The sequence below is a fragment of the Pseudomonas saponiphila genome, from assembly GCF_900105185.1.
Lineage (GTDB): Bacteria > Pseudomonadota > Gammaproteobacteria > Pseudomonadales > Pseudomonadaceae > Aquipseudomonas > Aquipseudomonas saponiphila.
This window is the reverse complement of sequence record NZ_FNTJ01000001.1, coordinates 2,282,552-2,337,660: the sequence shown is the minus strand read 5'-3', so window position 1 is coordinate 2,337,660 and position 55,109 is coordinate 2,282,552. Positions and strand designations below refer to the sequence as shown.

Sequence of the window (55,109 nt, the reverse complement as noted above, 5' to 3'; positions counted from 1 at the left end):
GCTCCCCTGCTGCGGCCTTGATCAGCATCTGCCGTTGTCTCCCGCTCGCGGGTCTACGCTTGAACAGCTCGGCAAGCACCAATGCACGGCCCCACGACCTCCCGTCAACGGCTCGAAGCGATACGTGCAGCGGCAAAGGGCTTCATCAAAGTCATACCTGAAACAAGATCAGCCTCCCCACAGCCCTTTCCTCAAGCTCCAGCGGACGGTTAGCGAAGCCGCGTTAGCGTAATTCAGCCGGCGCCTTCATGAGTTCTGTCAGTGGCCGAACAGGATTGGCCTGCGCGCGTTCAAAAATGGGTGGGGTTTCACCTCTCATTCGATAGATGCACGCCTTGATCAGTCGCGCCTGTCTGTCGTCCTTCGGTAGCTCAATAAAATGCCCGAATGTGCAGTTTTTTTCGTTAACGACATAGGCGGGGTCCTCCGCCCAGAGCGAGAGAACCATCACTAGCAGAAACATTGATTGCAGTCCTTGGCGACACTTTGGGCCGGCTTTTTAACAGTCGTCGCCTTCAGCGGCAAGCCTGCCCCACCTTTGCGCATTTAGGGCTCCGTCGACCAGCCCAACGGACAGGATGCTGGACTCGGAATCGGTAGCCCTTATCATGCGACGCTCTACTCAGCCCTCAGGGAAATAGACGCTGATGAACAAGGCGCATTACTGGTTACGCCCAATTGCCTCGATGCCCACCGTCACCACCTGAAGCCGAACTTGCCCGTTTGACACTAGGGTGACGGTTTTCCAGCAACCCATCAGAGAAGTCCATATGAATTCCAATCCGACAATCGATAACGGATTACGCGTCGCGTTGGTTACAGGATCCACTTCCGGTATCGGTGCAGCCATTGCACGTGCACTAAGCCAGGCAGGTTATGCAGTAGTGCTCCATTCGCGAACTTCTGCGGATACGGGACGCGCCATGGCTGCTGAAATGAAGCAGGCTGTTTACGTACAAGCCGATCTTGCTGTCGAGGCGGACAGGGTCAGGCTTGTCAACGAGGCGATCGCCGCGTGGGGGCAACTCGACGTATTGATCAATAACGCTGGCATTAGCAGAGTCATTCCCCACGGCGACCTTGCCTCGGCCAACTCGATGGTGTGGCACGAACTTAACGAGGTGAACGTCGTGGCACCGTTCCACCTCGTTACATTGGCCGAGTCGGCATTGCGCGATGCCGCCCGTCACCGGCGAGCCGGTTGTGTCGTCAACATCAGTTCGCATGCCGGTATCCGTCCTAAAGGCGCATCGATTCCCTATGCGGTGAGCAAAGCAGCGCTTAATCACATGACCCGCTTGCTCGCGTTATCGCTGGGGCCGGACATTCGCGTAAACGCTGTGGCGCCAGGCCTGGTCGACACGCCCATGACCGCAGAGTGGGCCGATGCCCAAGAGGTGTGGCGAACTCGCGCCCCTATGCGCAGAGCTGCCAGCCCAGGCGACGTCGCCCATGCTGTGGTGATGCTGGTCGAGTCGGACTACTTGACCGGCGAGATACTCCTTTCGGACGGCGGGTTGAATCTGACCTAGGCTTTTCGTACAGAGCCCAGGTTTAGCGTCGCCACTCGACGCTTGATTCAGGCAATTGAAAATTCATTTTTTTCAGATCAGCCCTCAAACTCATAAACCTCAATATCACGACCAATAATATACAGATCTCCATCCTGTCGTATTTCATCAACCGATGCTGGATCAGCATCCAAAGCGTAATTCCCATCAATATCGACACACCAATAATCACCAAACTTCAACAACCGAACCCCTGAGCAAATTGAATTAAATTGATAGCCTCTGACTTTCGCACTCAACTCCTCAACACCATTGACAACCACTTTAACCTTCTTCCACACATTGCCATCAGCCCGATGATCTCTTGCATGAAATAAAACCTGCGCTGCAAGTTTCTCTCCTGGCACGTAATTAAATTCAAATGACAATAGCAACCCGTCTTCAAAACGATGAAAGGCTTGCAATATCTCACTTATTCTTTCTGCAGACTCTGACATTCTCATTTACCTGTAGGTGTCGAAGGTTGTATGCCGTCGGGTATCTTCGCCCACCCTTTTGGGAACCTTACATGGTTCAAGGCGGACGTCTCGTTTCTGCCTTCGTTTCTCCCTGCCTTCGTTTCTCCCTGCCATGGTTGCGTCCGCTTACCAGGCAGCGGGGAAGCAATCAGGAATGGCCCCATGGAAAGCTCTGGCTGTCACGCCCTTGCTGTCAGTCGGCATTAAAGTCTCGCCCTATGAAATACATGAGCCTGAGGAAAGGACTCCAGTGGCTACACGCTCGCTCCTAGCTTCCTCGTCGTAGCAACCAAGGGGCTCACCTCACTTGTTTCGCAGAGCCTCAAGTCCGCCTCGGCATCAATCTTTGGACTTGGCTAGTCCCCTCCCCCTTCCCTGCCTTGATCCTCCTTGTTCCTGATCTACACTCCCCCGGGCCGGCAGTAGGCTCGTATCGGTGTTTTCCAAAGCACCCGGGTTCACAGTAAATAGGAGTAGGGATGCTAGGAAAACCATTCAGGAAATGGATTCCGGAAACCATTCAATAGACGGGGCGAAATCCGAAAAGCCAGACGAGTAGGAATTTAAATATGGAGATTTAATTCATGACTGCTCAAGAACATCTTGTTGGTGGATGGACCGCTTACCACAAACTGACCCCAAAGGATCAGGAAGTCTTCAAAGAGGCCTTGGCCGGGTTCGTAGGTGTTAACTACACGCCCGAACTGGTTTCGACCCAGGTAGTCAATGGCACCAACTATCGCTACCAGACCAAAGCAACGCTACCGGGCTCGTCCAGCAGCTGGCAAGCGATCGTTGAAATCTACGCCCCCATTAACGGCAAGCCGCACATCACTCAGATTCACCGCATCTAAGTAAGCTACAAGCCCTTCGGGTCCGCAGCAGTTGCGAGACCCGAAGACTGTCCACAGCGCCCTCTTCCAAACCTTGTCCTCGCGGCCTTCGCCACTGTGCGAGTGCGCTTCCCGCCCCCCCTCCAGTCATCGACGCTCCGCCACGCCAGGCCCGCAGAACTCCACGGGTAACGCGGTCTATGCCCAGTACCTGGCCAAACGCGCCACGGAATTCGGTCCCTGTGGCACCGGCTGGGGTTAGGAGGTGATCGAAGAACGTTTCGACAAGAGAGGAATGCTGCTGGTCCAACCAGCAAAGTCCTGTAGCTAGCCCGGATTTCTCATGACCGCATAAACAAAAACGGCTGAAAGCCTTATGATTCTTGTCGCCAAACAAAGCCCCATAAGTCTTCAGCCGCGCACAAAATGCTACCAGAAAAACTCCACTTTTCACCCCTCTCTCGCCGCCTCGTCGAGGCCTCTTTCACCGGTGGTCACATCACCTCGGATGCGGGCTTGTTGCTGCTGCGCGAGGTCGACCGGCAACATGGCTTGACCCGCCGCCTGGCCAAAATCGTTCCCGATCGGCGTGATCCTGGGCGTGTCCAGCATGGACTGCAGACACTGCTCGCCCAGCGTATCTATGCACTGGCCGCCGGCTACGAGGATCTCAACGATCATGACGGCCTGCGCCATGACTACGCGCTGCAGACTGCGGTCAACCGCCTGCAACCGCTGGCCGGCAAATCCACTCTGGGGCGCCTGGAACAGCAAGCCGATCGCGAAACGGTGGTGCAAGCCCATCGCCTGCTGTGGGAGCACTTCATCGCCCAGCATGACCAGGCGCCGGCTGAGATCGTGCTCGACTTCGATGCGACCGATGTGCCGGTGCATGGTGATCAGGAAGGGCGCTTCTTCCATGGCTATTACGACCATTACTGCTTCCTGCCGCTCTATGTGTTCTGTGGTCGCCATCTGCTGGTGAGCTATTTGCGCCCGAGCAACATCGATGGCGCCCGACACAGTTGGGCCATCCTGGCACTGCTGGTCAAGTTCATTCGCCGCTTCTGGCCAGAGACCCGCATCGTGTTCCGCGGTGACGGCGGTTTTTGCCGACATCGCATGCTCGACTGGTGTGACCGCAAGCAGGTGGATTATGTGGTGGGTCTGGCCCGCAACACCCGCCTGCAGCGGATGGCGGCGCCGGCCATGCAAGCTGTCGCCGAGGCCTACCAAGAAACCGGGCAGAAGATGTCCGGCGTGTATCGCTTCCTCTATCAGGCCGGTAGTTGGCGTAGGCGCCGCCTGGTCGTGTCGCGCCTGGAACATGGCGAGCAGGGTGCCAATCCACGCTTCATCGTCGTGTCCCGCTTTGCCGAGGATGCTGCCCAGCAGTACTACGAAGACTACTGCGGCCGTGGCGACATGGAGAATCGGATCAAGGACCAACAGTTGGATCTGTTCGCCGACCGCACCTCCAGCCCACGCTGGTGGACCAACCAGTGGCGGCTGATGCTGTCGGCCTTTGCCTATGTGCTGTTCGAACGGCTACGCGATCATCTCCAGGGCACCGCATTGGCGCGCATGAGCATCCATAACCTGCGCTTGAAACTGCTCAAGATCGGTGCGGTGATCATTCGCAACAGCCGGCGCATCCGCGTGCTGATCAGCGAGGCCTATCCGCATCAGGAACTCTTTGCGGGGCTGGTTGCCCGCCTCAAGCCGACCTGAACAGGCGGGCGCCCCCGGCCCGGCTCAATGGGGGAAAGGGGGCAGTGCGCCCCATACGCGGGAATTGAATAAAAAACGATCAATTTTTAGCGGTGGAAGGCAGGTTGTTGATACACCGAGGCTTCACCGGCCACGCCTGCCGGCCTCATGAGAAATCCGGGCTAGCTGCAACTGCTATCCGTTGCGCCGGCTCATCAGGAACCTTTTCCCGGAACAGGGATCAGTGCTGCACACGCTCCCATCCACCCGTCAGCGGGCACCGGCATGATCTTGAGAAAATCGATTCTATACACGGCCTTGGTAATGGCAGGCTTCCTCGCCGGGTACAGCGCGAAACCCAGCAATGGGCTCCAGGTCACCGCGGGGCAACTCATCAGCTGCGGCAAGAGCACCATGCCGACCATCGAGATGTGATGGCGCTGCAACCAGGCTCGCTGTTGCATTGCTGCCGGTTTCAGAAAGCCCGCAACGATCCTGGACGTGAAGGGGATTGAGCAAGGCAACGATATGGCCTGTAGCGGCGCTGAATATTCCCGGCGGGCGCAGCCCGCAGAAAAAAGAAAACCGGCGAATGGTCGCCGGTTCTCGTGGTTGGCCATCCAGCCATGCAGAGGCCTTAAGCGCCCCTGCCCTGCCGTTGGATCAATGCGGCGCGTTGAGGGTCAGGCGCATCTGGCGGTTCACATCCTTGTACAGCAGGTAGCGGAAGCGACCCGGGCCACCGGAGTAGCAGGCCTGCGGGCAGAACGCGCGCAGCCACATGAAGTCGCCGGCCTCGACCTCGACCCAGTCCTGGTTCAGGCGATACACCGCCTTGCCTTCCAGCACATACAGGCCGTGTTCCATGACATGAGTCTCGGCGAAGGGAATCACGCCGCCCGGCTCGAAGTTGACGATGTTGACGTGCATGTCGTGGCGCATGTCGCTCATGTCGACGAAACGGGTGGTGCTCCAGCGACCGTCGGTGTCCGGCATCACACGTGGTTCGATGTCCTGCTCGTTGGTGACGAACGCGTCCGGGTACGGCACGCCGTCGACTTTCTGGTAGTGCTTGCGGATCCAGTGGAAACGCGCCTCGGTGCCGCTGGTGTTGCGCAGCTTCCAGTCGGCCGCCGGCGGGATGAAGGCGTAACCGCCGGGCTTGAGGACGTGCTCCTGGCCCTTCAGGGTCAGGTTGACCTCGCCTTCGACGACGAACAGCACCGCTTCGGCGTTGGGGTCCTGCTCGGGCTTGTCGCTGCCGCCATTGGCGCCGACTTCAACGATGTACTGGGAAAAGGTTTCGGCAAAACCCGACAGCGGACGGGCAATCACCCACATGCGCATGTTGTCCCAGTGCGGCAGGTGGCTGGTGACGATGTCGCGCATCACGCCCTTGGGGATCACGGCGTAGGCTTCGGTGAACATGGCACGATCGGTGAGCATTTCGGTCTGCGCCGGGTGCCCGCCGTGGGGTGCGTAATAAGTGGTTTTGGACATCGAGACTCTCCTCATTGTTGTTTTGCTGCCCCGTGCAGCAGCGCCGCCAGGGTGAACAAAGCTGCGGGTCGACGCACCACGGAGCGCGGCGCGGACCACGGCTGGGCACCACGATATCCAGGGCCGCCTTCATGCACAAATTAAATACCGAAATCCGGCATATTCATTTATCAAATACCAAACAGGCTCAGCCCCGGGTGTCCTGGGCCAGCACCCGAGACAATACCCGGGCCAGCTCCTTGACCATGGGATCCGCCGCCGGACGGTGCAGCAACGCCACCTCGAACACATCCACCGATGGCAGCCCGGTGCTGCGGGCCAGCACCTGATGCCCCGCCGTCACTGCGCGCAACGGCAGCAGGCCGATGCCCATGCCATCGGCAATCGCCGACTGCAGGCCACTGAGGCTGGAACTGGTGAAACTGATGTGCCAGCGCCGTCCGATGGACTCCAGGGCATTGATCATTTCATCGCGGTACACCCCACGCGGCGGGAAGGTGACGATAGGCAGCGGGTCGAGGTCGATGCAGGGATTTTTCGCGCTGTCCACCCAGCGGGTCTTCTCCGGCCAGCAGCCGAGGGCCTCGCGGCTATTGCGCAGTTGCTTGAGCACCACCAGGTCCAGTTCGCCGCGGTCATAGCTGGCGCTCAGGTCGCGACTCATGCCGCTGGTGACTTCCAGCTTGACCTGGGGATAGCGGCGGTTGAAGGCGGCCAACTGCTCGGTGGTGCGCCCGGCGGCAAAGTCATCCGGCACGCCGATCCGCACCGTCAGCGCCACCGTCGCGCCGGACAGCGCCTCAAGCATCTCGTCATTCAGCGCCAGCAGGCGCCGGGCATATCCCAGCAGCGTGGCGCCGGCATCGGTGGGCAGTACGTCGCGATTGCCGCGTTCCAGCAGCCGATGCCCGGCCATTTCCTCCAGGCGGCGGATCTTCTGGCTGACGGTGGATTGGGTCGAGTGCAGGCGACTGGCCGCCGTGGTGAAACTGCCACAATCGGCCACCGTGACAATGGCTCGCAGCAAGTCGAGGTCGAACAGGCGGCTATTGGGTTTCTCGATGTTGCTCATACCGGTATCTATTTTCTGAATGCGTTGCGCCTTTCTACCGGGTCTCGCCCGGGGAAACAATTCCATGGGCTACAAGAGGCACGCCGGGCAAAAACGCAGCCGGCGGCCGCGAAAAGTATTTTTTCGGGCCAGCATCATTGGCAATCTGTATCAACATGTAACAGAGTAAGATGACGTCCTACTTGGATCGATCCGTGGTTCTGGTCTGGAGATGCTGAAAATGAAGTTGAGCTGCCTCAAGGTGCTGCTGGTCAGCGCCACCCTTCTGCTGGGCGCCTGCTCCAGTGCGACAACCCACAGCTGCTATTCGGACAAGTGCCGGCTTGGCGGTGGCGTGAGCAATCTGAACCCCAATGGCAACACTGCCCTGGGTAATAGCTTCAACCAGTACGGCTCGACCCTGCTGCACGACTGAACAACGCTCCCCGGGCCTGGACGCCGCACCGTGGCCAGCAAAAAAACACCGGGCAGGTGACCAAACCTGCCCGGTGCCCGACGACCTGTCGTGTTGCTGCAATCGGCCTCAGCTCAGGCGGTTGAGGCACACCACCTTGGGCTGGGTCATTTCCTCATAGGCGAAACGCACCCCTTCGCGGCCCAGGCTGCCGTACTTGAAACCGCCAAACGGCATGGCATCGAAACGGTAATCGGACGAATCGTTGATCATCACCCCGCCTGCCTCGATCCGCCGCGCAGCGTCCATGGCGGTGCGCAGATCGTTGGTGAAAATCCCCGCATGCAGGCTGTATTCGGGCTGATTGGCCAAGGCGATGGCCTGATCCAGATCGTCGAACGGCTGCAAGACCACCACCGGCGCAAAGACCTCGTCCTGCCACAGCCGACTGCCGTGGTCGACATTCTCCAGCACCGTGGCGGCGTAGCAGGAACCCCGGCGCTGATGCCCGCAGAGCAGCCGCGCGCCCTGCTGCAGCGCTTCATCCACGACCTTCTGCGCGTTCTGCGCCGCCTGCAGGCTGATCATCGGCCCGATATCCGTGCTGTCGGCCAATGGATCGCCGCTGACCTGCTCCCGGGCCAGGCGCACAAAGGCCTCGCGAAACGCCTCGTAGATCGAGGCCTGGACCAGCAGGCGCTGAGTGCCGATGCAGTTCTGCCCCGCGGCCCAGAACGCCCCGGACACGCAGCTTTCCACCGTCGCCACCAGGTCGCAGTCGGCCATGACGATCACCGGCGCGTTGCCCCCCAGGTCCATGGCCAGCTTCTTCAGGCCGGCGCTGCGGGCGATCTGCTCGCCGGTGACAAAGCCGCCGGTGAAGGAAATCATCCGCACCTCGCGGGCCGCCACCAGGGCCTTGCCCAGCTCCGCGCCGCCGGTGGCCAGGGTCACCACCGAAGCCGGCAGCCCGGCATCGCGCAAGTAGTCCACCAGCTTGATCGCCGACAGCGGCGCCAGCTCCGACGGCTTGAGGATCACCCCGTTACCCCCGGCGATGGCCGGGCCCAGCTTGTGCGTCACCAGGTTCAGCGGATCGTTGTAGGGGGTGATCGCCAGGATCAGTCCCAGAGGTTCGCGGGAGAACCAGCCCTGACGGTTTTCCGAACCTTCATAAGCATCGAAGGGCAGCACCTCGCCGGCATTGCGCTTGGCCTCTTCGGCCGACAGCCTGAGGGTGTTGACGCAGCGCTTGACCTCCTTCTGCGCCTGTTTCAGGGTCTTGCCCGCTTCATCGACGATCAGCCGGGCAAAGTGCTCGGCATCGCGCTCGATGTTCAAGGCCGCCCGCTCCAGAATCCGTGCCCGCTGATAACGCGGCAGCGCCGCGCAGTCGCTGACGCCCTGGCGGGCTTGCTGCAACAGGTAGGGCACGGCACCGGCATCGAGGCGTGGCACCGTCCCGATCAGCCGACCATCGAAGGGGCTGCAAACGTCAATCGAATCGGCGACCGGCGCCAGGCGTGACAGGTTCATGGGAGGCTCCTAGCGGCAGGTGCGCGACTGATGGATGTGGATGATGTCCGAGAGCAAGGCAAAGGCCGTCTCGATGCGCCCGGCGCCCGGTCCGGACACCGTCACCGCGCCCAGCAGTTCGGTGTTGAACGACACCGCGTTGATCGCCCCGCCAATCCCCGCCAGCGGATGGGCCAGGGGCAACAGCCGCGGCTCGACACTGGCCTGCAGCGAGCCATCGGCCAGGCGTTGGGCCGACCCGATGAGCTTCCAGCGCGCGCCCTCGGCCCGGGCCTGCTCCAGATCCGCGGCCGTCAGGCCGGAGATGCCGCGGCAACTGACATCACTGACGGTCAGCTGTGCACCGAGCAGTTCGTTGGCCAGGATCACCACCTTCAAGCGCACGTCAAAACCTTCGACATCCGCCGTCGGATCAGCCTCGGCATAGCCCAAGGCCTGGGCCTCGGCCACCGCCTCGGCAAAGCCCAGGCCGGCGTCCATGCGGGTCAGCACAAAGTTGGAAGTGCCATTGAGAATCCCCTCGAAACCCGACAGCTCGCTGCCCGCCAGGGACTGCTTGGCCATGCGGATCACCGGAGTGCCGCTCATCACCGCGCCTTCGTACTCGAACGCCGCCTGATTGCGCTGGGCCAGGGCCTTGAGCTCGGCGCCGTGCAAGGCGATCGGCCCCTTGTTGGTGGTCACCACATGCTTACCCTGCTCCAGAGCCCAGCGGCAGAAGGTGCTGGCCGGCTCGCCGTCCACCGGATTGGTGAAGGTGGCCTCGGCGATGATGTCGGCGCCGGAGTCCTTGATCACCTGCTCGTTGAGCGCCTCCACCTGGCCGCCCGGCAGTTGCGCCAGGGCGCCTTTGGTTGCCGGCAGCTTGCTCAGCAGACCAGCATCCAGCCCCTGTGGAGCGACGATGGAACCGAGGAACAGATCGCTGATGCCGACGATTTTCAGGCTGAAGCCCAGTTGTTTTTTCCATGCCTGATTGCGCTCGGCAATCAATTGCGCCAGGGCCCGATTGACCCCGCCGAAGCCCACCAGGGCAATGTTGTATTCAGTCATTTTTGTTGTGTTCCATCCGGGTTGAAAGCTGATGGACACAAGGTTAGGGGCCGGGGCCGGGCAGTGAAATATGCCGTTTTGCTGTATTTGCTGAGCATTTTGCTCAAGCCTGGAGCCAGGTGAGCGGGCATAAAAAAAGCCAACGTGCGTTGGCTTTTTTTCATGGCGAACAGCGCCCTAGCTCACCGACGACAAGACAAAGGAAGTCACGGTATTTTCCACCCCCGGCAAGGCGGCGATGTCGTTCCATACCCGGTGCACCCGCTCCGCGGTGGCGGCGCTGACCCGCACCAGCACGTCGAACTCGCCGCTGAGCACTTCGCACTGGACGATCTCCGGCATGGCCCGCAAGGCCTGCAATACCTCGGCGCCGCGCATGCGGTCGTAGCGGTAGACGAAGATCAGCGCATTGATCCGGGTGTCCGCCCCGCGCCCCTCGCCCACGCGAATGGTGTAGCCCTGGATCGCGCCGTCGCGCTCCAGGCGTTCGATGCGCTGGCGCACGGCGTTGCGCGACAGGTTGACCTTGGCCGCCAGCTCGGCGTGGGCCGCCCGGGCATTGACGCTCAGCTCGGCCAGGATGCGCTCGTCCAGAGGATCGAGAATCCGCTTCATGCAGCCCCCTTGAACCGGTCCATCATAGTGCCTTCAGGCTATGCAGCAGCGCGGCAAAATCATCCGCCGCCAGGGTCTGCCATTGCTGCGTCGAGGGCGCTACCACCGCTGGCGGGACCACCCCGGGAATGCCCAGCTCACCCAGCAGCCGTGCCGACTTGGCCGGGGCGATTTCCCCCAGGGTGACCATCGGCGCCACCAGGCTGCGGCGGTACAGGCGCGCCGCCAGAACCCCGGTGGCGGCATGGGGATCGATGACGTAGCCGGTGTCCCGATACAGGCTGACGATCTCCTTGCCGGTCTCTTCGTCGCTCACCGAATAGGAGTCGATGATCATCCGCGCCTGCAGCCAGGCCTCGTTGTTCAGGCTCATCTCGCCGCTGTCCTCGAACCCGCGCATCAGCGCCGCCACTGCCTGCGGGTCCTGGCCATACAGCTCCCAGACCAGGCGTTCGAGGTTGGCGAACAGCGACAGGTCCATGGCCGGCGACAGGCTCTGGCGGGCCTGCCCGCGGGAGTAGCGGTTCTTCAGGAACAGCTGATGCAGCGCGTCATTGCTATTGGTGGCGACAATCATCTGGGTGATCGGCAGGCCCATCTTCTGCACGATGTAGCCGGCATAGACTTCGGCGAAACTCGCCGCCGGCACGCTGAAGCCGATGGGCCGCTGGCCGCCGCCCAGTTGCAGCACGGCATGGAAATACAGCACCAGCTGGGCCATGACCCCCACCCAGTTGCTGGAGTTGAAGCCGATTGCCTCGTGCTCGGGCAACGGCCACTGGCGCAGCAGGCGGCTGACCAGGGTCTGGCAGTCGTCGAAACTGCCCTGCACCGCAAAGCGCCACAGCCCCGGGTGATGGGCCGCCTGCAACTGCCGCCCCTGCTGCTCGGGCACGGCGTTTTGCGGATAGAACACCAGCACCTGGGTCTGCGGGCAGTCCTTGAAGGCGTCGATTGCCGCCAGCCCGGTGTCGCCGTTACTGGCGCCCACCAGCACCCCGCGACGCTGCCGGCGCTGGAGAAAGTAGCTCACCAGCTGGGCCTGCAGGCGCGCGGCAAAGTCCTTGGCCGAACCGCTGGGGCCATGAAACAGCTCCAGCAGCCATTCGTTGCGATCGATCTGCCGCAGGGGCGCCACCGCGCGATGGCCAAAACCGCTGTAGGCCCTGTGCAGCAACGCCTTGAAATCGGCCTCGGGCAGGCTGTCGCCGACAAAGGGGCTGAGCACGCGAAAGGCCAGTTCGGGGTAATCCAGGGTCGACCAGTTGGCTATTTCCTGGGGGCTGAAACACGGCAGCCGCTGCGGCACATAAAGCCCGCCGTCGGCGGCCACGCCGGACAGGACCACGGTTGCAAAATCCACCTGTTCGGCGGCACTGCGGGTACTCACATAGCGCATGCTTGGCTCCGGCCAGTCATTTGTAGCGATGGGCCTGCTCCACCAGCCAGGTGGAAAACTTCAGCGCATCGGGGTGTTGCTCGGCATCGGCGCCGCGCACCAGGTAAAAGGATTCGCTGGCCTCGATACGCTGCTCGAAGGGCTCCAGCAGACGCCCGTCGGCCAGCATGTCGGCGACCATCGAGGAACGGGCCAGGGCCACGCCCTGCCCCAGCTCGGCCATGCGCAGGGTCGAGATCAGGGTGTCGAACTGCATGCCCCGGGACGAGTCCACGCGGCTAGCGCCGGCCCGTTCAAGCCAGTAGCCCCAGCCCTCTTCATAGCCCAGCACATGCAGCAGTTGATGGCGGGCCAGATCGTCCGGCACCTGCAGCGGCAGGCGCGCCAGCAAGGCCGGTGCGCAGACCGGGAACAGGCTGTCCCAGGTCAGGCGCTGGGCCACCAGCCCCGGCCAGTGACCGCGGCCCCAGCGGATTTCCAGGTCGTCCTCGCCATCCAGTTCCTTGACCCAGATGTTGCTGATGTAGCGGATATCCACCAGCGGATGGCCCTGCTGGAAATCCGCCAGCTTGGGCGCCAGCCAGTGGACGAAGAACGCCAGGCTGCCGCGCACCTTGATCGGCCGGTGCTGGTGCTGGCCGAAAATCTCGTTGGTGCCCACCGCCAGCCGGGTGATGGCGTCCTGCACCACCGGCAGGTAGGAGCGTCCCTCCTCGGTCAGGTCCAGGCCCCGGGGCAGGCGCTTGAACAGCGCCACCCCGAGGTGGCTTTCCAGCTGGCGGATCTGCTGGCTCACCGCCCCCTGGGTGAGGAACAGCTCCTCGGCGGCGTGGGTGAAGTTCAGGCAGCGGGCGGACACTTCGAAGGCGCGCAGCCAGTTCAGCGGGGGCAAGCTTTTCTGCTTCATGGCCTGGCTCTCATCAACACCCTGGATGCCGTTGCCGGCCGTCAGCCCGGCAGGGCATCGGACGAGCGTGCCAGGGGTGCCAGGGCCAGGCGCCGCTGGCGGCTACTGCGGGTAATGTAATACACGAAGTAGCACCAGGCGATGAACGGCACACCGAAGTACAGGGCCACCCGCTGCTCGGGGTCGAAGCCGATGCCGATACAAGCCAGGGCGCAACAGAACAGTGCACCCAGCGGCACCCAGGGGTAGCCACGGACACGGAACTTCAGATCGCGCACATCACCGCCGTTGGCCACATAGTGACGGCGGAAGGCGATCTGGCTGGCGGCGATGCTCATCCACACCACCACTACCGCCAGCCCGGAAATCGACACCAGGGCCAGGTAGATGGTGTCCGGGGCGAACACGCTGCTGAGCAGCGAAGCGGCGCCGCCGGCCATGCTCACGATGATCGCGTTGAGCGGCGTGCCCATGCGGGTCAGGGCCGAGAACTGCTTGGGCAAATGGCCCTGGTCGCTCAGGGTCCAGAGCATCCGCGAGGCGGCGTACAACCCGGAGTTGGCGGCGGACAGCAGCGCGCTGATGATCACGAAGTTCATGATGTCGGCCGAGTAGGGAATGCCGATGTAGGTGAACACCGTGACGAACGGACTTTCCACCAGACCGGCCTGCTCCCGGGGCAACAGAGTCGCGAGAACGAAGATGGTGCCGACGAAGAAGATCGCCAGGCGCAGCACCGTGGTGCGGATCGCCCGTGGCACGTTGCGTTGCGGGTCACGAGTTTCGCCAGCGGCGATACCGATCAGCTCGGTGCCGGAGAAGGCGAAGGCCACCGCCAGCAGGGTCATGGCGATCGGCATGAAGCCGGTGGGGAACAGCCCCTCGCGGGTGAAGTTGCTCAGGCCGATGCTGTGGGCCTGGTCGATGTGCAGAAAGCCGAGGATCGCCCCGCAACCCACTGCCAGGAACGCCAGCACGGTGACCACCTTGACCAGCGACAGCCAGAACTCGGTTTCGGCGAACAGCCGCACCGACACCACGTTGGACAGGAACACCACCATGGCGAACAGCGCGCTCCAGATCCACACCGGGGTCTCGGGGAACCAGCGGGCCATGAGGATGCCGGCGGCGGTGAATTCCGAGCCGATGGCCACGGTCCAGGTCAGCCAGTACAGCCAGGCCACGGTGTAGCCGGTGCCAGGGCCGAGAAAGCGTGTGGCGTAGGTGCTGAAGGAGCCGGTCTCGGGCATCTGCACCGCCAGTTCGCCCAGGCACATCATCACCAGGTACACCATCAGCGCGCCGATGATGTAGGCGATCACCGCGCCCAGCGGACCGGCCTGGTTCACCGTGTAGCCGGAAGTGAGGAACAGTCCGGTGCCGATCACCCCGCCGAGGGCGAGCATGACAATGTGCCGTGTCTGCATTTCTTGCTTGAAGCCGCCGCGCAAGTCGGTCTGTTGTTCTTGTAGGGACATGATGGTTCTCATGAAAGTTGTCAGGGCAAGTCTCAATTTCTGCGACTGTGGAAATGGGCAGAAAACAAATCGGATGCCACCAGGTTTTTATTGTTATTCCTCTTCATGAAGCCCCCACTGGCTGCCTTGCTGTGGGGGTGTTGCGCGCTCTTTCAGTGGGCCACCTCGGCCCGGGCATTCAGGGAAGGGACGGCGCCGGGCGCCGGGTTGTGCTTGAGCGATTGGCGCAGCCAGGCAAAGGCCTGTTGCAGGTCGGCCAGCAGGTCATCGGTGTCTTCGATGCCCACCGAGATGCGTACCAGCCCTTCGGAAATGCCCAGGGCCTGACGCTCTTCCAGGGTGTTTTCCACGTGGCTGGTGGTGCGCGCCGGACCGTAGATGGTCTCCACCGCGCCCAGGTTGCCGGCGCAGTGGGCATAACGCAGGCGCGGCAAGAGCAGCTTGACGCTGTCCATGCCGCCCACCAGGACAAAGCTGACGATGGCGCCGAAACCGCGCATCTGCGCACAGGCCACGGCGTGGTTCGGGTGGCTCGGCAGACCCGGGTAGTTCACCGACTCCACCAACGGTTCGTTGAGCAGGAACTGCGCCAGCTGCGCGGCACTGTGCTGTTGCTGGCGCATGCGCAGGGCCAGGGTCTTGATCCCGCGGATGATCAGGTAGGCCGAGAACGGATCGAGGCTGGCGCCGTTGATTTCCCGGTAGTGACGCACCTGGCTCATCAGCGCTTCGCTGCCACAGGCCACGCCGCCCAGCACATCGCCGTGGCCACTGAGGAACTTGGTGGCGCTGTGGATCACCACGTCCACGCCCAGGGCCAGGGGGTTCTGGTTCAGCGGCGTGGCGAAAGTGTTGTCCGCCACCACCAGGGCACCGACCTGTTTCGCCGCGCTCACCAGACGCTGGATATCAACGATCTTCAGCGTCGGGTTGGTCGGGGTTTCCAGGTACAGCAGGTCGCAGCCCTTGGCGATCTCGGCTTCGATCTGCTGCTGATCGAAGGTTTCGCAGAGGGTCACGGCCACGCCCATGCGCGGCAGGAACTCCTCGAAAATCTTGTTGGTGCCGCCGTAGCTGTCCTTGGTCGACACCACCCGCTGGCCGTGGCGCAGGAAGCTGTAGAGCACCCCGCTGATGGCCGCCATGCCGCTGCTGAAGGCTACTGCCGACTCGGCGTTTTCCAGGTCGCACAATTTGGCTTCCAGGGTTTCCACCGTGGGGTTGCTCATGCGGCTGTAGATGAAGCCCGGGGCCTTGCCCAGGGCCACGTCGTACCACTGGTCGATGTCGTCATAGCCATAAGCGGCGCTGGCGACAATCGGCGTTTGCGTGGCGTTGTAGGGGTGACGGATCTGCTCTCCGCCCCAGACCACCCGAGTGGCGGTCCCGGGGTTTTCCAGCCCTGTGCGTTCAGGTTTTTTATTCATTGCAACGGCTCACCATAAAGGGCGCGCGGCCTGTTGCCGCGCTGGATCTGGTGGCCAATATAGAGAAAACCCAAAGCCCCGAGAAACGATGTTATCGGGGCCAAAGGGGCGGTTTTTTTAATGCCTGCAACCTGTGCAAAACACTCCGTGCACACAGCGTTGGCGACGCCCCTTGCACCCGGGCATCGAGGCTTGCGAAGCTGCTGCGCGCCAGCCCGGCAAACCACGGAGCAACCACAATGCAGCGCACCGAGCACCTGTGCCTGATGGCCCGCTACAACCAATGGATGAACGCCAAGCTGTACCACGCCGCCATGACCCTGCCCGAGGCGCAGATCGTGCTCGATCGCCAGGCCTTTTTCCGCTCGATCCTCGGCACCCTCAATCACCTGCTGGCTGGTGACACGATCTGGCTCAAGCGCTTCGCCCAACACCCGGCGAGGTTTGCGGCCCTGGCGCCGCTGCAGCAAGTGGCACTGCCCCGGGACCTCAAGAGCCTGCTGTTCCCAAACCTCAACAGGCTCTGGCAGCAGCGCCAATGGCTGGACCAGTTGATCCTCGATTTCAGCCAATCCCTGAGCGAGGCCGACCTGGACAGCAGCCTGCATTACGCCAACACCAAAGGCGTGGCCGCCGAGCGCAATTTCCACGCCCTGCTGGTGCATTTCTTCAATCACCAGACCCATCACCGGGGCCAGGCCAGCACCCTGTTGACCCAGGCCGGGGTGGATGTCGGCGATACCGACCTGCTGCTGTTGATTCCATCTGAAATCTGATCGGGCGGCGCCCGCCGATCAGCTATTGGTGCCCCGTTATTGATCAGCGGCCTGTTTTTATTTACGTCCTGTTATTTATCCGCGCCCTATCTAGCTTGCGCGCTCGGCTTCTGCGACGATGCGCGCGGCAAAAATCCGCTCGCTAAGGAATGGCATCATCAAAGCGCTCAACGCTGTACTGACATTGTCCCTGCTGTCCCTGGCGGGCTGCGGCACCCTGATCGCCCGCACCCCCAATGCCCATAGCGGCTACGACTACTACAAAGGCACCCAGGCCAATATCGAACTGCTGACCATGCGCGGCGCCAGCGGCTACGACGGCTATACCACGGTCTTCTGCTGGATGAGCATCGTCTGCCCGGTGGTGGCCATCGTCAGCCTGCCGGTGGACGCCGTGGCCGACACCGCGCTGCTGCCCTATGACGCGATGAATCACTGACCCTCACCCGTCGCTGGCTCGATACTCAATGGAATCCCGATCATCCGAATCATCAATTGCCTGTTGTTGCTCAACATCCTGCTGCTGACTGGCTGCGGCACCTACATGGCCCGTGGCTCCCAGGGCATGGACTGGCGCGACGATCGCTATTACCGCGCCACCAAGACCAACGCGCAACTGCTTACCGGCTACGACATGGGCTATGCGCGCATGCTCACCGGCGGCTGCTGGGTGATGGTGGTGTGCCCGATCCTGATGATCGCCAGCCTGCCCCTGGACGCGGCGGCCGATACCCTGCTGCTACCCTATGACGCCTTCCAGCCGGAACGGCCCAAGCGCAACATGCACGTGGACATGAAGAAGCTGTCCGAGGAAGACCTGGGGGCATTGCCCATCAGTGCCGAGGTGCAAGACCCGACGGCCCACACCCCACCCATCACCCCGCAGGCTGACTGAACCCCGTCAGACGGGCTCGCGCCAGGGCATGCACCGTGTCTTGGCGCAACCGGGCTACGCCTGATCCAGCGCACACAGCGGCGGCGTCCGCTGCTCCAGGCGGCAACGCCACCCCAGGCGATCCACCTGCGGACGACCGAACAGATAGCCCTGCCCCCACTCGCCGCCACAAGCCGTGGCCAGGTTCTGGTCGGCGGCGCTTTCCACCCCTTCGATGATCACGCAGGGCGCCAGGGTCTTGCACAGCTGCACCAGGTGGCTGAGGGTCTGGGCGCTGTTGAGTTCACCGCGGGCGCGCTGGATGTAGCCCTTGTCGATCTTGACGATGTCCGGCCGGGTCTGGCGGATGAATTCCAGGGTGCCAAGGCCGGCGCCGAAATCGTCGATGGCCACCCGGCAACCCAGTTCCCGCAGGCACAGGACGAACTCGCTGGCCGCCTCGATGCTCGGCGGCGTGGCGCTTTCGGTGATCTCGATCACCAGTCGCGCGGCCACTGAGGGGAAGTCCCGAAGCACCTGCAGAATCGGCAACCAGAAGCCGTCGATGATCGCGCTCTGAGCGGAAATATTGCAGCCCAGGCGCAGGCGTTCGTCACGCTGCAGCGCGTCGATCACGCAGCGCACCACGCTGTGATCGAGCTCGCGCATCAGTTGGTGTTTTTCCAGCAGCGCCAGAGGATAGACTTCGCCGCCCTGGGCATCGATGTGGCGCAGCAAACCTTCGTGGTACAGCACCCGGCTGCTGTCGGGCAGCCACACCACCGGCTGGAACGCCAGCATCAGGCGGCCCTGGGCCAGTTCACGATAAAAGTCTCTGACGCTTTGCATGACAACTCCCCGGGGCAAGACAACGGCACCCTTGCGGCGAACCGGAGGCGACGCGCTGGCCGTCACCCTTCCCAAGGGCCCCTGGCCGAGCATGATCGACCCTGGCACAGGCCTTGAGGAAGTGTTCCTGGATACCTTTCGCTTGTCCTCGGAAACCCGCGGCACTGCCGAATCATCTGTGGCCCCGTGTTTATTGCAATCATGCCAATGGCCTCTGCGGCATCACTTAGCCATCAGTCCAGGAAGACCTATGCATAGAATGACCAGCGCCAGCTTTCGGGTGCTTGCCGATGTCATGAATGAGGGCGGCGCCCACGTCGAAACCTTGCTCAAGCAATTCGGCAGCAGCCTGCGGGATGTGTATGAAAACCCCAAGGGCGTGAGGCTGGAACTGGTCTACCAGGTGATACAGGAAGCCGTGCGCCGCACCGGCAAGCCGGACCTGGGCCTGCTGGCCTACAGCAAGGCCCATCCGGCCAACCTGGAGGCATTGGGGTATGCGGTGATGTCCTGCGCCACCCTGGGCATCGCCCTGCAACGCCTGGTGGATTACCACGCCCTGATCAGCAACGGCTTCTGCATGTGCCTGGAACGCAAACCGCAGATGCTGACCCTGATCGGCTTTGACGTGACCAGCGAACCCTCGATCATGCCCCGGGCCTTTATCGACGCCGGCGCGGCCCAGACCCTGGGCCTGCTGCACTGGCTGTTGCCGCAGTACAAACTGCGGCCCCTGGCGGCCAGCTTCACCTACCCCGAACCCCTGGACACCACGTCACTGCGTCAGCTCTTGGGGGACAACCTGCAGTTCTGCGCGCCCTACAACAGCCTGTCCTTCAGCAGCCAGGATTGCGCCATTGCCCTGCCCACCGCCGACCCGGCCCTGGACGTGCTGCACCTGGAATACGCGCGCAACCGCCTCAGCCTGCTGCACAACGGCTCGATGACCGCCCGGGTCCGCCGAGCGCTGTCCGAACGCCTGGCCCAGGGCGCGCCGAGCGACCTGCCGAACATCGCGCAGATGGTCGGGGTCAGCACCCGCAGCCTGCAACGTCGCCTGGGACACGAAGACGTGCATTTCTCGGCCTTGCTGGACGAAGCCCGCTTGATGCTGGCCCACAGCTTCCTGCGCAACTCCATGCGCAGCGTCAAGTACATCGGCGCGCTGCTGGGCTTTCGCGACCAGAGCAGCTTTCACAAGGCCTGCCTGCGCTGGTTCGGCATGACCCCGGGGCGCTACCGCGAGCAGTGAGCAGCGGGAAACGACAACGCCGAGCACAGGCTCGGCGTGAAGGGAACGCAAGGTGAATCAGTGAGCGACCAGCTGCGGCTGAGCTTCCGGCATGGCCGAGGAGTGATGGTTGAGAATCTTCCACTGGCCATCGATGCGCTCGTACAGGAAGGTGTAGCGCGCCTGGACCTTCTCGGCCTTGCCGGACGCATCGGTCAGGGTGAAGGTGTAGACGCCGCTGTCCAGGGCGGCATCCGGGCCCAGATGACGGATTTCACGGTAGTTGATCTGCCCTACCGGCTTGGACGCCAGGAAGTGCTCGAAGTAGTCCTGGATCTGTGCGTGGGTGCTGCGCACCTGGTTCGACACGGTCGGCTGCAACACCGCATTCGGCGCATACAGGCTCACCACCGATTGCGGGTTGCCGGTCTGCAAGGCGCTGTTCCAGCGATCGAACAGGCCGGCGATCTCGCGGTCCTGGGCCGCTTGCGGCTGCTCGGCAACGGCGCTGTAGACATACGGCTTGACCTCGGCGGCCACAGCCAGTGGAGCGGTGAAGGCGAAAAACAGGGCCAGGGCAGTGGTTTTCAGTTTCATACGATGTCTCCAGTGGGTTTCAATGAGCCACACTTTGCCCATCGTCGTCGCCCGCGCCATCGGCCAACTGGAGCTTTTGACCTATGCCATTCGGCAGATAGGCGTGACGTGCAGCAGCGGGTCTAATGCCTGCTTTTGTTCAACCGCAGCGCCGCCGTACTGGAGCACCGCCATGTCCACCCCTTCCCTCGACCCCGCCAGCGCCCTGGCCCTGCGCAGCCAGTATCGACAGTCCCAGAGCCGCGCCGCGCGCCTGCGGTTGCTGGTGGACACCGGCCAGGAACTGCTGCAACTGCCCCCCGAGCAGATGCGCCAGCGGGTGGTGCAGCGGGCTTGCGCCTTTGCCGCCATGGACCACGGGCTGCTGCTGGAATGGGCCGAGGACGGCGTGGTCCACACCCGCGCGGCCCAGGGTCATGAAGAACGCCTGCAAGGCCTGCGCGCCCTGGCCGATCACCCACAGTGGCCAGCCCCCCCGCCCAACCAGGATGCCGCGGTGCGGGTGCTGCTGCACCGCGCCGACGGCCGCGCCTTCGGCGCCCTGCTGCTGGCCAACAGCGTGCCCATCAGCGCCCCGGACAGCGAAGACCTGGAATCCCTGCAACTGCTGGCCACCCTGCTGGCGGCGCACCTGGAAAACCAGCGCCTGCTGCGCGACCTGCAAGCCCGTGAGCGCAGCATGTCGGAACTGGTGCAGCGCCTGTTCAGTGCCCAGGAAGACGAACGCAAGCGGGTCGCCTATGACCTGCACGACGGCCTGGCGCAAACCCTGGCCGGACTCCATCAGCGCCTGCAAGGTTTCGCCGGGCGCTGTCCGCCGTTGCCCGCCGAACTGCACCAGGACCTGCAGACCATCCTGCAACTGGCCCAGGGTTGCGTCGGTGAAGGCCGGCAATTGATCGGCGGCTTGCGCCCCCATGTGCTCGACGACTTCGGCCTGCTGCGGGCCATTGACCGCGAAGCCGACCGCCTGCGCGACGCCGGCCTGCTGGTGTACTGGGGGCAGCGCGCGCCAGAGCGCCTGCCCGATGCCGTGGAAATCGCCCTGTTCCGCATCGCCCAGGAAGCCATCAACAACATCCTCAAGCACGCCCGGGCCTCCCAGGTGCACCTGAGCCTGGCCCTGGAAGGCGGCCAGGCGCTGCTCGGGGTCAGCGACGACGGTTGCGGTTTCATCAGCTCGCCGGCCCCGCTGGCCGATCAACTGGGTCAGGTCGCCATGCACGAGCGTGCTCATCTGCTGGGCGGCCACTTCAGCTGCGAGAGCCGTTCCGGCAGCGGCACCCGCCTGCTCGCCAGCGTGCCCGTGCAACCCTTGGAGCAAACGCCATGAGTAGCCTGATACGCCTGGTCCTGGCGGACGATCATGAAGTGACCCGCACCGGTTTCGTTGCCCTGCTGGCGGGCAACCCCGAATTCGAGGTGGTGGGCCAGGCCAAGGATGGTGAAGAGGCCCTGGTGCTGTGCGAGCAACTGCGCCCGGACATCGCCATCCTCGACATCCGCATGCCCCGGCTCAACGGCCTGGGGGCCGCGCGCCTTCTGCAGCAGCGCCAGCCCGAGGTCAAGGTGGTGATCTTCACCATGGACGACAGCCCCGACCACCTGGAAGCGGCCATGACCGCCGGCGCCGTGGGCTACCTGTTGAAAGACGCCAGCCGCGACGAAGTGATCGGCGCCCTGCAACGGGTGGCCCAGGGCGAGGAAGCCCTCAATAGCGCGGTCAGTGCGCGCCTGCTGCGACGCATGACCGAACGCGGCAGCGGCCAGCTGCCCCAGGCCCAGGCCCTGACCGCCCGCGAGCGTCAGGTGCTGGGGCTGGTGGCCGGCGGCTTCAGCAACCGCGAGATCGGCGAAAAGCTCGGCATCACCACCGGCACCGCCAAGGCCCATGTCGAGCGGGTGATCGGCAAACTCGGCGCCTCCGACCGCACCCAGGCGGCGGTGCGCGGCATCGCCCTGGGGCTGGTGGCCCAGCCCAACGGGCAGTGGCCATGAACCTGCGCAGCGCCCGACGCTGGGCCGACCTGCCGCTGCGCGGCAAGGCGCTGGTGGTAATCTCCCTGCCCCTGGTGATCCTGCTGCTGTCCCTGGTGCTGATCTACAGCGCCGAACGCCAGACCGCCCGCGCCGAAGAGGACGTGCGCCGGGTGCTGCTGGTGCAGGGCGATATCCAGACCGTGCACACCCTGCTGGCCGAGGCCGCGGCCAGCGTGCGCGGTTACCTGCTGACCCGCAGCGAGGATTTCCTTCCCACCTACCTCCAGGCCCGCCCGCAGATCGAAGCGGCCCTGCAACGCCTGGACCACAATGTGCGCGACGCACGCATGCGTGAGTACCTGCACAGCATCACCCCGCTGATCCAGACCAAGCTCGAAGGCCTGGTGGCCCTGCGCAACGGCAGCCGCGACGACAGCGCCACCGTGACCGCGATCCTCATCGACAACAAACAGGTGCTGGACGTGCTGCGTGAGCAGATCAGCGCCATGCGCATCCACGAGGACGCGCTGCTGGCCGAGCGCACCGCGGCCGCGGCGGCGACCCGCATGCGCCTGCTGTTCGCCACCCTGCTGGCCGCCGGTTGCGGGCTGTTCGGCGCCATCGTCGCGGTACTGTTGCTGTCGCGCGGCATCGTCACCCGGGTGCAGCAGGTCCAGGGCAACGCCCAGCGCCTGGCCCTGGGCCAACCCCTGCTGCCGCAAGCCCCGGAGCTGGACGAGATCGGCCAGCTGGGCACGCGCCTGGTGGAGGCCGGGCAACTGCTGGCCGAACGCGAGCGCGCCCTGCGCGACAACGAGGAACGCCTGCGCCTGATCATCGAAGGGGTCAAGGACTACGGGATCTTCGCCCTGGACACCGCCGGCATGGTCACCACCTGGAACTTCGGCGCCGAACGGATCAAGGGCTACCGCGACCAGGAAATCATCGGCCGTCACTTCTCCCTGTTCTACCTGCCGGAAGAATGCCCGCAGCACCCGGACATGGCCCTGCGCGAAGCCACCGCCAACGGCCACTACATGGAAGAAGGCTGGCGCTGCCGCAAGGACGGCAGCCGCTTCTGGGCCAGCGTGGTGATCACCGCGCAATACGATGCCAGCGGCGCCCTGCGGGGGTTTTCCAAGATCACCCGGGACATCACCGACCGCCGCGCCGCGGAAATCGCCCTGGGCACCGCCCGCGAAGAAGCCGAAAGCGCCAGCCGTGCCAAGAGCGAATTCCTCTCGCGCATGAGCCACGAACTGCGCACCCCGCTCAATGCCATCCTCGGCTTCGCCCAACTGCTGGACATGGACTCCAGCGCCGGCCAGCGGCCCCAGGTGGGGCATATCCTGCGGGCCGGCCAGCACCTGCTGGGGCTGATCAACGAGGTGCTGGACATTGCCCGCATCGAAGCCGGGCGCCTGCCGCTGAACGTCGAACCCATGCCCCTGGCAGCGGTGCTGCATGAGGCCCTGACCCTGGTGTCGCCGATGGCCACCGACGCCGGCATCCAGCTCAGCGCCTTGCCGGAACTGCCCGCCGACAGCGGGGTGATTGCCGATCGCCAACGCCTGATCCAGGTCCTGCTGAACCTGCTGTCCAATGCCATCAAGTACAACCGTGCGGGTGGCCAGGTCAGCATTGAAGTGACAATCGAGCAGTCGCGCCTGCGCCTGAGCGTGATCGACACCGGCGCCGGGATCGCAGCCCATCGCCTGGAGTTGCTGTTCAAACCGTTCGAACGCCTGGACGCCGACCCCAGGGTCGAAGGCACCGGCCTGGGGCTGGCCCTGAGCAAGAGCCTGCTGGAAATGATGGAGGGCAGCCTGAGCGTGCACAGCACGCCCGGCAGCGGCAGCCGCTTCACCCTGGAATTGCCTTACGTGAGCCTGCCCGACGCACCTGCAGTCGCCGCCTGCACGGCCCCGGCACTAGCACCTGCCGCAGTGCCGGCCGCCAGCCGTTACCAGGGCAAGGTGCTGTGCATCGAGGACAACCTGCAAAGCCTGGCGCTGATCGAAACCCTGCTGCAACGACGCCCGGGCATTCAGTTGCTGTCGAGCATGCAAGGCCAGATGGGCCTGGACCTGGCGCGCCAGCACGCGCCGCAGATGATCCTGCTGGACGTCCACCTGCCGGACCTGCAAGGCCTGGAAGTGCTGCAACGGCTACGAGCCTCCAGCAGCACCGCCAGCACGCCGATCCTGATGATCACCGCCGATGCCAGCGAACCGACCCAGCGCGCCCTGCGCGAGGCCGGGGCCACGGCGATCCTGAGCAAACCGATCCACATCCCGGTGTTCCTCGCCCACCTCGATGCCTGTCTAGCGGAGCCCCTATGAGTGCCGATATGCGCATCCTCATCATCGATGACCAGCGCCCCAACCTTGACCTGATGGAGCAGCTGCTGGCCCGCGAAGGCCTGCACAACGTCCTGAGCAGCACCCAGCCCTTGCGCACCCTGGAGCTGTTCAACAGCTTCGAGCCGGACCTGGTGATCCTCGATCTGCACATGCCCGAGTTCGATGGCTTTGCCGTGCTCGAACAGCTCAATCGGCGGATCCCGGCCCACGACTACCTGCCGATCCTGGTGCTCACTGCCGACGCCACCCGCGACACCCGCCTGCGGGCCCTGGCCCTGGGCGCGCGGGACTTCATCAGCAAGCCGCTGGACGCCCTGGAAACCCTGCTGCGGATCTGGAACCTGCTGGAAACCCGGGCCTTGTACAAAAGGCTGCGCACCCTGGTGCCGCCGGAGCAGATCGAACTGCTGCGCCCATCAAGAACCTGAGGACCGCACTCTGTAGCCGCTGCCGCAGGCTGCGATGGGCTGCGCAGCAGCCCCCTACCCGCTTCCTGACAATCCTCGACGCCTGCCCTGCGGTTGCTTCGCCACACATTCGCAGCCTGCGGAAGCGGCTACAGGATTCGGTGGCCGTGCCGTCATAAATCACGGAAGAATTCACCCGGTGTGGCATCGAACTGCTGGCGAAACGCGGCGATGAACGCCGAGGTCGAGTCATAGCCGCAGGCCAGGGCCACATCGGTGACCCGCTCGCCCTGCTCCAGCGGGGTCAGCGCGCCGAGCAGACGCAGGCGCTGGCGCCAGGCGCGAAAGGTCAGCCCGGTATCCCTGAGAAACAGGCGACTGAGGGTCTTCTCCGTGACCCCGAGCTTCTGGCTCCACTGGCCCAGGGTGGTCGCCTGCTCCGGATGTGCCTGCAGGCTGCGGTAGATCGTGCGCAGGCGCGCATCCAGCGGCAGCGGCAGCATCAGGTCCAGTTGCGGCGCGGCGGCCAGCTGGTCCAGCAGCACCTGGGCCAGGCGCCCGTCGGCGCTGTCCTCGACATACTCCACCGGCAACTCGCTGAAGGCGCGGATCAGCTCGCGCAGCAGGCTGCTGACCGCCAGCACCTGGCAGCTGTCGGTGGCGGCCCAGGCGGTGACGCTGCAATCCAGGTACAGGCTGCGCATCTCGGTGCGGGGCGAGCTGAACACCCGGTGCGGCACCCCGGCGGGAATCCACACCGCGCGCTGCGGCGGGGCGACAAAGCGTCCGCCAAGGGTCTGGATCTCCAGCACGCCCTGGATCGCATAGGACAATTGCACCCAGGGGTGGCTGTGGCGCCGGGTCAGGGCCCGGTTGGGCAAGGATTCGGTGCGCCCGTACACCGGTCGCGGCAGGCTCGGCAGCCCGGGAATACTGCGGCGGACGATCTTTTCATGTCCTTTAGGCGGCATTAATGGGCTCCTTGGCGTTAGTCGGTAAAGCGCAGCCACGTTAGAGTCGCCCCACTGCACTTGGCAACCCCCGGATGAAACCGCTATGACTCGCTCCCGTCTTTTGCCCGACAACTTCACCCTGACCCTGATCGGCGTGGTGCTGCTGGCCAGCCTGCTACCCGCCAGCGGCGCGGTCGCGGTGGGCTTCGGCTGGCTGACCAACCTCGCCATCGGCCTGCTGTTCTTCCTGCATGGCGCCAAGCTCTCGCGCGAGGCGATCATTGCCGGGGCCGGCCACTGGCGCCTGCACCTGCTGGTGTTCAGCCTGACCTTCATCCTCTTCCCGCTGCTGGGCCTGGCGCTCAAGCCGCTGCTGTCGCCGCTGGTGGGCCACGACCTGTACCTGGGCATGCTCTACCTGTGCGCCCTGCCGGCCACGGTGCAATCGGCGATCGCCTTCACCTCCCTGGCCCGGGGCAACATTCCGGCGGCCATCTGCAGCGCTGCGGCGTCGAGCCTGTTCGGGATCTTCCTCACTCCGCTGTTGGTGACCCTGTTGCTGAACGTACACGGCGATGGCGGCTCGACCCTGGATGCGATCATCAAGATCAGCGTGCAACTGCTGCTGCCGTTCATCGCGGGGCAGATCGCCCGGCGCTGGATCGGCGCCTGGGTCGGGCGCAACAAGAACTGGCTGCGCTTCGTCGACCAGGGCTCGATCCTGCTGGTGGTCTATGGCGCCTTCAGCGAGGCGGTGAATGAAGGCATCTGGCATCAGATCCCGCTATGGGAACTGGGCGGTCTGGTGGTGGCCTGCTGCATCCTCCTGGCGCTGGTGCTGCTGGCGTCGAGCTTTCTCGGCAAGCTGTTCGGTTTCAATCAGGAAGACCGCATCACCATCTTGTTCTGCGGCTCGAAAAAGAGCCTGGCCACCGGCGTGCCCATGGCCCAGGTGCTGTTCGCCGGCAGCACCCTGGGCGTGCTGATTTTGCCCTTGATGCTGTTCCACCAGATCCAGCTGATGGTCTGCGCGGTACTGGCCCAGCGTTATGCCAAGCGCCCGGAATCGGTGGCCGAACTGATGGGCCAGGTCGACCCATGACCTTGGCTGCCGGGCGGCCCGGCAGTTGGCCGGGTCGATGGCCGTGAGGATTGCGCAATGGCATGATGCCGCGGCGAAAATCATCAAGGACCGCTGATGTTTCCCCATCGAATTCAAGCCCCCAGCCAAGCCGACCTGGAACCGCAGGTTAGCGCCCGCCTGGAGGCCGATGACCAGGCCCAGGTCATCGTCCAGTTCGCCAAGGCCGAACAGTACGACGGCGAACTGCTGAGTCAGCTCGACACACTCTGCGCCCGTTTCGGCGAGCGCCTTAATGTGCGTTTCTATAGCCATTACCCGGGTAGCGCGTTCGATGCCCGGGTGTTGCTGGCCCTGCCCCATGTCCAGTCCCTGAGCCTGGATTGCCTCGATGCCCTGGAGCATTACGAGGCTATTGGCAGCCTGCCCCTGCTTCGGGAATTTGCCCTGCAGGTGATCAGCGCCAACCTGCCCGGGCTGCTGGCCCTGCGCAACCTCAAGCACCTGCAACAACTGCGGCTCTCCCTGGACAAGGGCCCCGCCATCGACCTGGCACCGCTGGCCGCCATGCCCGAGCTGCACACCCTGTCCCTCAGTGTGCAAAGCCATCACCTGGACGTGCTCAGCCAATGCCCGGGCATCAGCCACCTGGACCTGCACCGCATGCCGGCCAAGACGCCCCTGGGCATGGTGGCCGGCATGTCCGGCCTGCACAGCCTGTCGGTGAGCTTCGGCAGCCGCGAGGGCATGCCGGAACTGCGCAACCCGCACGTTAAGGAACTGGACATCCTGCGGGTCCGCGGCCTCAACCGCCTGGACCTGGACGGCTTTCCACAGCTTGAAGTGCTGAAGATCGAGGACCAGGCGCAACTCGGCCAACTGGACCTCGGCGGTGCGCCGCAGCTGCGCAAGCTGAGCCTGATCAACCTGAAGAACCTGGGAGCGATCAACCACCTGCACAGCTCGACCATCGCCGACCTGCGCCTGATCAAGACCCCACAGATAGATCTGCTGACCCTGCTCGACACACAACTGCCGGCCAGCGTGCAGCACCTGAAGCTGCACAGCGGCAAACGCGCCGTGGACCAACAGATCGAGGCCCGGCAACAGCAACTGGGCATCCCTGAACCTCGCGGCCCATACTGAACACCGGCGGCCCCTGTAGGAGCGAGCTTGCTCGCGAAGAACCTCAACGATAACCCGCGCTCACAGGGAACCTGCAGCGCTGTCGAAGCCATCGCGAGCAAGCTCGCTCCTACAGATAGGCATCCACCTCACAGCTCCACCTATTCGGACCTGATAAGGAGATCCCATGTCCTTTGTTCCCGGCTTTACCGAGCTGCTGCTCAATCACCTGAAAAAAGACGAACGCCAGCGCATCCTCAAATCCATCATGGTCACCACCGCTCCGGAGCTGTGGCTGAGCCTGGAGTCGGCGGCATTGCTGGACATCCACCGCGAACAATTCGATCTCGGCGGCCTGCTGGATCAACGCGACGACTATCGCCCCTGCAACATCAGCGTTGCGCGCAGCAACGTGCCGCGCTGGCTGATCGCCGCAGAACGACGCAAGGTGGATATCTGGGTCGAGGACAGCTACGGCGAACAGCCCTCGACCGCCATCGAGTTCAAGGTGGTGCACAACAACAAGAATGCCTATTACAAGACCTGGGAAATCCGCAAGGACCTGGTCAAGCAGATCCCCCGCACCAGTCCCGGTGAGCGCATCGAGCGCTGGGGCATCGTGCTGCTGAGCTACTCACGCTTTTACAGCGACCAGCAAGGCAACTACAGCTATGGCCAGTTCGACAGTTGCCAGGCATTTCTCGATGCCTTCGAAAGAGGACTGAACGACAACAACGAATGGTACGAAGGCGCGCCGGAGCTGGAACTGGAGATAAGACCAACCCGGATAGCCGACCTGGACGGCGCGAACTACATCGAACCCGGGAAAGGCTCGGGGGTGTACCTGGCGCTGGTCAAGCGCAAAGGCTGAATATCCTTTGCAAGTGCCATCTGAAAGCGGTTCCCGGCGACCGCCGACAGTGGCACTATGCCGCCCCGCTTATCCCACATTCATGGAGTGACTGTGACTCATCTGTTTTCCCCGCCTGGGGTCTGCGCCCCTGAGCGTTCTACCTACCGGTTCTTTCCCAGGGTCGGCCTGTTCATTCTGGCGACCCTGTTGTACATCCTGTCGGGAGTACCCGGCATCCTGCTGATGCCGACCGTGATGCAGAGTTATCTGGTGTTCGTCATCATCAGTGGCGCTGCCGCCCTCTCCCTGTCCATCCTGTTCGCCATCCAGTACCGTTCCGGCCTGGCCGCGCAGTTGCGCGGGCGAACATTCATCCAGCCATTAAAAATGGGCGCGCTATCTCTCATCGCGCTCTATGCCCTGTGTGGCGTCATCATCATGTTTATTTCGCTGCCTCAAGAAGCATTCATGAACGAATTGCTGACGGGGCTCGACACTCGGCAAACCCTGATCAAAGTCGCCTCACTGATTGTGCTGCCACCGATTCTCGAAGAACTGTATTTCCGCCATTACCTGCTGCGGCTGTTTCCGTATGAGAGCAGCCAGCTCTGGAAATGGATTGCCGTGATCGCGACGTCGGCCATTTTTGCCGGGGTCCACACCCAGTACGACAACTGGACGTCCATCGCACTGCTCTTTGCCTGTGGCTGTGTGCTTGCTATCGCGCGCATAGCCAGTGGCGCAGTGTCGGTCCCGATACTGCTGCACATGCTGTTGGAGGTCATCGCGCTGAGCGCTGATTGGGCCTTCAAACTGGCCGAACTCTATGGCTGATCGGCGTTTCAGTCAGGACTCGCCCGGTGCTTGAAACAGCACAAGCGGCGATGCACGTGGCCTGTTAACCTGCCCGCAACCTCACGTCGAAACCTGCCCCATGTCGATCACCGAGAATCTCCTGGCCTTCACCCTGGCCGCCACCCTGCTGACCCTGACCCCGGGCCTGGACACCGCCCTGGTGCTGCGCACCGCCACTGTGGAAGGCAAACGCCAGGCCCTGCGCGCGGCGCTGGGGATCAACGCCGGTTGCCTGCTCTGGGGAGCGGCCGTGGCCTTCGGCCTGGGGGCCCTGATTGCGGTGTCGGAGCTGGCCTTCAATCTGTTGAAGTACTGCGGCGCCGCCTACCTCGCCTGGCTGGGGCTTAACATGCTGTTGCGCCCGCGCCGCACCTTTGCCCCCGCTGGCACCGCTGAAAAACCCGGGGCCAACTGGTTTCTCAAGGGCCTGCTGGGCAACGTGCTCAACCCCAAGGTGGGGATTTTCTATGTGTCCTTTTTGCCGCAGTTCATTCCCCAGGGGCAGCCACTGGTGCTGTGGACCTTTGGCCTGGTGAGCATTCACGTGGTGCTGGGGCTGGTCTGGTCGCTGCTGCTGATTGCCGCCACCCGGCCCCTGGCGGGTGTGCTGCAGCGGGAAAAGGTGATCCAGTGGATGGACCGCACCACAGGGATGATCTTCGTACTGTTTGCGGCTCGCTTGGCCTTGAGCAGGCGTTGAACATCGCTCCCCTCAAATCTCAGCCAGCACCGCGCCCCGCTCTTCCAGCAACTTCACAAAACTGCTCAAGCTCTGAGACACGGTGCCGCGCCGCCAGACCAGCCAGGTGCGCAGGAAACGAAAACGCGGCGACAGCGGCCAGACGCTCACCGTGGCGCAACCGGGCATGCTTTCCAGCATGCTGCGGGGCATCAGCGCCAGCCCGGCGCCGGCGCTGACGCAGGCCAGCATGCCGTGGTAGGACTCCATTTCGTGGATCTTGCCCGGCACCGCCGCGTCCTGGGTGAACCAGCTTTCGAAGTGATGGCGGTAGGAGCAGTTGGCGCGAAAGGCGTAGATGCTTTCGCCATTGACCTCCCGCGCTCGGGTAATGGGGGCGTGGCCCAGGGGCGCGATCAGCACCATCTCTTCCTCGAACACCGGCAGCCCTTCCAGGGCCGGGTGGCGCACCGGACCGTCGACGAACGCGGCCACCAGACGCCCGGACAGCACGCCTTCGATCATGGTCCCCGAGGGGCCGGTGGACAGGTCCAGCTCGACCTTGGCGTATTGCTGGTTGTACGCCGCGAGCAAGGCCGGGATGCGCACCGCCGCGGTGCTTTCCAGGGAGCCCAGGGCGAACGGGCCCTGGGGCTCTTCGCCGGCCACGGTCAGGCGCGCCTCGGCCACCAGATCGAGAATGCGCCGGGCGTAGTCGAGGAAGTTCCACCCGGCGGGCGACAGGCGCAGGCGGCTTTTTTCGCGGATGAACAGCTCCACCCCCAGGTCCTGCTCCAGTTGCTTGATCCGCGTGGTCAGGTTCGACGGCACCCGGTGGATCAATTGCGCCGCAGCGCTGATGCTGCCCTGCTCGGCAACGGCCTTGAAGATTTCCAACTGGACCAGATCCACAACATTCTCCAAACGTGAACGACCTGCTCAATATTATTCAGTTTTCAGCAAAGAGCCAGCACCGTAACCTGCCGTCATTCCCACCCAAGCAGGACGGTGCCATGACCCTTGTTTCCAGCCACACCCACGCCTTGTCGATCAACCCGGCCAGCGGCGAGCAGATCGGCGCCTACCCCTACCAGTCCGAGGCTGAAACCGACGCCACCCTGGAGCGCGCCGCCGCGGGTTTCGCCCAGTGGAAACGCCAGAGCGTCGCCGCACGCGCCAGCCATCTGAACGCCCTGGCTCAAGCCCTGCGGGACAACAGTGAGGCCATGGCGCGCATGATCAGCCTGGAAATGGGCAAGCCCCTGCCCCAGGCCCGCGGCGAAATCGAAAAATGCGCCCAACTGTGCCTGTGGTACGCCGAGCACGGCCCGGCCATGCTGGCCCCGGAAGCGACCCTGGTGGAAAACAACAAGGCGCGCATCGAGTACCGCCCACTGGGCCCGCTGCTGGCGGTGATGCCGTGGAACTTCCCGATCTGGCAAGTGCTGCGCGGCGCGGTGCCGGCGCTGCTGGCGGGCAATACCTACGTGCTCAAGCACGCGCCGAACGTCATGGGCAGTGCCTACCTGCTGCTGGACGTCATGCAGCGCGCCGGTTTCCCTGAAGGCGTGTTCGAGCTGCTCAACGTCACCCCGGACGGCGTGTCCCGCGCCATCGCCGACCGCCGCATCGCCGCCGTGACCCTGACCGGCAGCGTGCGCGCCGGCATCGCCATCGGCGCCCAGGCCGGCGCCGCGCTGAAGAAATGCGTACTGGAGCTGGGCGGCTCCGATCCCTTTATCGTGCTCAACGACGCCGACCTCGACGAAGCGGTCAAGGCCGCGGTGATCGGCCGCTACCAGAACACCGGCCAGGTCTGCGCCGCCGCCAAGCGCCTGATCATCGAGCAAGGGGTGGTCGCGGAGTTCACCCGCAAATTCGTCGCAGCCACCAGCGCCCTGGTGATGGGCGACCCGCTGGTGAGCGACACCTACATCGGCCCCATGGCCCGCTTCGACCTGCGCGATGAGCTGCACCAGCAGGTCCAGGCCACCCTGGCCGAAGGCGCCACCCTGCTGCTGGGCGGCGACAAGGTCGCAGGCGCCGGCAACTATTACCAACCCACGGTGCTGGCCGACGTCACCGAGCAGATGACCGCCTTCAGGCAGGAACTGTTCGGCCCGGTGGCCGCCATCATCAGCGCCCGGGATGCCGAGCACGCCCTGGCACTGGCCAACGACAGCGAGTTCGGCCTGACCGCGACGATCTTCACCCAGGACCTGGAGCGGGCCCGGCAGATGACCGACGAACTGGAAACCGGTGGCGTGTTCATCAACGGCTACAGCGCCAGCGACCCTCGGGTGACCTTCGGCGGGGTGAAGAAAAGCGGCTTCGGGCGCGAGCTGTCGCACTTCGGCGTGCGCGAATTCTGCAACGCGCAGACGGTGTGGCTGGATCGGCGTTGAGGTCGGGCACGGGGCCTCAGCCATCGGCCAGAGGCCTTGTTGCAAATGGACATTCAGCGGTGGCGAGAGGGTGCTGGCGCCCTCTCCCCCGGCTCTTGATTGAGCGGCCTGGATTTATGCGGCGCAATGCCCAGATTCGACCCGGCGGGTGGCCAAACCTGCTCGGCGAAACCAAGCCCGATCCTACTGTTTTTTCAGAATTTTCTTGAAGCCCTGCCTGCCCCGACCTTTCTATGATGTTTCTTTTTGATATCACCCGAGGTCCGGCATGTGCGCCCCCGCCCAAAAGTTCATTGTTCGCCTGCCTGGTGAGCTTCACACCCAAGTCAAGCGCATCGCCAAGCAGGAAAACCGCAGCATGAACCACGAAATCGTCGACCGCCTGGAAAAGTCCCTGGTCGCCTCCGACGCCCGAGGCCACGACGAAAAGCTCATCACTATCCTGCTGGGCAAGATCGAATCCCTGGAACAGCAGATCGAATCCCTGCAGATGAATTCCGATCAGCCCACCTCGTAGCCCAGCCTGTTCCAACCATCAGGGTCGGCATCCGCCAGTGCGGCCAGCCGGCCCTGTGCCTTTACCCTCTCGCCACAGCTTGTATGATGGCGCCCGCCCGATGCTGCGAACCTGCAACAGCCGCCTGTAAACCGGATACCCGCTGCGCTGCCCCGCTACTGCCCAAGCCCACCCGCTGCTTCAAGGGCCTGCCCGGCCTTACGCTGCCGGCCGTGGTGCCCTCAAGGAAAATTCATGCCCCCCGCTCACCCGACGTCCCGCTCATCCGTCCTCAGCGTCGGCTTACCCAGCCATCGCCTGACCCTGGGCCTGCTGCTGGCCGGCAGCCACGCCGTGGCCAACGCCGCCACCGAACTGCCAACCCAGACCATCAGCACGCAAGCGCCTTCCGGCTACCAAGCCGACAGCGCCTCGGTGGGCGGCTTCAGCGAAACGCCGCTGCTGGACACCCCAGCCGCCATCAGCGTGATCAATGAAGACATGATCCTCGACCAGCAGGCCCGGTTGCTCAGCGACGTGCTGAAGAACGACGCCTCGGTGGGCCAGAGCTACGCGCCGGTGGGCTACTACGAAAACTTCGAAGTGCGCGGCTTCTCGCTGAACGCCGCCAGCAGCTACAAGATCAACAACCGCACCATCGCCGGCGAGCAGAACGTGGCCCTGGAAAACAAGCAGCGAGTGGAGTTGCTCAAGGGCCTGTCCGGCCTGCAAAGCGGCGTCAGCGAACCGGGTGGCCTGATCAACTACGTGACCAAGCGGCCCACGGATATCCGTTCGGTGACCGTGTCCACCGACGACCGTGGCAGCGGCTACCTGGCCACCGATGTCGGTGGCTGGTTCGGCAGCGAACAGCAGTTCGGCCTGCGCGCCAACCTGGCCCATGAAGACCTGCACTCCTATGTGGAGCACACCAATGGCCAGCGCGACTTCGCCTCCCTGGCCCTGGACTGGAACATCAGTCCCGATGCCTTGCTGCAGCTGGATATCGAATACCAGAACAAGCAGCAGCGCTCGGCACCGGGCTATCAGCTACTGGGCGGTTCCAGCCTGCCCCACCACGCCTCGCCGAAAAAGCTCCTGGGGCATCAGAGCGGCTCCAAGCCGGTGACCAATGAATCGCTGAACATCGGTGGCAGTTTCGAATACCGCTTCAACGATGACTGGAAGGGCACCCTCAGTGCGTCGCGCAGCAAGGTGGTGATCGATGACTACAGTTCGTTTGCCTGGGGAGGCTGCACCACTGGCTGCATCAATGCCAACGGCAACTACTTCAGCCCGGAAGGCGACTACGACATCTACGACTTCCGCAGCCCCGACGACACCCGGCGCAACGATGAAGTGCAGGCGGTACTCAATGGTCGCTTCGACGCAGCGGGCCTGGGCCATGAGTTGAACGTGGGGACCAGTGCGTTTCGCCGCGTGGTGGACAATCGCGATCAGGTCATGCACCGCGTCGACAACGGCAACGGCAGTGGCAATATCGACAGCGAACCCGGGCACTTTGCCCCCTACGACGGCCCACTCGGTGACTCTCATCGGCGCCTGGACAGCCGCCAATACGGCCTGTTCCTCAGCGACCGCATCAGCTTCAACGAACAGTGGCAGACGGTTCTCGGCGGGCGTGAAGTGCGCCTGGATGAAAAAGCCTTCAACAGTCAGGACGGCACCCAGCGCCACACCCAACGCTATGTATTCCTGCCTCAGGCCGCGTTGATCTACAAACCGATCAACAACATTTCGCTGTACACCCAATACAGCAAGGGCCTGTCCCTGGGTGGCCAGGCCCCGTGGTTCGCCAGCAACGCCTACAACACCCTCGCCCCCACCGTCTCCCGCCAAATCGAAACCGGCATCAAGTACGACTGGCAGCGTATGAGCTTCACCGCCGCCCTGTTCCAGATGCGCCAGGCCTACCAGTACTCACGCCCGGATGCCGCTGGCGGTTTCACCTATGTCCAGCAGGGCCAGCAAAAGAACACCGGCCTGGAGCTCTCCGCCAACGGCTGGGCCACCCAGCGCCTACAGATTGCCGCCAGCGTCGCGGCGATCCGCTCCCGGGTCGAGGGCACCGGCACCCCGGCCTACGAAGGCCATCAAACCCTCAACGTCCCCCGCCTGCGGGCCAGCCTCCAAGGCGACTACGCCCTGCCCTGGCTCGACGGCCTGGCCCTGCTGGGCGGCATGCAATACAGCGCCAGCAAGTACGCCGACCGCCAGGGCAACGTCGCCACCGGCGCCTACGCCATCTTCAACATCGGCAGCCGCTACAGCACCCGCATTGATGGCTACGACACCGTGTTCCGCCTGACCGTGGACAACCTGTTCGACAAACGCTACTGGCGCGACGCCGGGGAATACATGGGCGACGACTACCTGTTCCAGGGCGCGCCGCTGACGGCGCGGTTGAGTGCTTCGGTGAACTTCTAAGGCAGACGGCCCCTTCCTACCTCTCCCGTAGGAGCCGGCTTGCCGGCGAAGGCAGTCTCAAGGACACCCTCGCTGGCAAACCAGTGACTATGCGAATCTGTCAGGCATACACAAAAAAGCCGGTCATCAAGACCGGCTTGTCAGCGCCTGGTCTACTCGCCATCAAACCGGCTGCAAAGCCCGCAAGGCTTCAGGGTACTGGCTGGCCACACGCAGCAGCGTTTGAGCCGCGCCTGTCGGCTGGCGCCGGCCTTGCTCCCAATCCTGCAGTGTACGCAGACTGACCCCCAACAGCGTGGCGAACGCACTCTGAGAGAGCCCCACCTTAGCCCGAGCCTCTGCCGCCCCGGACAGTTTTACCACCGTTGCACGCGCCGCCTTGCCGGCTTTCATCTGGCCCACCGAAGTCAGCAAATCCTTCTGAAACTGCTGCAGTTCATGGTCCATGCCTGATTTCCTCTTTCAATTGATTCAGAAAGCCGATGGGCAGGTTGTCTAACTTCGCCTTGGTGTAGACGATCAGCAACCAGATAAGACCTTCCGAAAGCAGGTTGTAGTAGATGACTCGTGTGCCGCCGCGCTTGCCGATGCCACTGCACGACCAGCGCACCTTGCGCAGCCCTCCGGTACCGGGGATGACGTCTCCAACCCATGGGTCTGCGACCAACCAGGTGATGAATTCCAAGCGCTCGGTGTCATTCCAGATCGGCTCGGCGTAGCGCTTGAAGACCTCGGTTTCGATAACGGTATACTTGGCTCCACCATCTACGGCAAGGCCGTACAGACGAACAGACAGGCATTCGTCCGACACAACCTGCTGGCGCTGGAAAGACCAATACCCCTGCCGCAACCAGGCATCGCAAGGGGTGGACGTTTGATCTACTCATCACCGAGGGTGGCCGCAATCATCGAGGGCAGCCACTGCTTACCGAAAATACAGATTTGCCTTACGGGGTCGGAGCCGGGTTACCGGCGAAGGTGTCCTCAAGAGAGCCGTGGTAAGTCTAGGTGCATCACTCTGCGACGACTCGAAGCTGCCAACCTGCTTGATCGGTTACTTGGTCGGTTACTTGGTCGGTCTGGCGGCAGCCCCAAGGAAGATCAGCAGTCCAACCACCAGTTCAACAGCGTCTCGTCCTCATCGTCATCGAGGTTTTTATAGACATTGGCGTAGTACCACTCAATCCCGGTTTGCTCGCGGAAGCGATCGAACACCGCATTGATACGGTCCATGCCATTCCTCGCGGGAACAGCGAATGACAGGTTCCCCTCGAACAGCCCATCCAGGGTTCCGCCCAGCTCACCAGCGACCTCGCTTTCAAGCCCACTGACCACCGCCGGATCAATGTAATCGGCATAGATCTGAATGCAGAAATTCCCGCCGCGCTTCAGCACTTGCGCCGGCGCATCGGGATTGCGGATTGAAACGATATCGCCCCGCGCCAGGTTCTGCGCCAGCCCCGGCGAGGACAGCAACTCGTAGGTATGCTCATCGATGCGCCGCGCCAGCAATTCCTCGCGAACGGCGCCATCGTCATCGGCCATGTACACCTGGATCAGCACAGGGGATTGCTTGTCATCCATACGGGGCTCCACAGTTTCCACGTTCAACACCTGCCTCAGGGCAACGGCTCAAAGCGCCCACTGCCCGCATTCCACGCAAACCCGGGCAACTTGCAGTCCTGAAAACCAATCCGCACCTGCTCCCCCTCAACCTGCACCTGCAAGGTATCCACCCCCAGGTTGCGACACCCTGGCGCCGCAACCGCCAGGCTCTGCAGCAACTTGCCATTGGCTTTGTCCATCACCTCCACCGTCGTGATCCGCTGATCATTACCCGGCATCGGCACCTGGAAATACCAGCGTTTAGTGGAAGCACTCTGCAGCAGCGTGGTGACCGGCTGCGGCCACGAGCGATCCGAATCCACCAGGCCCACCAGCTTCAGCGCAATGGGCAAGGACTTGCCCGTGCGATAACTGGTCCAGGTGCCGCGCACCTGCTCCTGCTGGCGGGAGTTCAGCAAGTCATTGAACTGCAGACGCGCCACCGGCAAGCCCTGCTCGTCCTGCTCATCCATGGCCAGCGTCTTGTTGCTGTAGCTGAAGGTCGGCCTGAGGCGGATCGGCGTGCGATAGCGCTGATAGGCATAGGTGCCCTGGTAGACCGCATTCTGGCTACCCAGGGTCAAGACAATCGCCTGCTTGCCCAAGGTCCCCTCATACACCCCATGGGACGCCTGCGCCGGCAACAACCACAGCGCCAACACCAGCACCACCAGCCCCCGAGCAACATCAAACCCGCGCATCAGAAACGCTCCTCGCCCGACGACAGATATTCCAGACGCTCAGGCGTGATCACCCGGTAATAATCCCAACGCCGAGTGCGCTGGTCGTAATTGATAAAGTCCTGCTTGCTGAACTCCATCTGCCCACTGGGGGAAAAGCGCAGATCACCGTCCACCGCGAACTGCTCCAACTGCGGATGACGCCGATAGGTCCGCAGATCCCGGTTGTACAAGTAATACTGCGTGGGCGAGCACCACACCCGACCATCCGCCTCCCCCACGCGATAGCCCTGGACCTGAAAGTCCATCCGCGCCTCGGCATGAAAATGCCCGAAGGTCAGCGTCCTGGTGCCCACGGACGACAGACACCACTGCCCACTAATCTCCTGCACCCGCTTACCGGTGGCCCGGCTGATCACCCGGATACTGTCCACCTGCGCCACCTCCTCCCCGGCCTTGCGCGCGGCATGCACACTGAAATAGAAATCCCGATCGAACACCGGCTGCAACAACTCCCCCTCAAACGCCTCCCGCTGACTGCCGCCAAAGCGCGTCACCCGCTGCAACTGCAACGGCTGCTGCGTGCCCGTGCGCAGATCCACCAGACTGCCCTGCAACGCCTCTGCCCCCTCGGCGAACGGCTGCAACGACACCGCCGTCGCCGGCAGGGTCGGGTTGTCCATGATGTTGATCAAGAGCCCAGAGCCGGGATGGAAAGGCGTGGACTCCAACGCCATGGGCAAGCGCTCGGACTCGGAGAACCAATAGCCGGAAATACCGCCGCCGTATTGGGAGTCGTAGGTGAGCGCCAGTTCAACCGGAGTGTCGCCGAGGGTGCCGCGGTAGGTGGTGGTGGGGTTGGCTTGGGCGGTTGGGGCCGCTAGAACGATGCCCAGCAAAAGTGCAGGAGTCAGGCGGAAAAGGAAGTGTCGCAGGTAACGCCGTTTACCAGCCTTTGTTTGCGTACTGCCGCCAATGGACTGGGTCATACCTGCGTTCCTTGCGGTGGGGAAAAGGGGCGCAGGATAGCAAAAACGCTGGGAGGCAGAGGGTATTGCTGATGCTGCTCGTTTCTATTGCAGCGGATATGAAATCTTCAGGAAACTCAGCCTGTCCCTACCCGGAAGAGAGACCGTTCCTACAGGGCTGCCATTGCCCCTGATTGACCGCGTCCCTATAGTTTTCTCGTCCGCTGAATGTTGTTAGCGGCAGGGTTTCGCAGCCCAACAGAAAAGTCGAACTACACCGCTCATGCCAACTCAGGCACACTTCGCCTGCGTTTCGTTTTATGGCGGCTGTACGTGGGAGACCTCCGGGTCTGCCGAGTTTGTTCTTTTCCTCGGTCTGCGAACCCGCGTACAGCTGCCACCCCGTTGATTCGCAGCAACAGGTGGCAACTTTTCTACTCTTGAAAAGGATGACGCCATGAATACTCAAGATCTATCCGAACGATTTATTCCTATGACCCCAATCGCCAGCGATGGGCCGGTGCTGTTTGTCGACAGCCAGGCGCCGTTGATGGATTTGCATGCGTGTGCGAGTGAGCGGTTGTTGACGGCGCTCGATTATCTGAATCTGATGGCCTGCACTACGCTGCGAGATACAAGCGATAAGGACATGGGCACGGTGACCAATACCGCCAGGTTATTGCTGCAGGATGTGCGGGATGTATTGGGGGTGATTGAAACAAGGGCGTTTAGCAAGTGATTTAGAGGCCAAGGAAGCCGGCCACAAGCCGGCTTTTTAATGCCTGAAAGCCACGCAAAGTGCGGGATTGATACAAAGCCCCGTCTTCGAAGCCAGGCTACATTACCTCCCGAGAGCCTCAGCGACTAAAACGCGTCACTTTAGGCTACTAATATTGCGAACAGGACAGAGTCGGCAAACCGCCCTTCGCCACGAATTTGAAGGAACGACCGATGGTACTAATTGACGGCGCGCGCTCCCTACTCAGCACATTACAGTTCGCGTGCCTTGGCACGACCAGCGTTAGAACGGGACGCTCTGTCAAGATCCCTGCGCCAACACCTTATGCATGGTCCTGCCACGGGTAGGTACCGGCAGAAATGATGTACTCGAGCAGAAGTGCGCCGGACAATCGCTTGCAAGCCCAGCTCCTACAGATGCTGTAGCCCTTCGATATTGCTTAGGCTCTCTCACTGCCCAGCCACGGCCATAGACACGCGGTGAGAGGCAACGCGTCCCTCCCCTGCTACGTCCCCTTTTCCTACTCACTACTGAACTCCCAAACCAGTTGGGAACAGAATATCCTTACGGCCTATTACGCTGTTTCGTACAGCGAATCGGGAACCTACGGATAGCCCCCGCATGACCTCTGCACCTATCAGCAATCAATCCAACCCTGCTTGGAGCCGCGATGAGCTCGTTCTTGCCCTCAATCTGTATCTCCTTCACCGCAACGGTTTACCCGGCGTGAATCATCCGGATGTTTTGGCGTTATCGCAGGCTCTCAATCTCATCGGCAATGCCACCGGGGTGAGCAAGAATCAGAGCTTTCGCAATGCCAACGGTGTGTGCATGAAGCTCAACAACTTCCGGCGTTGGGACCCGAGCTACACCAACAACGGGCGTACGGGGCTTGCGAAAGGTAATAAGGATGAGCAGTTGGTGTGGCTGGAATTTGCCAATGACCCGGAACGTCTTGCTGAGGTTGTGGCGGCGATCAATGCCAACGTTCAGACGATTCCAGCTAGCCCTATCGATTTAAGTGCAGCGGATGACCCGGGCTTCTTCGAAGCAGAGGAAGGCAAAGTGCTCACTCGGGTGCATCGGGTACGGGAAAGAGACAAGAAAATCGTTAAGCGCAAAAAGGAAGAGGCACTGAAGCAGCATGGGGCACTGCAGTGTGAGGCGTGTGGTTTTAACTTCAGCCAAACCTATGGTGCAGATGTGGAGGGGGTGATTGATGTACACCACACTAAACCTCTGCACACGCTCCAGCCGGGTGACAAAACTAAGCTCGCTGATTTGGCGTTGTTGTGTGCCAATTGCCACCGGGTGGTGCATTCGCAACGTAAGTGGCTGAGTGTGGCTGAAGTGAAGGAGCGCTACCAAACAAACCTAAAAACAAATACCAATTAATGGTTGTTAAATACCATTTCGCTGACGGCTAACGCATTCTGGAAAAGAGGACAGCTTAAGCGCCCTTGGAAGTTCCAGGGCAGGCCCTAACCCTTATCTGTTACCTGAAAATTGGTTGATTTAAAGCAGTTGTCGCTCCGCATGACTTTGATCGCGATGCCAATTTTTCCAGATTGCTTCTTCCTCTTTAAACGACTCTGCACACTCAATTCTTGGACGGCGGGTACGCATATCGTATTTTTTTGTAGAGAACACATAACGATAAGCATGCTCCACAATGATTTTTTCTATCTGCATAGCAAACTCAATGGACACCTTCTTTCCACGAGGAGGCATACGCTGACCAAAACTTGTGAACAATAGATGCTTGGGACTTAGAGGAAGCAGGATAAAGCCACTTTCGCCGCCCCATTTTCCTTTAAAGTTATACGGTTTGCTCAACGTATCCAGGCGTATTACAGGATCGTCACTGGTAGACCATTCGAAATCACCAGGTGCAGTGAAAATCGTCCACTTGTGCTTCATCAGCTCAGGCATCACGTTTTGCAGTACATACCGCGTGGCATCCACCCAAAGCTTGCGGCCAATGAGAGTCTTTGCCTGAATCGTACCGCCTGGTCGATCCGAATGGGGCTCAAAGGTCACTTTTACTGGTGCTGAATCGAGTTGCTGCTGAGTAGGAACTTGAATGTCCAGACCGAGGCTGGCTTGGGTTTCCAACTGTTTAAGAGTACGCGGGAGTACCTCGTCTAGTTGGCTTGGAAGATGCTCCTGCTGATACACAAGAAACTCCCTTAGTCGGGCAGGCGTCCGAACATCTTGCGCAGCGAGATACCGTATTAAAAGTTCCCAATCTCGCGGAGTTAAGCGCTGCCCAGTTGTCGCCCTCTCAATGGCAACTTTAGCCGGAGATTCAAACTCGCTATCCAGCCATCGCTCGAACTCGTCGGTTTCACCTTTAGCGTAGGTGTAGACATAAAGGTGCCGATAGTAAGCAATACCTTTGGGCGTGTACTTTTTCCATTGAGGTACGTTGGGGTTTTGAACCAGCAGGCGATAGGCAAGTACTTTACCCTCAATCGCCCATTGCTTGAGATACAGCTGTGGAACGTAGTGATTGTCATTGTGTGGCTGGGACATGCAGCCTCCTTGCTGACGCTGGCCTGTGGACTTCAACAAAGCTCGATGTTCTCAGCCGTTTTGGCCATAGGTCATCAATCGGGCGCCGAACTTATTAAAGCGACCACTCGATGTCAATCAAGACGACAACACCTGTACCGGAATGTGTGCCAGTACGTTAGTTAATGCGATGAAGTCGAAAGGTCTAACGCACATTCCTATACAGCATCAGGCGTGCCGTTTCGTGCAGCCCCCTAGTCAATTCCAGCAACTGCTGAAACTCTTCAGGGTGTTGCTGGGCCACGTCGTCGCGTGGGGTGGGTGAGGCCAAATCGTGAAGGGTCGGTCCGCTGCCGTCGTGTTGCATCTGCAACAAAAAGTCCTTGGTCACGCCGCCAATCACCGGGAAGATTCCTTCCCTCAGTACCAGCGGCACCACCCGCTCCCCCTCCGGCGCGGGCTGTTGAATGTCCCGCCCCATGGCGCCATTGGTGAAGGGCATCCCGGCCATGCCGGGCACGGTGGGCAGCAGGTCGGCGAGGCCGACGGCTTCTTCGATCACTCTGGGCTGCAACATCCCCGGGGCATGGATCAGCAGCGGTACGTTGTTGCTTTCCAGCCCTAGTTGTTCAAATGCGGGGGCCATGTGGGGGATCTGGCTGATGCGGGTGTTGTGGTCGCCGAAGAACACGAAAATCGTGTTGTCGTAGTAGCCGCGCGCTTTGGCGATCTCCAGCAGGCGGCCGGTGTTGAAGTCCGCAGGCGCACGGCGTTGTATTGCTCCAGGCTGCGGGAACCCGCTCCTGGATGTTGAACAGGTCGAGGTAGGTGGTCTGCGCAATCGGACTGAGGGCGGGTTGTTGCATTGTTGCGGCTGGGGCCGGTGCTTTAGTCAGCGGCGCAAAGGGACTATTCTGTGCACCGCTCGGGAATGGGGTTGGTCTTGCGGGCGTTTTCGCTGGCAAGCCAGCTCCTACACGGGCCCACCATCACCATCGCTGCCACCCGTAGGAGCCGGCTTGCCGGCGAAAACGATCTCGCGCCCCCCTCGCCAACCGCTTGCAACGACAATCAGGAAGACCCCCATGAGCATGCCGGAACGGCTGAAACCAACCCCACCGACGCCGACTATAAACGCGTTGATGAAGGACCTGCTGGAGCAGATCCTCGACCGGATCTGGGACAACCAGGGCCGGGAAAGCCCCGAGATCAATGCGCTGATCGAGCAGTGGAACAGCCATGCCGGTCGGCCTTTCGAGTTCCACGAGTTTCTCGTGATGCACAGCCATACCAGCGCGGAGAACTTTCTGCGCACGGCCTTTCATCAGAAACGCTACGTTGACGACCTGAGCTTCGCCGAGGCGTGTGCCCTGGCGGATTTCATCTGTAAATGCGAGGGCACGGAATCTGATACGGACTACGCCTTGAGCCTGCTGGAAACCAACTTCCCCAAGGCCAATGCCTCGGACCTGATCTTCTGGCCCAACGAGTGGTTTGGCGAGCCGGACATGTTACAGGTGGACATGACGACGGCGCAGATCATCGGCTATCTGATGGGCAAATCCTCACGGCAATTGCCAGACGCACCGCCGATCGACTTGCCCTACCCCATGCCTGTAAACCCTTAGCGGCGACCGCGACAGTCGCCGCACCAGCAGAATTCTCACCTCCGCCTTAGCGGCCGAGGCCGCCGGCGGCGAAGGATTGCCCAGCCATCAGAAACCAGCCCAGTGAAGCTTCACCGGGGTATCGCAGCCTCTGGTGTTGCGAGCGCTTTGCGCCCGTGCGCCGTCTGCGGCAGCAGCTACAGGGGGGCCGTGCGCCTGCGGTTGCGTAAGCGCCGCACTCAGCACCGCCCCCTGCCGTCAAAGGTTGCGCACAACATTCAGCGCCGCGCTGCTCTGCGCCACGGGCATGATTTCGATGGAGTTGATATTCAGGTGCTCCGGCTGCTGGGCGATCCAGCACACGGTGTTGGCGATGTCCTCGGGGCGGATGGCGTCAACGTCCTTGTACAAAGCTTGCACCGCTTCCATGTCGCCGTTGAGCCGCACCACCGAGAAGTCGGTGCCGGAACACAGGCCCGGTTCGATGTTGGTCACCCGCACCCGGGTGCCGGCCAGGTCTGCGCGCAGGTTCAGGCTGAACTGTTTGACGAAGGCCTTGCTGGCGCCATAGACGTTGCCGCCCGGATAGGGATAGGTGCCGGCAATCGAGCCGATGTTGATGATCAGCCCGCTGTTGGCCTCGACCATGCGTGGCAGGACGCGCTGGGTAATCAGCGCCAGCCCGGTGATGTTGGTGGCGATCATGCGTTCCCAGTTCTGCGCGCTGCTGTGCTGGGCGCGTTCGATGCCCAGCGCCAGCCCGGCGTTGTTGACCAGCAGGTCGATGGCCAGGGACGCCTCATGGATCTGTTCCACCGCCCGTTCCAGGGAGGCTTTGTCGGTGACATCCAGCTCCAGGGCGATGAAGTTTTCACCCAGTTCCTGTTCCAGGCGCTGGAGCTTGTCCATGCGCCGCGCGCCACCGATCACGCGATAGCCTTCGGCGACCAGTCGACGGCAGATCGCTTGGCCAAAGCCGGCCGAGGCGCCGGTCACAAATGCGGTTTTCATGGGTTTCTCCTTAGGTCAGGCGATCAGGCCAGGTATTTCACGCCGAGGCTGGCGAACAGGCACATCATCGAGAGCACCAGCACCTTGCGCACCACGTCGTTGCCCTTGCGAATGGCCAGGGCGCTGCCCAGGTGGTTGCCCAAAATGTTGCAGGCCACCAACGGCAGGGCCAGCAGGTAGATCACCTTGCCGGCCATGATGAACGCCACCAGGGCGCCGATGTTGGAGGCGAAGTTGAAGGTCTTGGAGTTGGCCGAGCTGGAAACCAGATCCATTTTCAGCAGGTAGTGAAAGGCGATGATGAACATGCTGCCGGTGCCCGGGCCGAAGAAACCGTCGTAGAAGCCGATGACCAGGCAGGTCAGGGGCACCACGGTAAACAGCATGGCATCGGACAGCACATGCTCCTGCACGGGCCGGTCCTTGGGGGTGAGGAAAATCAGGATGCCGAAGGGGATCAACGCCAGGATGATCTTGCCCACGGTTTCCTGGGAGATCGACACGATCAGGTGCGCCCCCAGGTAGGCACCGAGCAGGGAAAACGGCACGCCGACCAGCGCCACTTTCCAGACCATCTTGCTGTTGACCAGAAAGTTCCTGATCGCCGCCAGGGTGCCCAGGGTGCTGACCAGTTTTTCCTGGCCCAGCGCCACTTGCGGGGGCAGGCCCACCAGCAGGAAGCCGGGCACCAGAAACAGCCCGCCCCCGCCGGCAATGCTGTCGACAAAACCGGCGACGAAGGCAATGGCGCCCAGCAGCAGAATCGCCAATACCCAGTGTTCAGCCCAATAGGCTCCTAACAGTTCCATAGCGTTACCCCATAAAGACAAAAAGAATCAGGAAAGGACTTCATACAGATGGTCGGCTCGCGCAAAGCGCACGCGGTTCAGGTCATTGACCGCGAACACCCGCAGCAGCCAGCGGTCGGCGCCGTCGTTTTGCGGTTCGAAGCCGTCGCGGGCGTGCAGCACCCGCTGGTTCTTGAAGATCATGAAATCCCCAGGCAGCAGCAGGTGCGGTTCATCGAAGCGGCGGGTTTCCAGCAGCGTGCGCAGGGTGTTGAGCGCCAGCTCGGCGGTGGCGTTCATGCCGTAAGTGTTTTCACTGTCGAAACGGCACAGCCACTCGTTGGCCGAGCCGCGTACCAGCACCGCCAGGTTGGGCGTTGAACGGCGTTGGCTGGCGAACGAGTCCGGGCGGCGCACTTCGAACTGCGGCAGGCTCAGTTCGCGCACGGTGGCCGCCGGCAGTTGCTCGATCACGTCGTCCAGATTGACCAGCGTGGTGTTGATCCGCGGATCGCAACGCATGCCGAAGAACGACAGGTATTCCGGGCAACAGGAGTGCTCGCCGAGCGCTTCGGACGACAGCGGCAAGTCCGGGTTGTCGACGTGGTAGGAGAAGCGCAGGCGCGAGCCGTGCGAGCTTTTCTGGCTGGAGGAGGTGCGTGAAGGAATCACATGGCGGAACAGGCGCCCGTCATTCTCCCCTTCATACACCACCGGATGGATACCCAGCAGGCTTTGCAGCGACAGGCTGACCAGGCAGGCGATGGGTGTGCTCTTGGGGCTCAACACCCCGGAGTAAGGCGTCGGCGGAATATCCCGGTCTCGCGGGCAGTTGCGAATCACCATCGAGGTGAGGTCAGGGTCTTCGACAAATGCCCGGATCTGTCGCGTCAGGGCGGCACCCAGCACATCCTGGGCCTGTTCCTTGAGCTGAAAGTAAATGTCCTTGGTGGCCTCGAATTCCAGAGGCGTCTGACTCAAGACGGTTTGCCATGCGCTGGAAATAACCCACGGCAAGCGGATTTCCAACGTTGCCACGGCCTCGACTGCCTGCTTGTGCTGTGCGCTTTCCATTTCAGTTGAATTCCATAGTTCGATGCGCGTTGCGCCTGCCCGGAAGGCGGCACAACCTGTTGTATTTTGTGATTCAGCTCACACGACACCCGTGTAATGCCGGGACAAACCAGTCAATGCCTCGATAACATCTCGAAACAACATCGACGCAATCATTGTAATTACACAAATAGACTCGATTCAATTTATTTCTGCCGACCGGACTTGCAGCCCGCACACACGGCCTTAAAGTCATTGAATTTATTGAAATTTCTCACGAAAGAAAAATTAACTGCGACAAAATCGACGAAAAAACTGGGTTATCAGTCAGAATTAAATCGCATCAATTCGGTGCAATTTCCTCGATTACCACAGGATTACGCCCCTCCTCGGGTTCATGTTAGGCTTGCGTGCTTGTGCAGACTCTGGTGCTTTACCTATGTGGGTTCCTCAATACAGCGGCCACGCGCAGCCGGTTTACCTAATGATTGCCGACGCCCTGGAGCAAGACATTCGCTCCGGGCGCCTGAGCCCCGAAGATCGGCTGCCCACGCTCAAGGAGCTGGCCGAGGCCTTGAAAGTCACGCCCGGCACCGTGGGTCGTGCCTATGACGAAGCGGCCAAACGCGGGCTGGTGGTGGGTGAAGTCGGACGCGGGACCTTTGTCTTGCCGGCCAAGACCAGGACGGCGCCGGCCGCGGCGCAGATCAACACCGGCAACCACAGCGCGCAGATCGACCTGTCGATCATCAAGCCCAATGACGCCAACGTCGGGATGTGGCTGCGCGATTCCATTGGCGAACTGGCACAGTCCGCCGACCTCAACCGGGTTCTGGACTACGCCACCGATGGCGGGCACGCCGTGCACAAGCAGGCCGGCGCCCGCTGGGTGCAGCGCAGCCTGCCCGAGGCGCGCTGGCAGCAGATCGTCCTCACCAGCGGCGCGCAGCACGGCTTGCTGGTGGCCATCAACAGCCTGTCCAACACCCACGACCTGATTCTCTGCGAAGAGCATTGCTACCCCGGGATCATCTCCCTGGCCCACAGCCTGGACCGGCGCCTGATGGGCGTGCAGATCGATGAATACGGGCTGGTGCCCGAGGCCTTCCGCGCCGCGTGCCAGGAGCACCGTCCGGCCTTGCTGGTGTGCGTGACCACGCACCAGAACCCGACCAACTCGATCATGCCGCCGGAACGCCGCGAAGCCATTGCCCAGATCGCCCGCGAATACGATGTGTTCATCATTGACGATGACATCTACGGCTTTCTGGAAACCCACAACGTGCACAAGCCGATCTCGGCCTACGCCCCCGAGCGCTCGGTCTACCTGACCAGCCTGTCGAAAAGCATCCTGCCGGCGCTGCGCATCGGTTACCTGTACGCACCGCCCGAAACCCTCTCGCGCCTGTCGTCCATGGTTCGCAGCAGCGTGTGGATGCCCTCGCCGATGATGGCGCAACTGGCCAGCAACCTGATCAACAGCGGCACCGGCGAGCAGTTGATCAAAGTGCAGCAGCAAGAGGCGGCGGTACGCCAGCAAATGGCGCGGGAGATTCTCGGCAGCTATCAGATCAGCAGCCAGCCCAACAGTTTTCACATCTGGCTGGTATTGCCCCAGCCCTGGAACTGCGATGAGTTTGCCAACCTGGCCCGCGCCCAGGGGGTCACCGTGGTCAGCGGCAGCCAGTTCCTGGCCCAGCGCACCACGGCCAGCCGCGGCGTGCGCATTGCCTTGATGTCGCCGAGCCGCGCCGAACTGAGCTTTGCCCTGACCAAGCTGGCCAGCTTGCTCGCCTCACCCGAACCGCGGCTGTTCTACTGACGGCCTCGGCAGAAGCCCCCGAGGCCGCCGGGCCTCAGCCCTGGTCGCCACCGCCCACCGGCAGCACCGTGCCGGTGATGTAGGACGCTTCGGCGGAGGCGAGGAACAGGATCGCCGCCGCCTGCTCATCCATGTTGCCGTAGCGTTTCATCAGGCTGCTGTCCAGGGTCTGATCGACGATCTGCTGATACCAGACCTGCTCCTCGGCGCTTGGCTCGGCGCTGTTGCGCGGAATGCGCCGCGGCGGCGCTTCGGTGCCGCCCGGGGCGGTGGCGTTGACCCGCACGCCACGGCCGGCGGTTTCGAAGGCCAGGCAGGCGGTCAGCGCATTGATCCCGCCCTTGGCCGCGCCGTAGGGCACGCGGTTGAGGCTGCGGGTGGCGATGGACGAGACGTTGACGATGGCGCCGCTGCCCTGCTCCAGCATCTGCGGCAAGGCGGCGTGGCAGCACCACAGAGTCGGAAACAGCGAGCGGCGCACTTCGGCCTCGATCTGCGCTGGCTCGTAGTGTTCGAAGGGCTTGGCCCAGATAGTGCCGCCGACGTTGTTGATTAGCACATCGAGACGGCCGAAATGAGCGATGGCCGCGGCCATGATCCGGTTGCATTCGGCGTACTGTTCCAGGTCGGCGGTCAAGGCCAGGACCGGGTAGCGGGAGCTCAGTTCGGCGGCCAGTTCGAAGACCAGCTCGGAGCGGTCCACCAGCACCACGTGGGCGCCCTCTTCGGCCAGGCGTTCGGCAACGCGACGGCCGATGCCTTGGGCGGCGCCGGTGACCAGGGCGACTTGGTTGTGGAAGCGGTTCATGGAAACCTCGTGAATGCAAAAGAATTAAGGAGAACGCCACTCGCCGTAGGAGCCGGCTTGCCGGCGAAGGGGCCCTGGAGCCTTGCAGCGCTCTGGTGGACGCCTTCGCTGGCGAGCCAGCTCCTACAAAGCCATGGCTTGCCGTGTGGGGTTCCGTAGGAGCCGGCTTGCCGGCGAAGGGGCCCTGGAGCCTTGCAGCGCCCTGGTGGACGTCTTCGCTGGCGAGCCAGCTCCTACAGCGGGGAAGTGCCCTTCAGGCGGCGCTGGCGGCGAATTTCTCGTAGTAGAAATTCGCCGGGGCGATGCCCTGCTCGCGGATGAACTGGCTTACCGCCTCGACCATCGGCGGCGGCCCGCACAGGTAGACGTCCACATCGCCCTGGTTGAGGTGCGCCGGTTCGATGTGCTGGGTCACGTAGCCCTTGCGCGGATACTGGCTCTCGGGGTTGGCCACGCAGGCGCTGAAGCTGAACTGCGGGATGCGCGCGGCAAAGTCTTCCAGGCGCTCCAGCTCCACCAGGTCGACATCGTGGGTCACGCCGTAAATCAGGTGCAAAGGGTGCTCGCTGCCCTGCTCGGCGATTTTCTCCAGCATGGCGGTGAACGGCGCCAGCCCGGTGCCGCCGGCCAGCAACAGCAAGGGCCGGCGGATCTCCCGCAGGTAGAAGCTGCCCAGGGGCCCGGCCAGGGTCAGGCTGTCGCCGGCTTTGGCAAGACCGGTGAGGAAGCTGCTCATCAGGCCACCGGGCACATTGCGGATCAGGAAGCTGACCTCGCCGTCGCGCTGCAAGGAGCTGAAGGAATAGGCCCGGGTCTGCTCGCTCCCGGGCACCCCGAGGTTGACGTATTGCCCGGGCAGGAACGCCAGCTGGTTCAGGGCCTCGCCCTTGATCGACAGGGCGATGGTGCTGGCGGACAACTGGCGCACGGCGCTGATGCTGGCCTGGAAACTGCCCTGCCCGGCACGGCAGACCTGGGACGAAGCCGGCACCCGCACCACGCAATCGCTCAAGGCGCGCATCTGGCAGGTGAGGACAAAACCCTGCGCGGCCTCATCGGCGCTCAGAGCGTCGTCGATGTAGTCCTCCCCCAGCTCGTAGCGCCCGGCTTCGGCCAGGCACTTGCAGGTGCCGCAGGCGCCGTCGCGGCAGTCCAGGGGGATGTTGATGCCTTGGCGGTAGGCGGCGTCGGCCAGGGTTTCGCCCGGGTTGGCGTTGACGAAACGGGTCACGCCGTCTTCGAAGTTGAGTGCGATTTGATGGCTCATGGCAGTCGCCTCAGAGGTGGTAGATATCGACGACCTGGCGAACGTAGTCGTTCTTCAGGATGACTTTCTTGGCCTTGATCAACGGGTTTTCGCCGCGCAGGTCGAGGGTGTAGAAACTGCAGCCGAAGTAGCTGTCCACGGTCTTGTAGCGAAAGCTCAGGGTGTGCCAGTTGAAACGCAGCTTGCACTGGCCGTCGCCCTGCTCCAGCAGCTCGATATTGCTCAGGTTGTGGGAGGTGCGGGTGTCGGGAATGCTGGCGCTGGAGCGCTCGGTCTTGATGCGGAACACCCGGTCTTCCAGGCCGCTGCGGTTGCCGTACCAGATCAGCGAGATTTCCCGCTGCGGGTCTTCGGTCAGCTGGTCGCTGTCGTCCCAGGACGGCATCCAGAAGGTCGCGTCCGGGGCGTAGAGTTCCAGCCAGCTGTCCCAGTCCTTGTCGTCCAGGTAGCGGGCTTCGCGGTACAGGAAATCCAGCACGGTGTCGTAGGAAACAGTCATTGCACGGCCTCCACATCGATCTTGCGTGCAGCTTCACGCTCCAGGGCCGCCAGCAGGGTCTGCTGCCAGTACTTGTGCTGCATCACGAACAGGCCCTCGTCCTCGGTACGCAGGCCGCTGAGGATCGGCTGCAGGTCGATTTCTTTCGCGGCCTCGTCTGCCCCCTGAACCCAGTGCTCGGCGCCACGGGACATGTCGTTCCAGGCCGTGGTGCTGCCCTGGTAGCCGAGCTGGCAGGAGCGGAACTCCTCCAGGTCGTCCGGGGTGGCCATGCCGCTGACGTTGAAGAAGTCTTCGTACTGGCGGATGCGCCGGGCCCGGGCTTCGTCGCTCTCGCCCTTGGGCGCGATGCAGTAGATGGTGATTTCCGTGCGGTCCACCGAGATCGGCCGGGCGATGCGGATCTGCGAGCTGAACTGGTCCATCAGGTAGACGTTGGGATACAGGCACAGGTTGCGCGAGTTCTCGATCATCCAGTCGGCCCGGGCCTGGCCGAAGTCCCGGGCCAGCTCGTCGCGACGTTCGTACAGCGGGCGATCCTCGGGGTTGGACCAGCGGGTCCAGAGCAGCATGTGGCCCTTGTCGAACGAGTAGAAACCGCCGCCCTGCTTGGCCCAGGTGCCGGCGCTCATAGTGCGGATGTCTTCCCCGGCTTCGCGCTGCTTGCGCTGGTTCTGGGTGGCGGCGTAGTTCCAGTGCACCGAGCTGACGTGGTAGCCGTCGGCGCCGTTTTCGGCGGTGAGCTTCCAGTTGCCTTCGTAGATGTAGCTGGAGGAGCCGCGCAGCACTTCCAGGCCGTCGGCGGACTGGTCGACGATCATGTCGATGATCTTCGCCGACTCGCCCAGGTGCTCCACCAGGGGCAGCACGTCGGGGTTGAGGCTGCCGAACAGGAAGCCACGATAGGACTCAAAACGCGCGACGCGGGTCAGGTCGTGAGAGCCGTCGCAGTTGAAGCTGGCCGGGTAGCCCGCGACGGCCGGGTCCTTGACCTTGAGCAGTTTGCCGGCGTTGTTGAAGGTCCAGCCGTGGAACGGGCAGGTGAAGGACGCCTTGTTGCCGGTCTTGTGCCGGCAGAGCATGGCGCCGCGATGGCTGCAGGCGTTGATGAAGGCATTGAGTTCGCCGTTCTTGTTGCGCGCGATGAACACCGGCTGCCGGCCCATTGTGGTGCTGTAGTAGTCGTTGGGGTTGGGAATCTGGCTGTCGTGGGCCAGGTACAGCCAGTTGCCTTCGAAGATGTGCTGCATCTCCAGGTCGAACAGCCGGGGGTCGGTGAACATCGCCCGCTTGCAGCGGTAGACGCCCTGATCGGGGTCTTCTTCAAGCAGGGAATGCAGGTATTCGGGTCGCAGGGACATGGCCGCCGCCTCCATTGTTTTTATTCAGGCAGGGCCATGCTAGGACGGGGGTTGGCGGGGCAATAGCCGATGCGTGCAGACCTGTATCCGTTTTCTGCAAAGGCGCCGACGTGGCCTGTGTAGGAGCCGGCTTGCCGGCGAAAAGGCCCTTGGAGGGGGCGCTGAGCCTGGCGGCCCCTTCGCTGGCAAGCCAGCTCCTACAAGGGGCCGATGCCTGAGGATCAGTGGCGGCGCTTGAGGGTGTCGGAGGGCCGTTCGCCGTATTGCTGGCGGTAGCTCTGGGCGAAGCGCCCCAGGTGCAAGAAGCCGAAGTCCAGGGCCAGTTCGGTGACGTTGCGCACCGGGCATTGCGGGTCGCTCAAGCAGGCGTGCACCCGTTGCAGTTTCTGCTGGCGGATGTAGTTCTTCGGCGTAGTGCGGACGTTGCGTTCGAACAGCGCATACAGCGAACGCAGGCTCATGCGCGCCTGTTGCGCCAGTTCCTCGCAGCCGATGTCCTGCTTGAGGTTGCGTTCGATGTAGTCGGCAATGCGTTCGAAGGTCGCCGCCGAGGCGCTCAGGGTGCCGCGCTGGACATTGGTCTGCATCAGGCCCAGCAGTTTGCCCACCAGAATGTGCGCGTAGTGCTCCTGGACCTTGGGCATGCTCTCAAGGGCTTCGGACTCCTGGCATAACAGGCTGAGCAGGGGCACGAAGCCTTCCAGTTCCTGCAGTTGGTAACGCTGGCGCACAAAGCGCACGCCCTGCCCCGGGTACTGCCAGCGCTGTTCCTGGCAGGCGGCTTCCAGCAGGTGGGTGGGAATCTTGATGATGAATTTTTCGCAGTCGTCAGAGTAAGTCAGGTCCACCGGGTCGTCGGGGTTGATCAGCAGCAGCTCCCCCGGGGCGAAGCAGTGTTCCTGGCCCGGGCCGCGCCACAGGCAATGGCCGCGCAGCAGCACCTGCAGGTGGTAGATGCTTTCCAACGCTGGCGAGGTGACGCGCACGCTGCCGCCGTAGCTGAGGCTGCACAGGTCGAGGCTGGCCAGGGCCCGGTGGTTGAGGCTGGCCTGGGGCTGCCCGGCCCGGGGCAGACGGATGCAGTGGCTGCCCACGTGCTGATTGACGTAACCGGACACGGCATGGGGATCGGCTTGAACAAACACGCGGCTGCGTTCACTCAACAGATGCATTTGCATGATCGGGTCACTCTGATTGTTCTTATTGGGCCTGCGTTTCAGGCACGCAACGCAGGCTCGTCAGGCCAGGCATAACGGCAAAAGCCACGGGCACCTGGGTCGGTGCTCCGTGGCCGGGTCAAGCCGGGTCGGCGCTTCAGTCCTCCAGGGCGCGCACCCGTTCGTGGCGCTGCTGTTCTTGCGGCTGGGCCGAGGACTGCAGGGTGAAGTCGAACTCGATTTCGGCGAAACGGCCACTCACGCCCAGGGCCTTGGCCCGGGCCTGGTCTTCGCTGAAGGTGATCTTGGCAATCAGCTCGTCGCGGGTAGCGTAGGCGAAGTCGTCGTGCAGGTAGGGATCGCCATCCAGGTTGATCTGGGTGGTCAGGTGGCGATGGTCATCGGCCGAGATGAAGAAGTGGATGTGCGCCGGGCGCTGGCCGTGGCGACCCAGTTGATCCAGCAGTTGCTGGGTCGGGCCTTCCGGCGGGCAGCCGTAGCCGGACGGCACGATGCTGCGAAAACGGTAGCGGCCCTCGGCGTCGGTGACGATGCGCCGACGCAGGTTGAACTCCGACTGGCTGCCGTCGAAGTAGGAATAGGTGCCGCCGGTGTTGGCGTGCCAGACATCGACGATAGCCCCGGCCAGGGGCTGGCCGGCAGTGTTGGTCACCTGCCCTTGCATGAACAGCACCACGCCCGGATCGAGGCCGTCGTCCAGGCGCGCCTCGCCCTGGCTCAGGGGCGCGCCGGCCACGTACAGCGGGCCTTCGATGGTGCGCGGGGTGCCGCCGGTCTTGCCTGCCTGCTCGTCGGCGGCGTCCATCAGCAGGTCCAGGTAGTGCTCCAGGCCCAGGCCTGCGACCAACAGCCCGGCTTCCTGGCGGGCGCCGAGCACGTTGAGGTAGTTGACGGCCTTCCAGAACTCTTCCGGGGTGACGTTGAGGTCTTCGATGATGTTCACGGTGTCCCGCAGGATGCGGTAGACGATGGCCTTGGTCCGGGGGTTGCCGCCTTCGGTGAACTGGCCGCTGGCTTCTTCAAGAAAGCGTTGGGCGCTGGCAGTCTGGGAAATTCTGACGTTCATGATCAATCCTCATCTTGTATTTATTAGAGTGGTGAACGGGCTGGTGCGAACTCAGCGGTCATCCTCATGAATGGACGAAGGATGCCTGCACAGGGCGTTAACTTCGATGGCCATGTACGGGTACAGCGGCAGTTGCATCAGGGTGTCGTGCAGTTCCTGCACGCTGTCGACGTCGAACACGCTGTAGTTGGCGTACAGCCCGGCGATGCGCCACAGGT

Annotated in this window: 56 protein-coding genes and 1 pseudogene (1 of these 57 cut by a window edge); 24 read left to right on the top strand and 33 right to left on the bottom strand. The window is 62.7% G+C overall.

Annotated elements, in window-relative coordinates; translation table 11 throughout:
- Positions 1–223: 223 nt before the first annotated feature.
- Positions 224–463: a hypothetical protein gene (locus BLV47_RS10990; protein ID WP_092313299.1), complete on the bottom strand. Its 240-nt coding sequence runs from the start codon at positions 461–463 to the stop codon at positions 224–226.
- Positions 464–770: 307 nt separating this feature from the next.
- Here BLV47_RS10990 and BLV47_RS10985 point away from each other — a divergent pair, with 307 nt between their 5' ends.
- Positions 771–1,532: an SDR family NAD(P)-dependent oxidoreductase gene (locus tag BLV47_RS10985; RefSeq protein ID WP_092313296.1), complete on the top strand. Its 762-nt coding sequence runs from the start codon at positions 771–773 to the stop codon at positions 1,530–1,532.
- A 77-nt stretch (positions 1,533–1,609) separates the two neighbouring features.
- On the opposite strand, the gene BLV47_RS36150 is transcribed toward BLV47_RS10985, so the two are convergent.
- Positions 1,610–2,008, bottom strand: a complete 399-nt coding sequence (locus tag BLV47_RS36150; protein WP_146249902.1) for a hypothetical protein — start codon at positions 2,006–2,008, stop codon at positions 1,610–1,612.
- 605 nt (positions 2,009–2,613) lie between these two features.
- Between BLV47_RS36150 and BLV47_RS10975 the strand changes: the two genes are divergently transcribed.
- Both BLV47_RS10975 and BLV47_RS10970 read left to right on the top strand, forming a co-directional pair.
- On the top strand, positions 2,614–2,883 hold the full coding sequence (locus BLV47_RS10975; RefSeq protein WP_016963335.1) for a hypothetical protein: 270 nt from the start codon (positions 2,614–2,616) through the stop codon (positions 2,881–2,883).
- Positions 2,884–3,288: 405 nt separating this feature from the next.
- Positions 3,289–4,593 carry an IS1380-like element ISPa33 family transposase gene (locus BLV47_RS10970; RefSeq protein WP_010793081.1) on the top strand — a complete coding sequence of 435 codons (1,305 nt, stop codon included), beginning with the start codon at positions 3,289–3,291 and terminating at the stop codon, positions 4,591–4,593.
- 194 nt (positions 4,594–4,787) lie between these two features.
- On the opposite strand, the gene BLV47_RS36145 is transcribed toward BLV47_RS10970, so the two are convergent.
- From BLV47_RS36145 to BLV47_RS10960, 3 genes are all read right to left on the bottom strand, one after another.
- Positions 4,788–5,192: a hypothetical protein gene (locus BLV47_RS36145; RefSeq protein ID WP_167365640.1), complete on the bottom strand. Its 405-nt coding sequence runs from the start codon at positions 5,190–5,192 to the stop codon at positions 4,788–4,790.
- Positions 5,193–5,235: 43 nt separating this feature from the next.
- Positions 5,236–6,072 carry a bifunctional allantoicase/(S)-ureidoglycine aminohydrolase gene (locus BLV47_RS10965; protein WP_092313290.1) on the bottom strand — a complete coding sequence of 279 codons (837 nt, stop codon included), beginning with the start codon at positions 6,070–6,072 and terminating at the stop codon, positions 5,236–5,238.
- A gap of 187 nt (positions 6,073–6,259) precedes the next feature.
- A complete protein-coding gene (locus BLV47_RS10960) occupies positions 6,260–7,144 on the bottom strand; it encodes a LysR family transcriptional regulator (RefSeq protein WP_092313287.1) in 885 nt (294 codons plus the stop codon).
- Between the two features lie 220 nt (positions 7,145–7,364).
- Here BLV47_RS10960 and BLV47_RS10955 point away from each other — a divergent pair, with 220 nt between their 5' ends.
- Entirely contained in the window at positions 7,365–7,559 is a 195-nt protein-coding gene (locus BLV47_RS10955; protein ID WP_092313284.1) for a hypothetical protein, read from the top strand.
- A gap of 108 nt (positions 7,560–7,667) precedes the next feature.
- On the opposite strand, the gene BLV47_RS10950 is transcribed toward BLV47_RS10955, so the two are convergent.
- From BLV47_RS10950 to BLV47_RS10920, 7 genes are all read right to left on the bottom strand, one after another.
- Positions 7,668–9,074, bottom strand: a complete 1,407-nt coding sequence (locus tag BLV47_RS10950; protein ID WP_092313281.1) for an aldehyde dehydrogenase family protein — start codon at positions 9,072–9,074, stop codon at positions 7,668–7,670.
- A gap of 9 nt (positions 9,075–9,083) precedes the next feature.
- Positions 9,084–10,127 carry a homoserine dehydrogenase gene (locus BLV47_RS10945; RefSeq protein ID WP_092313278.1) on the bottom strand — a complete coding sequence of 348 codons (1,044 nt, stop codon included), beginning with the start codon at positions 10,125–10,127 and terminating at the stop codon, positions 9,084–9,086.
- A 177-nt stretch (positions 10,128–10,304) separates the two neighbouring features.
- Positions 10,305–10,742, bottom strand: coding sequence for an Lrp/AsnC family transcriptional regulator (locus BLV47_RS10940; protein ID WP_060840062.1), 438 nt, complete (start codon positions 10,740–10,742; stop codon positions 10,305–10,307).
- A 22-nt stretch (positions 10,743–10,764) separates the two neighbouring features.
- Positions 10,765–12,141, bottom strand: a complete 1,377-nt coding sequence (thrC, locus tag BLV47_RS10935; protein ID WP_092313275.1) for a threonine synthase — start codon at positions 12,139–12,141, stop codon at positions 10,765–10,767.
- Positions 12,142–12,157: 16 nt separating this feature from the next.
- On the bottom strand, positions 12,158–13,048 hold the full coding sequence (locus BLV47_RS10930; RefSeq protein ID WP_092313272.1) for a LysR substrate-binding domain-containing protein: 891 nt from the start codon (positions 13,046–13,048) through the stop codon (positions 12,158–12,160).
- A gap of 41 nt (positions 13,049–13,089) precedes the next feature.
- Positions 13,090–14,526: an amino acid permease gene (locus BLV47_RS10925; protein WP_092313269.1), complete on the bottom strand. Its 1,437-nt coding sequence runs from the start codon at positions 14,524–14,526 to the stop codon at positions 13,090–13,092.
- A 152-nt stretch (positions 14,527–14,678) separates the two neighbouring features.
- On the bottom strand, positions 14,679–15,953 hold the full coding sequence (locus tag BLV47_RS10920; RefSeq protein ID WP_092313265.1) for a cystathionine gamma-synthase family protein: 1,275 nt from the start codon (positions 15,951–15,953) through the stop codon (positions 14,679–14,681).
- 239 nt (positions 15,954–16,192) lie between these two features.
- Between BLV47_RS10920 and BLV47_RS10915 the strand changes: the two genes are divergently transcribed.
- The 3 genes from BLV47_RS10915 (at position 16,193) to BLV47_RS10905 (ending at position 17,624) form a co-directional block, all read left to right on the top strand.
- On the top strand, positions 16,193–16,729 hold the full coding sequence (locus tag BLV47_RS10915) for a DinB family protein (RefSeq protein WP_092313262.1): 537 nt from the start codon (positions 16,193–16,195) through the stop codon (positions 16,727–16,729).
- Positions 16,730–16,847: 118 nt separating this feature from the next.
- Positions 16,848–17,168 carry a YceK/YidQ family lipoprotein gene (locus tag BLV47_RS10910; RefSeq protein WP_092313259.1) on the top strand — a complete coding sequence of 107 codons (321 nt, stop codon included), beginning with the start codon at positions 16,848–16,850 and terminating at the stop codon, positions 17,166–17,168.
- Positions 17,169–17,234: 66 nt separating this feature from the next.
- Complete coding sequence (locus BLV47_RS10905; protein ID WP_244168858.1) at positions 17,235–17,624, top strand: YceK/YidQ family lipoprotein; 390 nt, start codon at positions 17,235–17,237, stop codon at positions 17,622–17,624.
- Positions 17,625–17,678: 54 nt separating this feature from the next.
- On the opposite strand, the gene BLV47_RS10900 is transcribed toward BLV47_RS10905, so the two are convergent.
- Positions 17,679–18,452, bottom strand: a complete 774-nt coding sequence (locus BLV47_RS10900; RefSeq protein WP_092313253.1) for an EAL domain-containing protein — start codon at positions 18,450–18,452, stop codon at positions 17,679–17,681.
- Between the two features lie 250 nt (positions 18,453–18,702).
- Between BLV47_RS10900 and BLV47_RS10895 the strand changes: the two genes are divergently transcribed.
- Positions 18,703–19,704 (top strand): AraC family transcriptional regulator, encoded by a 1,002-nt coding sequence (locus tag BLV47_RS10895; protein WP_092313250.1) that lies wholly within the window; start codon positions 18,703–18,705, stop codon positions 19,702–19,704.
- Between the two features lie 57 nt (positions 19,705–19,761).
- On the opposite strand, the gene BLV47_RS10890 is transcribed toward BLV47_RS10895, so the two are convergent.
- On the bottom strand, positions 19,762–20,280 hold the full coding sequence (locus tag BLV47_RS10890) for an SgcJ/EcaC family oxidoreductase (RefSeq protein WP_092313247.1): 519 nt from the start codon (positions 20,278–20,280) through the stop codon (positions 19,762–19,764).
- Positions 20,281–20,452: 172 nt separating this feature from the next.
- Between BLV47_RS10890 and BLV47_RS10885 the strand changes: the two genes are divergently transcribed.
- The 4 genes from BLV47_RS10885 to BLV47_RS10870 are packed head-to-tail and all read left to right on the top strand — an operon-like array spanning position 20,453 to position 25,051.
- Positions 20,453–21,613: a sensor histidine kinase gene (locus BLV47_RS10885; RefSeq protein WP_092313244.1), complete on the top strand. Its 1,161-nt coding sequence runs from the start codon at positions 20,453–20,455 to the stop codon at positions 21,611–21,613.
- Complete coding sequence (locus tag BLV47_RS10880) at positions 21,610–22,278, top strand: response regulator (RefSeq protein ID WP_092313241.1); 669 nt, start codon at positions 21,610–21,612, stop codon at positions 22,276–22,278. The genes BLV47_RS10885 and BLV47_RS10880 overlap by 4 nt, the downstream gene beginning before the upstream one ends.
- Positions 22,275–24,602, top strand: coding sequence for an ATP-binding protein (locus BLV47_RS10875; RefSeq protein ID WP_092313238.1), 2,328 nt, complete (start codon positions 22,275–22,277; stop codon positions 24,600–24,602). The genes BLV47_RS10880 and BLV47_RS10875 overlap by 4 nt, the downstream gene beginning before the upstream one ends.
- A complete protein-coding gene (locus tag BLV47_RS10870; RefSeq protein WP_092313235.1) occupies positions 24,599–25,051 on the top strand; it encodes a response regulator in 453 nt (150 codons plus the stop codon). The genes BLV47_RS10875 and BLV47_RS10870 overlap by 4 nt, the downstream gene beginning before the upstream one ends.
- Positions 25,052–25,203: 152 nt before the next feature.
- Here BLV47_RS10870 and BLV47_RS10865 read toward each other — a convergent pair whose 3' ends face one another.
- Positions 25,204–26,001 (bottom strand): AraC family transcriptional regulator, encoded by a 798-nt coding sequence (locus BLV47_RS10865; RefSeq protein WP_092313232.1) that lies wholly within the window; start codon positions 25,999–26,001, stop codon positions 25,204–25,206.
- An 85-nt stretch (positions 26,002–26,086) separates the two neighbouring features.
- On the opposite strand from BLV47_RS10865, the gene BLV47_RS10860 reads away from it, so the two are divergent.
- The 5 genes from BLV47_RS10860 to BLV47_RS10840 all read left to right on the top strand — a co-directional run bounded on the left by BLV47_RS10860 (position 26,087) and on the right by BLV47_RS10840 (position 30,597).
- Positions 26,087–27,085: a bile acid:sodium symporter family protein gene (locus BLV47_RS10860; RefSeq protein WP_092313229.1), complete on the top strand. Its 999-nt coding sequence runs from the start codon at positions 26,087–26,089 to the stop codon at positions 27,083–27,085.
- A gap of 96 nt (positions 27,086–27,181) precedes the next feature.
- Complete coding sequence (locus BLV47_RS10855) at positions 27,182–28,210, top strand: hypothetical protein (protein WP_092313226.1); 1,029 nt, start codon at positions 27,182–27,184, stop codon at positions 28,208–28,210.
- Between the two features lie 166 nt (positions 28,211–28,376).
- The gene (locus tag BLV47_RS10850) at positions 28,377–29,060 is read left to right on the top strand and encodes a hypothetical protein (RefSeq protein ID WP_092313223.1); all 684 of its coding nucleotides are present in this window, start codon (positions 28,377–28,379) and stop codon (positions 29,058–29,060) included.
- Between the two features lie 93 nt (positions 29,061–29,153).
- On the top strand, positions 29,154–29,876 hold the full coding sequence (locus BLV47_RS10845) for a CPBP family intramembrane glutamic endopeptidase (RefSeq protein WP_092313220.1): 723 nt from the start codon (positions 29,154–29,156) through the stop codon (positions 29,874–29,876).
- A gap of 100 nt (positions 29,877–29,976) precedes the next feature.
- Positions 29,977–30,597 (top strand): LysE family translocator, encoded by a 621-nt coding sequence (locus tag BLV47_RS10840; protein ID WP_092313217.1) that lies wholly within the window; start codon positions 29,977–29,979, stop codon positions 30,595–30,597.
- A gap of 12 nt (positions 30,598–30,609) precedes the next feature.
- Here BLV47_RS10840 and ptrR read toward each other — a convergent pair whose 3' ends face one another.
- Complete coding sequence (ptrR, locus tag BLV47_RS10835) at positions 30,610–31,488, bottom strand: putrescine utilization regulator PtrR (protein WP_092313214.1); 879 nt, start codon at positions 31,486–31,488, stop codon at positions 30,610–30,612.
- 101 nt (positions 31,489–31,589) lie between these two features.
- Here ptrR and BLV47_RS10830 point away from each other — a divergent pair, with 101 nt between their 5' ends.
- The 3 genes from BLV47_RS10830 (at position 31,590) to BLV47_RS10820 (ending at position 35,925) form a co-directional block, all read left to right on the top strand.
- Positions 31,590–32,981, top strand: a complete 1,392-nt coding sequence (locus BLV47_RS10830) for an aldehyde dehydrogenase family protein (RefSeq protein WP_092313211.1) — start codon at positions 31,590–31,592, stop codon at positions 32,979–32,981.
- A gap of 268 nt (positions 32,982–33,249) precedes the next feature.
- On the top strand, positions 33,250–33,498 hold the full coding sequence (locus BLV47_RS36715; protein WP_092313208.1) for an Arc family DNA-binding protein: 249 nt from the start codon (positions 33,250–33,252) through the stop codon (positions 33,496–33,498).
- A 234-nt stretch (positions 33,499–33,732) separates the two neighbouring features.
- Positions 33,733–35,925 (top strand): TonB-dependent siderophore receptor, encoded by a 2,193-nt coding sequence (locus BLV47_RS10820; RefSeq protein ID WP_092313205.1) that lies wholly within the window; start codon positions 33,733–33,735, stop codon positions 35,923–35,925.
- Positions 35,926–36,087: 162 nt separating this feature from the next.
- Here BLV47_RS10820 and BLV47_RS10815 read toward each other — a convergent pair whose 3' ends face one another.
- The 5 genes from BLV47_RS10815 to BLV47_RS10795 all read right to left on the bottom strand — a co-directional run bounded on the left by BLV47_RS10815 (position 36,088) and on the right by BLV47_RS10795 (position 39,199).
- Positions 36,088–36,372, bottom strand: coding sequence for a helix-turn-helix domain-containing protein (locus tag BLV47_RS10815; RefSeq protein ID WP_015636246.1), 285 nt, complete (start codon positions 36,370–36,372; stop codon positions 36,088–36,090).
- Complete coding sequence (locus BLV47_RS10810; protein WP_244168856.1) at positions 36,362–36,736, bottom strand: transcriptional regulator; 375 nt, start codon at positions 36,734–36,736, stop codon at positions 36,362–36,364. The genes BLV47_RS10815 and BLV47_RS10810 overlap by 11 nt, the downstream gene beginning before the upstream one ends.
- Positions 36,737–37,026: 290 nt before the next feature.
- Positions 37,027–37,509 (bottom strand): DUF4265 domain-containing protein, encoded by a 483-nt coding sequence (locus tag BLV47_RS10805; RefSeq protein WP_092313202.1) that lies wholly within the window; start codon positions 37,507–37,509, stop codon positions 37,027–37,029.
- A 35-nt stretch (positions 37,510–37,544) separates the two neighbouring features.
- Complete coding sequence (locus BLV47_RS10800; RefSeq protein ID WP_092313199.1) at positions 37,545–38,231, bottom strand: hypothetical protein; 687 nt, start codon at positions 38,229–38,231, stop codon at positions 37,545–37,547.
- The gene (locus BLV47_RS10795; protein ID WP_092313196.1) at positions 38,231–39,199 is read right to left on the bottom strand and encodes a hypothetical protein; all 969 of its coding nucleotides are present in this window, start codon (positions 39,197–39,199) and stop codon (positions 38,231–38,233) included. The genes BLV47_RS10800 and BLV47_RS10795 overlap by 1 nt, the downstream gene beginning before the upstream one ends.
- Before the next feature lie 436 nt (positions 39,200–39,635).
- Between BLV47_RS10795 and BLV47_RS10790 the strand changes: the two genes are divergently transcribed.
- Positions 39,636–39,917 carry a fructose-bisphosphate aldolase gene (locus tag BLV47_RS10790; protein WP_092313193.1) on the top strand — a complete coding sequence of 94 codons (282 nt, stop codon included), beginning with the start codon at positions 39,636–39,638 and terminating at the stop codon, positions 39,915–39,917.
- A 621-nt stretch (positions 39,918–40,538) separates the two neighbouring features.
- A complete protein-coding gene (locus tag BLV47_RS36400; protein WP_208605253.1) occupies positions 40,539–41,312 on the top strand; it encodes an HNH endonuclease in 774 nt (257 codons plus the stop codon).
- 120 nt (positions 41,313–41,432) lie between these two features.
- Here BLV47_RS36400 and BLV47_RS10780 read toward each other — a convergent pair whose 3' ends face one another.
- Both BLV47_RS10780 and BLV47_RS10775 read right to left on the bottom strand, forming a co-directional pair.
- Positions 41,433–42,452 carry a DUF4238 domain-containing protein gene (locus tag BLV47_RS10780; protein ID WP_092313190.1) on the bottom strand — a complete coding sequence of 340 codons (1,020 nt, stop codon included), beginning with the start codon at positions 42,450–42,452 and terminating at the stop codon, positions 41,433–41,435.
- 184 nt (positions 42,453–42,636) lie between these two features.
- Positions 42,637–43,244 (bottom strand): annotated as a pseudogene (locus BLV47_RS10775) (sulfatase-like hydrolase/transferase); the annotation flags it as partial.
- Positions 43,245–43,516: 272 nt separating this feature from the next.
- Here BLV47_RS10775 and BLV47_RS10770 point away from each other — a divergent pair.
- The gene (locus tag BLV47_RS10770; protein ID WP_092313187.1) at positions 43,517–44,059 is read left to right on the top strand and encodes a hypothetical protein; all 543 of its coding nucleotides are present in this window, start codon (positions 43,517–43,519) and stop codon (positions 44,057–44,059) included.
- 237 nt (positions 44,060–44,296) lie between these two features.
- Here the strand turns inward: BLV47_RS10770 and BLV47_RS10765 are convergent, their stop codons facing one another.
- The 3 genes from BLV47_RS10765 to BLV47_RS10755 are packed head-to-tail and all read right to left on the bottom strand — an operon-like array spanning position 44,297 to position 46,818.
- Positions 44,297–45,049 (bottom strand): SDR family NAD(P)-dependent oxidoreductase, encoded by a 753-nt coding sequence (locus tag BLV47_RS10765; RefSeq protein WP_092313184.1) that lies wholly within the window; start codon positions 45,047–45,049, stop codon positions 44,297–44,299.
- Positions 45,050–45,072: 23 nt separating this feature from the next.
- Positions 45,073–45,858, bottom strand: coding sequence for a sulfite exporter TauE/SafE family protein (locus BLV47_RS10760; protein WP_047305291.1), 786 nt, complete (start codon positions 45,856–45,858; stop codon positions 45,073–45,075).
- Positions 45,859–45,885: 27 nt separating this feature from the next.
- A complete protein-coding gene (locus BLV47_RS10755; RefSeq protein WP_244168855.1) occupies positions 45,886–46,818 on the bottom strand; it encodes a TauD/TfdA family dioxygenase in 933 nt (310 codons plus the stop codon).
- A gap of 511 nt (positions 46,819–47,329) precedes the next feature.
- On the opposite strand from BLV47_RS10755, the gene BLV47_RS10750 reads away from it, so the two are divergent.
- On the top strand, positions 47,330–48,712 hold the full coding sequence (locus BLV47_RS10750; RefSeq protein ID WP_092313178.1) for an aminotransferase-like domain-containing protein: 1,383 nt from the start codon (positions 47,330–47,332) through the stop codon (positions 48,710–48,712).
- A gap of 34 nt (positions 48,713–48,746) precedes the next feature.
- On the opposite strand, the gene BLV47_RS10745 is transcribed toward BLV47_RS10750, so the two are convergent.
- The 7 genes from BLV47_RS10745 to catC all read right to left on the bottom strand — a co-directional run.
- A complete protein-coding gene (locus BLV47_RS10745) occupies positions 48,747–49,520 on the bottom strand; it encodes a 1,6-dihydroxycyclohexa-2,4-diene-1-carboxylate dehydrogenase (protein ID WP_092313175.1) in 774 nt (257 codons plus the stop codon).
- 253 nt (positions 49,521–49,773) lie between these two features.
- Complete coding sequence (gene benC, locus BLV47_RS10740; RefSeq protein ID WP_092313172.1) at positions 49,774–50,787, bottom strand: benzoate 1,2-dioxygenase electron transfer component BenC; 1,014 nt, start codon at positions 50,785–50,787, stop codon at positions 49,774–49,776.
- A 10-nt stretch (positions 50,788–50,797) separates the two neighbouring features.
- Entirely contained in the window at positions 50,798–51,286 is a 489-nt protein-coding gene (gene benB, locus BLV47_RS10735) for a benzoate 1,2-dioxygenase small subunit (protein ID WP_092313169.1), read from the bottom strand.
- Complete coding sequence (benA, locus tag BLV47_RS10730) at positions 51,283–52,647, bottom strand: benzoate 1,2-dioxygenase large subunit (RefSeq protein WP_092313166.1); 1,365 nt, start codon at positions 52,645–52,647, stop codon at positions 51,283–51,285. The genes benB and benA overlap by 4 nt, the downstream gene beginning before the upstream one ends.
- A gap of 221 nt (positions 52,648–52,868) precedes the next feature.
- Positions 52,869–53,825 (bottom strand): AraC family transcriptional regulator, encoded by a 957-nt coding sequence (locus BLV47_RS10725; RefSeq protein WP_092313163.1) that lies wholly within the window; start codon positions 53,823–53,825, stop codon positions 52,869–52,871.
- A 136-nt stretch (positions 53,826–53,961) separates the two neighbouring features.
- Positions 53,962–54,891, bottom strand: coding sequence for a catechol 1,2-dioxygenase (gene catA / locus BLV47_RS10720; protein ID WP_092313160.1), 930 nt, complete (start codon positions 54,889–54,891; stop codon positions 53,962–53,964).
- A 51-nt stretch (positions 54,892–54,942) separates the two neighbouring features.
- Positions 54,943–55,109, bottom strand: the 3' portion of a protein-coding gene (catC, locus tag BLV47_RS10715) for a muconolactone Delta-isomerase (RefSeq protein WP_092313157.1). The gene runs 124 nt beyond the window's last position; 167 of the gene's 291 nt are visible here — the last part of the coding sequence; the start codon falls outside the window, past its right edge — the gene reads right to left on this strand; its stop codon occupies positions 54,943–54,945.

Bases quoted from the DNA above. Each gene is read 5' to 3' on its own strand.
- BLV47_RS10990 (WP_092313299.1), bottom strand. From the start codon at position 463: ATGTTTCTGCTAGTGATGGTTCTCTCGCTCTGGGCGGAGGACCCCGCC.
- BLV47_RS10985 (WP_092313296.1), top strand. From the start codon at position 771: ATGAATTCCAATCCGACAATCGATAACGGATTACGCGTCGCGTTGGTT.
- BLV47_RS36150 (WP_146249902.1), bottom strand. From the start codon at position 2,008: ATGTCAGAGTCTGCAGAAAGAATAAGTGAGATATTGCAAGCCTTTCAT.
- BLV47_RS10975 (WP_016963335.1), top strand. From the start codon at position 2,614: ATGACTGCTCAAGAACATCTTGTTGGTGGATGGACCGCTTACCACAAA.
- BLV47_RS10970 (WP_010793081.1), top strand. From the start codon at position 3,289: ATGCTACCAGAAAAACTCCACTTTTCACCCCTCTCTCGCCGCCTCGTC.
- BLV47_RS36145 (WP_167365640.1), bottom strand. From the start codon at position 5,192: ATGGCCAACCACGAGAACCGGCGACCATTCGCCGGTTTTCTTTTTTCT.
- BLV47_RS10965 (WP_092313290.1), bottom strand. From the start codon at position 6,072: ATGTCCAAAACCACTTATTACGCACCCCACGGCGGGCACCCGGCGCAG.
- BLV47_RS10960 (WP_092313287.1), bottom strand. From the start codon at position 7,144: ATGAGCAACATCGAGAAACCCAATAGCCGCCTGTTCGACCTCGACTTG.
- BLV47_RS10955 (WP_092313284.1), top strand. From the start codon at position 7,365: ATGAAGTTGAGCTGCCTCAAGGTGCTGCTGGTCAGCGCCACCCTTCTG.
- BLV47_RS10950 (WP_092313281.1), bottom strand. From the start codon at position 9,074: ATGAACCTGTCACGCCTGGCGCCGGTCGCCGATTCGATTGACGTTTGC.
- BLV47_RS10945 (WP_092313278.1), bottom strand. From the start codon at position 10,127: ATGACTGAATACAACATTGCCCTGGTGGGCTTCGGCGGGGTCAATCGG.
- BLV47_RS10940 (WP_060840062.1), bottom strand. From the start codon at position 10,742: ATGAAGCGGATTCTCGATCCTCTGGACGAGCGCATCCTGGCCGAGCTG.
- thrC (WP_092313275.1), bottom strand. From the start codon at position 12,141: ATGCGCTATGTGAGTACCCGCAGTGCCGCCGAACAGGTGGATTTTGCA.
- BLV47_RS10930 (WP_092313272.1), bottom strand. From the start codon at position 13,048: ATGAAGCAGAAAAGCTTGCCCCCGCTGAACTGGCTGCGCGCCTTCGAA.
- BLV47_RS10925 (WP_092313269.1), bottom strand. From the start codon at position 14,526: ATGTCCCTACAAGAACAACAGACCGACTTGCGCGGCGGCTTCAAGCAA.
- BLV47_RS10920 (WP_092313265.1), bottom strand. From the start codon at position 15,953: ATGAATAAAAAACCTGAACGCACAGGGCTGGAAAACCCCGGGACCGCC.
- BLV47_RS10915 (WP_092313262.1), top strand. From the start codon at position 16,193: ATGCAGCGCACCGAGCACCTGTGCCTGATGGCCCGCTACAACCAATGG.
- BLV47_RS10910 (WP_092313259.1), top strand. From the start codon at position 16,848: ATGCGCGCGGCAAAAATCCGCTCGCTAAGGAATGGCATCATCAAAGCG.
- BLV47_RS10900 (WP_092313253.1), bottom strand. From the start codon at position 18,452: ATGCAAAGCGTCAGAGACTTTTATCGTGAACTGGCCCAGGGCCGCCTG.
- BLV47_RS10895 (WP_092313250.1), top strand. From the start codon at position 18,703: ATGCATAGAATGACCAGCGCCAGCTTTCGGGTGCTTGCCGATGTCATG.
- BLV47_RS10890 (WP_092313247.1), bottom strand. From the start codon at position 20,280: ATGAAACTGAAAACCACTGCCCTGGCCCTGTTTTTCGCCTTCACCGCT.
- BLV47_RS10885 (WP_092313244.1), top strand. From the start codon at position 20,453: ATGTCCACCCCTTCCCTCGACCCCGCCAGCGCCCTGGCCCTGCGCAGC.
- BLV47_RS10880 (WP_092313241.1), top strand. From the start codon at position 21,610: ATGAGTAGCCTGATACGCCTGGTCCTGGCGGACGATCATGAAGTGACC.
- BLV47_RS10875 (WP_092313238.1), top strand. From the start codon at position 22,275: ATGAACCTGCGCAGCGCCCGACGCTGGGCCGACCTGCCGCTGCGCGGC.
- BLV47_RS10870 (WP_092313235.1), top strand. From the start codon at position 24,599: ATGAGTGCCGATATGCGCATCCTCATCATCGATGACCAGCGCCCCAAC.
- BLV47_RS10865 (WP_092313232.1), bottom strand. From the start codon at position 26,001: ATGCCGCCTAAAGGACATGAAAAGATCGTCCGCCGCAGTATTCCCGGG.
- BLV47_RS10860 (WP_092313229.1), top strand. From the start codon at position 26,087: ATGACTCGCTCCCGTCTTTTGCCCGACAACTTCACCCTGACCCTGATC.
- BLV47_RS10855 (WP_092313226.1), top strand. From the start codon at position 27,182: ATGTTTCCCCATCGAATTCAAGCCCCCAGCCAAGCCGACCTGGAACCG.
- BLV47_RS10850 (WP_092313223.1), top strand. From the start codon at position 28,377: ATGTCCTTTGTTCCCGGCTTTACCGAGCTGCTGCTCAATCACCTGAAA.
- BLV47_RS10840 (WP_092313217.1), top strand. From the start codon at position 29,977: ATGTCGATCACCGAGAATCTCCTGGCCTTCACCCTGGCCGCCACCCTG.
- BLV47_RS10830 (WP_092313211.1), top strand. From the start codon at position 31,590: ATGACCCTTGTTTCCAGCCACACCCACGCCTTGTCGATCAACCCGGCC.
- BLV47_RS36715 (WP_092313208.1), top strand. From the start codon at position 33,250: ATGTGCGCCCCCGCCCAAAAGTTCATTGTTCGCCTGCCTGGTGAGCTT.
- BLV47_RS10820 (WP_092313205.1), top strand. From the start codon at position 33,733: ATGCCCCCCGCTCACCCGACGTCCCGCTCATCCGTCCTCAGCGTCGGC.
- BLV47_RS10815 (WP_015636246.1), bottom strand. From the start codon at position 36,372: ATGGACCATGAACTGCAGCAGTTTCAGAAGGATTTGCTGACTTCGGTG.
- BLV47_RS10805 (WP_092313202.1), bottom strand. From the start codon at position 37,509: ATGGATGACAAGCAATCCCCTGTGCTGATCCAGGTGTACATGGCCGAT.
- BLV47_RS10800 (WP_092313199.1), bottom strand. From the start codon at position 38,231: ATGCGCGGGTTTGATGTTGCTCGGGGGCTGGTGGTGCTGGTGTTGGCG.
- BLV47_RS10795 (WP_092313196.1), bottom strand. From the start codon at position 39,199: ATGACCCAGTCCATTGGCGGCAGTACGCAAACAAAGGCTGGTAAACGG.
- BLV47_RS10790 (WP_092313193.1), top strand. From the start codon at position 39,636: ATGAATACTCAAGATCTATCCGAACGATTTATTCCTATGACCCCAATC.
- BLV47_RS36400 (WP_208605253.1), top strand. From the start codon at position 40,539: ATGACCTCTGCACCTATCAGCAATCAATCCAACCCTGCTTGGAGCCGC.
- BLV47_RS10780 (WP_092313190.1), bottom strand. From the start codon at position 42,452: ATGTCCCAGCCACACAATGACAATCACTACGTTCCACAGCTGTATCTC.
- BLV47_RS10770 (WP_092313187.1), top strand. From the start codon at position 43,517: ATGAGCATGCCGGAACGGCTGAAACCAACCCCACCGACGCCGACTATA.
- BLV47_RS10765 (WP_092313184.1), bottom strand. From the start codon at position 45,049: ATGAAAACCGCATTTGTGACCGGCGCCTCGGCCGGCTTTGGCCAAGCG.
- BLV47_RS10760 (WP_047305291.1), bottom strand. From the start codon at position 45,858: ATGGAACTGTTAGGAGCCTATTGGGCTGAACACTGGGTATTGGCGATT.
- BLV47_RS10750 (WP_092313178.1), top strand. From the start codon at position 47,330: ATGTGGGTTCCTCAATACAGCGGCCACGCGCAGCCGGTTTACCTAATG.
- BLV47_RS10745 (WP_092313175.1), bottom strand. From the start codon at position 49,520: ATGAACCGCTTCCACAACCAAGTCGCCCTGGTCACCGGCGCCGCCCAA.
- benC (WP_092313172.1), bottom strand. From the start codon at position 50,787: ATGAGCCATCAAATCGCACTCAACTTCGAAGACGGCGTGACCCGTTTC.
- benB (WP_092313169.1), bottom strand. From the start codon at position 51,286: ATGACTGTTTCCTACGACACCGTGCTGGATTTCCTGTACCGCGAAGCC.
- benA (WP_092313166.1), bottom strand. From the start codon at position 52,647: ATGTCCCTGCGACCCGAATACCTGCATTCCCTGCTTGAAGAAGACCCC.
- BLV47_RS10725 (WP_092313163.1), bottom strand. From the start codon at position 53,825: ATGCAAATGCATCTGTTGAGTGAACGCAGCCGCGTGTTTGTTCAAGCC.
- catA (WP_092313160.1), bottom strand. From the start codon at position 54,891: ATGAACGTCAGAATTTCCCAGACTGCCAGCGCCCAACGCTTTCTTGAA.